A 55,931-nucleotide genomic window follows, 5' to 3' on the forward strand; every position below is an offset into this window, starting at 1 on the left:
GGGCGGCTCCGAAGGGCCAAATCCTTCATCTCCCGCACAGCACCATTTCCAGAAGCTGTTCCTACAACCAACTCCCTTTCACGTTCAGGACACAACGTCTGCGACAACTACGCCACGCACAAGACCCCCGCGATCAAGAAGTGGCTGCTGGCCCACCCCCGCTTCCACCTGCACTTCACACCGACCGGATCGTCCCGGCTGAACCTCGTCGAGCGGTGGTTCGCCGAACTGACCAACAAACAGATACGGCGAGGCGTCCACAAGTCCGTCCAGGCCCTGGAGAAGGACATCCGCAACTGGATCGCCGCATGGAACACCGGCCCCAGGCCCTACATCTGGACGAAGACCGCGGACGAGATCCTCGAACGCCTCGCCAGCTATCTGAACAGAATTCCTGGCTCAGAGCACTGGATCAGGGGGCTGAGGTGATCAACCGGGACCTACATGCTCAACCGGACAGGCATGCTACACGCAAAGTCCCTGCCCCTTGCCCCTGGGAAATGCACCCCAATGGCCCCAATCTTGGCCCTCTGTTGAGCACGTTGCCATCACTGCCATTAGCGTTGCCGCCAGACGGAGGGTCCGTCATGTAATGAATTCGGACGAAATTCGTCACGACCAGAGTGAACATGACGAACTCTCCCAGTAATGCCGCGGGCCTTCTCGTACGTTCTCGCCCACGCCGCCCAGATCTGCTCGGGTGCCTTGCCTTCTGTGGACCGACCCAACGCGTCGCTGTCCGGCGGCATCGGCGTCGGACAAAGCCTGGGCGGCCCTGACTCTGTTCATTCCCACAAACACGGAGGCGACCGTGGGCTTCGCTGGCCGGCCTTTCATATTCCTCGCCGTTGCGGTTCTCGGCAGCTCTGCCGGGCTCGCTCTCATCGGATCTGCGTCGGCCGACGTGGTCCCGCAGAAGACGGCCCCGACTGCGGCAACCCACCCTGCCGAAGGCTCCTCGGCGAAAAGCCGCACCATCCGCGTGAAGGCCCGGCTGCAAGTCGGCGAAGAGCTGGATCTGGGTACAACGGGCCGCAGCGTCGGCGACCAGTTCGTCTTCAGCGGGAATCTGGTGTCGACCGAGGTACCGGAAGAACGCTTCGTCGGACGCTTCGGCGGGTTCTGCGTCATCACCGGCCTCGAACGCAACGCGGGACAATGCTCGTCGACCGCGGTGCTGCCGGAAGGACAGATCACCGTCCAGGGCGAGCAAGCCGGAATTCCGGCACCGAGCCCGGTCGTCAACGCGATCACCGGAGGCACCGGGGAGTTCCGTAAGGCGCGCGGCCAAGTGACACAGCGGGTGTTGACGCCGGCGGCCTGGCAACTCACATTCGAAGTTTTCGACGTGCAGCCTCATCGAACCGGGGACGGTCGCAGTCCGTCCGAGGTGCCGATGCCCATGCCTCCGTCCTTCCCTGGCAAGTAGCTGCGTCAGGCAGTATCGACGCCGCCCGGGATGCAGCGGCGAGAGCAGGTGACTCCTCCGTAAACTCCGGTGCTCGACCACCCGGACCACCAGCGTCGTCCAAGCCGTCCTCACCCTGCATCTGGCCAGCTCAAACCGATGACGGAAAAACCTCACCCTGCAGCGCACTTCACCCTATTCCACCCAAAGAGCGCCGAATAAACCGTCCCGTCCCCGACCTGTGGAAAGCGTGCGGCGGGGTGGCGTGCCAACTGGAACACTGCCGCGGTTACGATCGTGCCGGCGATTACCTGGTTGCGCGTATGGTCCCGCAACTCGACACGAGACCAGCCGACGATGACGACCAGGAGGAACCCCAGGGCCGCCCACGCACCGTAGGTCTGCACGAGCATCGCGCAGGCGCCTGCTGAGACAGCCTGGTGCATGGAGATCTTCCAGACCAGACGCGATCATCGCGTCCAGGGCCCGGACGACACCTCTCACTCACTGCGTCACGCGGCCAAGGACCAAGGCCGGGCTCGGCTCCCGGCCGCCCGCGCCCGCGGAGCCGGCATCCTCACCGTCCTGTACGAACCCGGCGCCTGACCACCCGCACCGCCGATGAGCAGAAAGAACCGCGATGCAGATCCTGGTGCCTGACGATCCGGTGTTCATCAGCAAGTTCATCGCAATCGAGCAGCCCCTGCTGTACTCCCTGTACTACTTCTATCTGTCCGATCTCGATAGCACCCAGGCCAAGCTCATCAGCACCGCCTATGACAGCTGGGACCAGATTCAGCAGCGCCTTCCAATTCCCCTGCAGTGGCAGATCACCGCGGCGGGCGGCTGCCAGCAGCACTTGGCCGCGGGCTACGTCCTTCACGACCTCAACAGCAGGGAGCTGCCGAGCCTGTACACCATGGATCTGCCGCTCGACCAGCTGCACACCTTGCAGGCCTGTCACAGCATGCTGGCCCAAGTGGAGAAGACGACCGACGGGCCATTGGCGGAGGCTCTCACCGAGTTGGCGGACCAGGGACCGGACCTCGTCGACGACTTCCGGCGCGCGCTGGAGGTGATGAATCTCAAGGCCCCGCAGCGTCTGCTGGAGGCCCTCCAGCGCGCGTCGGCCGCCGGACCGGTCATGACCCTCATCCTCGATGAGGCCCTGCGAGCTGACTACCACGACTTCTGTAGCCGCGTCGTGTACGTCCTGAGCGGCGGTGACAGGTTCACCTACACCTCCCACCTGGCCTTGTACCCCTGATCCCCAGCTCAGGGCCTTTACACGGCGGGGCTCGAAAGGGCGCTGCGTCTGCAGGAAACGCATGTCGCGCCCTTTCGAGCACGGTCTCATACAAGCCGCCTGGCAGGTGGTGAGAGGGCAGAGCCCCGGCGAGGCGTGCCGGTCCCACCGTTCACGGCGGCGCCGTGACTATGCCGGTACGAGGGCAGCTGAACTGTCGGCGTGCAGCATGGGGTGGTTGTCCAGCAGTTCCTCCGGCACGTCGAACCCTTCGATCAGCGTCAGTGCGTGGGGTTCCAGGGCTGCGATTACGTTGTCAATGGCGTCGGGCAGTTGTTGTACCTGGTCTGCGGTGATCCGCCCCTGGGCCAGCAGGTCGCCGCTGTGCGCGGCGATTTGGCGAAAGGCGAACAGCCGGTGCAGGTCGGTGAGCAGTTGCCGGGTCTGTGCGGTACCGGCCTGGTCGGCCGAGTGGGACAGTGCCTGGCCGGCCAGGCGATGGGCGTGCGCGTCGACGAGTTGGAGCGCAGGAGTGACGGTTGTGTTCCACCGCGCCAGGGGTGAGGGGGCGCGGCCGGTGCGGAGGCGGGCGCGGGCCCGCTCGTGCCATATTCGCTCGATGTCCGCCAGGAGGTCCTGCGGGTACTGCGGATCATTCAATGAGCGCTGCTCGGGCGGAATGTCGCTGATCGGCTGGGGCGTGGAGCCGCCGAGGAGCATTTCACCGGCGGCCTTGACCCAGATGACCTTGTTGTCGCCTTCGGCGGTGATGGTGCCTTCGTTCGCGGCGAGCTGGCCGGCGATGCCGTTGGCCAGGATCAGGCCCTGGGCACCACAGCGTTCACGGCACTCGGTCATGATGGCGCGGGCCTGCCAGGTGATCCACCCCTTGGTGACGGCGATGAGCCGTTCGCACTGTTCCAGGTCGCTGTCTGCCGCGTCGGCCCACTGCTGGGTGACGCTGCGTTGCAGGAGGGTGGCGGCGTAGGCGGTGGCGGTGGCTTCCAAGAGGGGTGCGTGGTGGCTGCGGTGCGCGAACAGTGGAACCTTGTGTCCGCTGGTCATGCCGGAGGTACGACGGTTGTGTGCGTGGCGGATGGCGACGGTCAAGGCGTGGCGGGTGGTGCCCAAGCTGTAGGCACTCATGCAGAGCTTGCCCATGGTGACGCGGCCGATGGAGCGTAGAAAACGTTTGCGAGGGCTGCCGAGGCTGCTGGTGAAGTGACCGTCACGGGTGAGACGTCCGTGGTCGCCCTGAAGGAGTGCGGTGTAGGGCAGTTGGAGGTGGTGGAAGCTGGTGGAGCAGTGGTCGACGGGGCTGCTGGCGGTCTGGGGCAAGCGGCGTATCTCAATGCCGGGCGTCGGTGTGCCGTGGGCATCGTGTATCGGGGTCAGGAACAAAAAGACGCCCAGGTCGCGGTCGTCGACGAGGAGGCGGGCGGCGACCACGGCGTCCTTGGGCCCTCCCACGGGGCTGGTGTTGGGCATCCACTTGCAGGCATCGGGGCGAGGGGTGTTGAGGACGAAGCCGCCTGTGTCCCGGTCGAAGGTGCAGGTGGTTTCCATCTGGGCGGCGTCATTGCCATGCGCAAGCTCGGTGCACAGAAACGTTCCGACGCGAGCCATCTGCACGTACTCGGTCAGATCCCGATCGTCGTGGTCGTGATCGAGGAGGCTGCCGAGGAAGAGGTTGTAGTGGATGCTGGCGCAGGTCGCCATGCCGGCGTCGACGACACCGGCCCACTCGTGCATCGCGCTCAGCGCGGCAGGGTCGCTGGCGAAGGCCAGCGGATTGTCGATGGCGTTATTGACCAGACGCAGACGCTCATACGACAGCCGGATGCGCGCCTCGTCGGTGAGCCCTTCCTGATAGGAGAACGGTGCAGAGCTGAACAGCCGCATCCACGCATGGTGGAAAGTCGCGGTGCGGGTACCGAACAGAGCGGTGGCGAGTTCGTCCGGCAAGGGCTGCGGGCGAGAAAGCTGAGTGTCGATCACAGACGCACAGGCTACCGTTGTTGATCACATCATGATCATCGCCACGATTGAGAGAGCTCGGGGGGCACGGTGATCAACATCGGCGGGACAGGCGTCTTCCTCGGTCTGGACGCCGGCAAGAGCACGCATCACCGACACGGACCGACCGCGGCCGGGAAAAAGGTCTTCGACGGCGCTGTCACGTTGGCTGACCGAACCAGGGTGATCTTGGAGTTGGTCGTACCGGGAGGGGTTCGCTCGTGTCGTCCGCGCCGCCGTCGCACAAGGGGCACCGGTACCCGGTGGGGGTCATCGCGCACTGCGTGTGGCTGTACCACCGCTTCCCGCTGTCGTTCCGCGAGGTTGAGGGGCTGATGCTCGAGCACGGTGTGCTCGTCTCCCACGAGACAGTCCGCCGCTGGTGTGCGAAGTTCGGCCGGGGCTACGCCAACAGCCTGCGCCGCCGGCGTGCGAGGCCGGGCGACAAGTGGCACCTGGACGAGGTCTTCATCAAGATCACCGGCGAGCCGAAGTGCCTGTGGCGGGCCGTCGACGCCGACGGCAACGTGCTTGACATCCTTCTCCAGGGCCGAAGGGAAAAGGCCGCGGCCCGGCGCTTCTTCCGCAAGCTCCTGAAGAAGTCCCGCGCCGTGCCGCGCGTGGTGGTCACCGACAAGCTCCGCTCCTACGGCGCGGCCCACCGCGAGGTCATGCCCTCCGCCGAGCACCGTTCCCACAAGGGCCTGAACAACCGGGCCGAGAACTCACATGAGCCCACCCGGCAGCGCGAACGCGCCATGAAAGGCTTCCTTCCGTAGCGTCGGCGGAGCCCAGCGGTTCCTGGCCGCGTTCAGCGGCATCTCACCCCACTTCAGGCCCCGCCGCCACCTGATGACCGCCACCGGATACCGCACCGGGATGGCCACCCGCTTCGCCATCTGGGACCAGATCACCGGCGCCACCTCCCCGCCCACCGAGGCCTGACCCGAAACTGCCACCCGGTCCCACCACGCCCTGACACATCATCAACTGTGCACACCCCCGCCAACGTGACAACGCCCACCCGACACCTGGCCATACGCCGCCGGAAGATCGGCTGCTCGCTGGCGACGCCTGACGACAGGGCGGCAGGCACTGCTGGTCCTGGCCCGCCTGCGGTGCGGCGACACCTGCGCCCGCCTGGCCGCCTCCTTCGGTATCGGCATCGCAACCGTCCACCGCTACATCCGCGAGGTCGTCGAGGTCCTGGCCGCACTCGCGCCCAGCCTCGCCGAGGCGGTGCGGGCCGCGAGCCGCCCGGCGTTCGTGCTCCTGGGCGGCACGCTGCTGCCCATCGACTGGGGGCACCTTCCGGCCGAAGGCTGGGGGCATCGCCGCCGACCGCCCCTTCTACTGGGGAAACACCATTCCCTCGAGACCATGTTGGGCGGACACATAGGCGGACTTGTAGGTCGAGGCGCGCAGCCCATGGACCGGGGACACATTGACGATGCGACCCCATCCCTGTCCGTACATGTGGGGCAGGGCGCCGCGGATGAGCCGGAACGGTGCCTCGAGCATCACGGTGAGCACCGTGTGGAAGACGGCGGGCGGGAAGTCCTCGATCGGGCGGACCAGTTGCAGCCCGGCGTTGTTGACCAGTACGTCCGTGCCCGCGGCGGCGAGTTCGGCGGCGTCCAGGTCCATGAGGTCGAGGACATACGGCTCGATGCCGCCGCCGAGGTCCCGGGCCTGCTCGGCCAGCGCCTCCAGGCCGGCGGCGTCCCGGTCGACGGCTCTCACCTTGGCCCCGGCGGCCGCGAGCCGCAGCGCGCAGGCGCGGCCGATGCCGCCGGCAGCGCCGGTGACGAGGGCGGTACGGTCACCGAGGTCGAGCAGGGGGCCAGGGGTGTGGAGAGGGTGTGGGGCTCGGTCATGTCCCGACCCTAGGCAGCCCCCTAGCCCACCCCATGTGGTTGCGCCCCACAGTTCAGCCAGAAGTAGTGGGGTCGAACCATGTGGGTGCGTCGGCCATGGCTTGCTTGATGCGGAAGCGCCCGAACTCGTTCAGCTCCGGCAGCGCGTCCACGGCGAACCAGGCGACGTCCAGTGATTCGTCGTCGTTGACCCGGGCCTCACCGCCGACGGCACGGCAGCGGAAGGTGATGTCCATGTACTGGCAGATGTCGCCGTTTCCGTACGTCACCGGGTTCAGCGCCTGGACCAGCACGACCCGCTCGACGACGCAGTGCACCGCGGTCTCCTCCTCGACCTCGCGCACCGCGCAGGCCGCGGGCTGCTCACCCGGGTCGGGGATGCCGCCGAGCACCGACCACTTGCGGGTGTCGGACCGGCGGTTCAGCAGCACTCTGCCCTCGTCGTCGAAGACGATGGCGGTGACCCCGGGAAGCCAGAGCAACTGGTGACCGGCGGAGGCGCGCAGGGTACTGATGAAATCAGGAGTAGCCATGCCCCCGACCTTAACGGGCAGGTCGGGCCGCTCCACGGCGCTTCAGGGGGCGTGCGTCCTCCGTACGACCGCGCGTCACCGGCGTGTCCGCCCGCGCACACCGGTGCCGACGGCCCATCCCAAGCCACCCGCGGCGACCAGGACGAGGGCGATCTCGGGGAGTACGCCGAGGCGGGTGGCGGGGGTCCGGGAGGAGCGCAGCGGCACCTCCTGCACCAGGGAGTCGGCGACGAACATGCCGGTCTTCCGGCTGACCGTCCCGTCCGGCATGATGATCGCGCTGACACCGCTGGTCACCGGGACGGTGACGGTGCGGCTGTGCTCGACGGCGCGGACCCTGGACATGGCGAGCTGCTGGTGGGTCATCTCGCTGCGGCCGAAGGTCGCGTTGTTGCTGGGTACGGAGATCAACTGGGCGCCGTCGGTGACCGTGTCGCGCACCGCCCAGTCGAAGGCCGCCTCGTAGCAGGTGACCAGTCCCACTCCGGTGCCGGCCATGCTGAACACACCGGGTTCGGTGCCCCGGCTGAAGTCCTGGCGGACCATCGACGTCCACTCGTCGTTGATCGCCCCGACCAGGGAGCGCAGCGGAAGGTACTCGCCGAAGGGCTGGATCTGCCGCTTGTCGTAGGTGCCGACGGGGCCCTTCGCCGGGTCCCAGAGGACCTGCTCGTTGAGCAGCTTGCCGTCCTTGCTCACCACGGCGCCGACCGAGATCGGGGCCCCGATCGCCCGGGCCGCGCGGTCGATGACGGCACGCGCGTCGGCGTTGGTGAAGGGGTCGATGTCGGAGGAGTTCTCCGGCCACAGCACGATGTCGGGCCGCTCGGCCCTGCCCGCGTCGACGGCGGCGGCCAGGCGCTCCGTCTCGCGCGCGTGGTAGTCGAGGACGGCACGTCGCTGGGAGTTGAAGTCGAGCCCCAGACGCGGCACGTTGCCCTGGACGACCGCGACGGTCGCCGTGCCGTCCTCGGCCGTGTCGCTCACCAGTGGCCGGGCGGCGACCGCGGCCACGAGGGGCACCGTCACGCTCAGGGCGCCGACGGCCGCCGCCACGCGCCGCACGGTCCCGGTACGGCGGGCGTCCAGGGACACGCGCGCGATCTCGTACAGGCCGAAGCCGCACAGGACGACCGCGAAGCCGAGCACGGGGGTGCCGCCCAGCGCGGCGAGTGGCAGGAACACGCTGTCCGCCTGCCCGAAGGCGACCTTGCCCCAGGGGAAACCACTGAACGGCACGCGCGCGCGTGCCGCCTCCCCCGCGGTCCAGAGAGCGGCGGCCCACACCGGCCATCCGGGCAGCTTCGAGACCGCGGCGACACCCGCGCCGACCAGCGCCACGAAGACCGCCTCGATCGCGGCGAGGGCGATCCACGGCCCGGGGCCGACCTCCACACCGGTCCACACCAGCAGCGGCAGCAGGAAGCCCGAGCCGAAGAGACAGCCGAGGCCGAGCCCCGCCTTCCAGCTCCGCCCGCGCAGCAGCAGGCCGAAGACGGCGAAGGCGGGCAGCGCCAGCCACCACAGAGTGCGGGGCGGGAAGCTGACGTAGAGGAGCAGCCCGGAGAGTGCTGCCGCTGCGGCCGGAACGAGACGCACGAGCCACCGGTGCCACGCGCTGGGCGCGGTCTGCGGGGGCATCAGGTCCGACTCGCCGACGGAGGTTGCGGTGACGGTCACTCCGCGAGTCTACGGCGACCGACCTGGGCGCCGACCGGGCCGGCCGTACGGGGGCGGGCCTGCTCGCGGGACTCGCGACGGCCCGTCCGCTCACCTCCGGCGCACCGGAACGGCCGGCGAGCACTCCCGTACGCGAGACCCGGCGCACACCGTGACCGCCCCCGGCGCGGTGGCTCAGCCTGCCGGGTCCGGCCGGTGCGGGTGGAGACGGGCGCGGATGACGGTCACCGCCGCCTGCGCGTCGTCCACGGTGATCGTGAAGGTGTGTCCGTCCCACAGTCTCAGGGCGATGCCCTCGCCCCGGCGCACGACGACGGCGGTGCCCTTCTCCGGCCTCCAGCGGTAGCCCCAGCCGCCCCAGTGCCGCGGGGTGACGTGCGGGACGAACTCGGCTCCGGCGACGTGCGACAGCGGGATGCGGCGGCGCGGCACTCCGATGTGGCCGCAGCGCACTTCCAGGTGGTCCTCGTCGACACGCAGGGCGACGTGCACGAAGGCGAGTGTGCCGAACAGGACCAGCAGCCCGGCCGCGATGCACCCGACGACGGCCATGGCCAGCGGCGCGACGCCGCTCGACCAGGCCGAGTCGACGGCCAGCACGATGCCGAGCGCCATGCAGGCGGCGCCGATCAGCGCCAGCAGCCACTGCATCCGGTTGGTCGCGCGACCGGTCCAGACGTCGGGGTGCGGGGTGTGGGCGCCGCGGGGGTGGTCCCTCATGCCTTCGAGATTACTCACGTTTCGCTTCGCGGGGACCGCGGTGCCCGGCGCCACTGCGCCGACCGGGTGTGCGAGGGGCCGGGGCGCGGGTGACCGGGGCTCACCCCGTGGGGGTGACCTGCTGGAGAAGCCGGCCTTCCGCGTAGGCGAGAGCGGGCGGGGGCAGCGCGCCCTCGCGTCCGCTCAGCAGCACGGTGAGGGTGCCGGTCGCCGGGGCCTCGGGGGCGGGCTGCTCGCCGAGGCGGCGCAGGGTCTGGGCGGCGACCGCTCCGGCGGAGCCGTGCAGGACGAGCGGCGGCAGGCCGGGGCGCTGCACGGCGGCCCGGATGCGTTCGGTGACCAGTTCGTAATGGGTGCAGCCCAGGACGACGGTCGTCACATCGTCCGGGGTGAGTTCGGCGGCGGCGGCGACGGCGGCGGCGATCGCGCTCTCGTCCGCGCGTTCCACGGCCTCCGCGAGTCCCCAGCACGGCACCTCGGTGACGTCGACGCCGCCGGCGAAGTCCTGGATGAGGTTCCGCTGGTACGGGCTGCCGGTGGTGGCCGGGGTGGCCCAGATCGCCAGCGGTCCGCCGCCGGCCGCCGCCGGCTTGATCGCCGGGACAGTGCCGACGACGGGCAGGGCCGGTTCGAGGCGGGCGCGCAGGGCGGTGAGCGCGTGCACGGTCGCGGTGTTGCAGTTGACGATCAGGGCGTCGGGCCGGTGCGCGGCAGCCGCCTCGGCGACGGCGACGGCGCGGGCGGTGAGGTCCTGCGGGGTCCTGGGTCCCCAGGGCATGCCGTCGGGGTCGAGGGAGAGGACGAGATCGGCGTCGGGGCGGAGGCGCCGTACCGCTGCGGTGCCTGCCAGCAGGCCGATTCCGGAGTCCATGAGCGCGATCTTCACCCGGTCACGATAGTCGATGGGCCGTGTCCGGCCGCTCGTCCGGGGCAGACTGCGCATGTGAGCGCCCTTGCGTGGACCGCCGTCGCGTCCCTCGCCGTCTGGCTGTGGCTGCTGCTCGGCCAGGGCTTCTTCTGGCGTACGGACGTCCGGCTGCCGCCCCGGCGGGAGCCGGAGGCGTGGCCGTCGGTGTGCGTGGTCGTTCCCGCGCGGGACGAGGCGGCGGTGTTGCCGGTGAGCCTGCCGTCGCTGCTGGCCCAGGACTATCCCGGGCGGGCGGAGGTCTTTCTCGTCGACGACGGCAGTACGGACGGCACCGGGCGGCTCGCGCGTGAACTGGCGGACCGGCACGGGGGGCTGCCGCTGACCGTGGGTTCGCCTGGGGAGCCGCCGCCCGGCTGGACCGGCAAGCTCTGGGCGGTGCGGCACGGCATCGCCCTGGCCCGTGTGCGTGCGCCCGAGTACCTGCTGCTCACGGACGCCGACATCGCGCACGCGCCCGACAGTCTGCGGCGGCTGGTCGCGGCGGCCCGCACCGGCGGGTTCGACGTCGTCTCCCAGATGGCGCGGCTGCGTGTGGAGAGCCTCTGGGAGCGGATGGTCGTACCGGCGTTCGTGTACTTCTTCGCGCAGCTGTATCCGTTCCGCCGGATCGGGCGGAACGGGTCGCGGACGGCCGCGGCGGCCGGGGGCTGTGTGCTGCTGCGCGCGGAGGCGGCCGAGCGGGCGCGGATCCCGGATGCCATCCGGCAGGCCGTCATCGACGACGTGGCGCTCGCGCGGGCGGTCAAGGCCGTCGGCGGCCGGGTCTGGCTGGGGCTGGCGGACGGGGTGGACAGTGTGCGCCCGTACCCGCGGCCGGCCGACCTGTGGCGCATGGTGTCGCGCTGCGCGTACGCGCAGTTGCGGCACAGTCCGGTGCTGCTGGCGGGTACGGTCGTGGGTCTTGCGCTGGTGTACCTGGTACCGCCGGTGGCGGTGGTCGCGGGACTCGCGGCGGGGAGCGCGCCTGCCGTGGCCGCCGGTGCGGCGGCCTGGCTGGTGATGACGGGGACGTACGTCCCGATGCTGCGCTACTACCGGCAGCCGCCGTGGCTCGCTCCCCTGCTGCCGTTCACCGCGTTCCTGTACCTCCTGATGACGGTCGACTCGGCGGTGCAGCACTACCGGGGGCGGGGGGCGGCCTGGAAGGGCCGCACCTACACGCGTCCGGGCGCCGTGCCGGACGAGGGCTGAGCCGGCGGCCCGTCAGGCGCCATGCCGGTCGTGGGCCATGGGCTGCCGGAGCCGCTCGCGGCCGGGAATCACTCGCGGCCGGGAATCACTCGCGGCCGGGAATCACTCGCGGCCGGGAATCACTTGCGGCCGGGGGTCCAGTTCATGCCCCAGCCGTAGGCGCGGTCGACGGTGCGCTGCGGGCTGACGCCGCGGTCGGGCACCAGGTAGCGGGCCTCGCGCTGGACGACGAGGTCGTCGCCGGTGTTGGTGATGAGGGCGAGGGCGCACACCGTCGAGGGGACGGTGCACTCGTCGAGCGAGAAGTCGATCGGGGCGCCGTGCTGCGGCTGGAGCGTGACCGTGGCGTGCAGGTCGGCGAAGGAGCGGGCGCCCTCGTAGATGGTGACGAAGACGAGGATGCGGCGGAAGTACTGCTTGTGGTCGAGGCTGACGGTGAGGTTCTCGCCGGAGTCCACGGCGCCGGTGCGGTCGTCGCCGTCGAGGTGGATGAAGGGGGGCCGCTGCAGTGACCCGTACGCGTTCCCGAGGGCCTGGACGACTCCCTTGCTGCCGTCGCTGAGTTCGAACAGGGCGCACAGGTCGAGGTCGAGGTCGGAGTGCATGGCGACCGGACGGCCCAGCTTGCCCGCCCAGCCGGAGAACTGTTTGCGCACCTGCCAGTTGAGGTTCACCCGGAGGGCGCCCGAGGTTCCGCCCTGCTTGGTCAGCGAGACGGAGGGAGCGGCCTTGGTGAGCGTCACCTTGGTGAGCCGGACCGGCGACGCGGCGGGAGGCGCGGCCGACGGGGGCGGGACGGCCGGCCGGGCCGCCGGGGGAGGCGGCGTGGTGACCGGGGGTGCCGGGGTTGGTGGAGCCGCCGCCGAGGAGGCGGGAGCGGCGTGCTGCGGCTCGTCCACGGTGATGCCGTAGTCGGTGGCCAGTCCCTCGAGTCCGCTGCTGTAGCCCTGTCCGACGGCGCGGAACTTCCAGGCGCCCTGGCGGCGGTAGAACTCGCCGAGCACGAAGGCGCTCTCGCTGGTCGCGCCCGTGCTGTCGAACCGGGCCGCGACGGTGCCCTGCGCGGCGTCCTTGACCTCGATGTACAGGCCCGGTATCCGGCCGAAGGTGCCGCCGTCGGAGGAGGCCGCGAGGATCACCGTCTCGATGCCGGGCTCCACGCGCGCGAGGTCGACGAGGACGGTGTCGGTGACCTGCCCGCCGGCGTTCCGCTTTCCCTCGTGCCGGACGGCTCCGGAGGAATGGGCGGGCTGGTTGTAGAAGACGAAGTCGGCGTCGGAGCGGACCTTGCCGCCGACCAGCAGGAGCGCGGAGGCGTCCGCGTCGGGTACTCCGGGGCCGGCGCGCCACCCCAGTTCCACCCGGAGTGCCGTGGTCGGCACCGGCGTGTTCGATCCCTTCGACATTGACATGTCCGCCCCCATCACGTGTCACCTCGCCAGGCGATACCCGGCATGCGTCGTGCTCTGTCCGCACAACCTAATACCCGCGCGCGGGAACTCCCACGGGGCATGCGCGCAGAGGCCGATCGCCCCGGGTAACCCCGCCGGAACTCGGCTTTTACCAGATGACCATCAGGACGTACAGCCGTTTCATCCAACTTCGCCCGAATTAGCTATCCCAGGGCGCGTCGGACACGGAAAACAACCCTCTTATCGGTCTCCCCAACCAGCACATCGTGGGCTTAACTTATGGCCATGACCTCCCCCCGCTCCACTTATGGCGGCGGCTACTACTCCGCCTCCTTCCCGGACACCCCGATCTACGACTCCCTCGTGGCCGAGCGGGGCACCCCGCAGATCGCCCCGATCCGGGTCCCCTCCGTCTACGACGCGCCGGGCAGTCATCTGCCCGCGCTCCCGTCGGCGTTGCCCGCACTCCCGGCGGCCCCCTCGCAGCCCGCCTACGGTTATCCGCAGGCGCAGCAGCCGGCCCCGCTCCAGCAGGCGCACGCGCCGTACATTCCGCAGCAGGCCACCACGCCGCGCGGTTACCCCGGGCCCCAGCCGCAGCAGCCGCGCCCGGCCGCGCCCGGTGCGGGATACGAGGCCATGCGCCCCGCGGCACCGCGCCCGACGCCGGCTCCGTACCAGGACCCGTACAACAACCAGCAGTACCGCGGGTACTGAGCAGTACCCGGCACTCACCGGGTACTGAGCCGTTCCAGGCGGTGAGCCCCGGGCCCTGAGCCGTCCTGCGGGCCGCCGACCCCCAAAGCCGTCGTCGCCGGCTGGCACGATGGCTCCATGGGGAACGCGCTGCTGCACTCGATTCACGTACATCCGGTCAAGGCCTTCCGGAGCCTGCCCCTCCGGGAGGTCGTCGTGGAGCCCTGGGGACCGGCCGGAGACCGGCGCTGGATGCTGATCGACGACGGGGGAAGGGTCGTCACACAACGCGGGCATCCGCGCCTCGCACTGGCCGCTGCCGAGCTGTTGACCGGCGGCGGTCTACGGCTGTCCGCGCCCGGCGGGGCCCCGATGACCGTGTCCGTGCCCGCGCCGGGCGGCCGCACCGAGCGGGTGGAGATCTTCCGCGACAAGATCGACGTGGTGCCGGCCGAGGACGACGCCGTGCACGCCTGGTGCAGCGCCTTCCTCGGCGCCGACGTACGTCTGGTGCACCTGGACGACCCCGCCACGCGCCGGCCCGTCGATCCCGGGTTCGCGCTGCCGGGCGAGACGGTCAGCCTCGCCGACGGCTATCCCCTGCTGCTCACCACGACCGCGTCCCTCGACGCGCTCAACGCCCTGGTCGCCGGGGGCGATCACGCGGAGGAAGGGCCCCTGCCCATGAACCGCTTCCGGCCGAACCTGGTCGTCGAGGGCACCACGGCCTGGGCCGAGGACACCTGGTCGCGCATCACGGTCGGCGAGGTCGCCTTCCGGGTCGCCAAGCCCAGCGGCCGGTGTGTGGTGACGACCACCGATCAGCACACCGCCGAGCGCGGCCGGGAACCCCTGCATTCGCTCGGCAGGCACCGCCGGTTCGGCGACCGGCTGGTGTTCGGGCAGAACCTGGTGCCCCTCGCGCCCGGTACGGTCCGGGTCGGCGACCCGGTCACGGTCCTCGCCTGACGGATGCGGCGCAGACCCGCCCGCCGTACGGCTCCCGTCCCAGGGGTCTGTCCCGGCGCTCGTGCGCACCGCCTCGCCCGGCGGACGCCGTGTCGATTCTCCTCCGTGCCCGCCCGGTTCCCCGAGCGGGTGCGGGAACCGCCTCCCGGGCCCGCCCGTTGGCCTTTCCGAGAAGTCGATGAGAGGGCCTCGGGGTGACGTCCCTCTCTCTTCGGCGGATTCTCGGGGGAACGGCTCCGCTGCGGCGTTATTAAGGACGGAGGGGAAGGGGGTGCGGCCGGTGCGGGTGATCAGCGGGCTCTGGCGCTGGCGGCACAATCCGCTGTGCCGCCCGACCGACCTGGCCGAGGGCCGGCTGGCGCTCGTGGCGCTGCTGCTCGTTCTCGTCGCCGCTCCGCTCGTCGGTGCCCTCGCCGGGGACGTCACCGAGGACGCCCTTCAGCGTTCCGTGCGCGAACAGCACAAGGCTCGGCACCAGGTACGGGCCACGGTGGTACGGATTCTCGAGCCCGCCCGTCCCGACATCGCCCCGGAGGGTTCGTCCGGCCAGGCCCTGCGCACCCGGGTCATGGCCCGCTGGACCGCCCCGGACGGCACCGGGCACCAACGCCCGGTCCTGGTGCGTCTGAAGGACCCGCGCCCGGGCGGGTCCTTCCCCCTGTGGACCGACGGCGGGGGCCGCACGACGGCCCGCCCGCTGGACACCGCGACGGCGACGACGCACGCCGTGCTCGCGGGCTTCGGCGCGGCCCTGCTGACGGCGGCCCTGATCGAGGGCGCGCGACGGCTGACGGTCCGGCGCATGGTCCGGCACCGGTACGCCGCCCTGGACCGGGCATGGGACAAAGCGGGCCCCGACTGGGGCAGGACCGGCACCGGAAGCTGACCGCCTTCCGCCTCTGGTCAATCCGGCGGCCGTGCGCACGCTACGGTGGTCCGGCCGAAGGAATCGACGAAAACCCGCGTACGACGAGGTGGGGGCACAGCTACGCCATGGCACAGGGCACGGTCCAGGTGACGCACACCGGCACATCGCGGTGGCGGCGCCGCACAGGTGAGTACGCGTCGCTCGCCGCGGCCCTGGAGGCCGCGGCCGAAGGCGACGTCCTCACCGTCGCTCCGGGCACCTACCGGGAGAATCTCGTCGTGGAGCGGGCGGTGACCCTGCGCGGTCCCGAGGGCTCGCCCGGCTCGGTGCGCATCGCGCCCCTGGACGGGGTTCCGCTGACCGTACGCGCTTCGGCGGTGGTCCAGGACCTGCACGTGGAGGGGCAGGACGCGGCGGCGCCCGCCCTGCTGGTCGAGGACGGTACCCCGGAGCTGCGGAACATACGGGTGGTCACCCGGTCCGCGGCCGGCATCGAGGTGCGCGGCGGCGCCCGGCCGACGGTCCGCCGTTGCACGGTCGACAATCCGGCGGGGGTCGGCATAGCCGTGCTCGACGACGGGGGCGGTGTGTTCGAGGAGTGCGAGGTCGTCGCCGCCGGGCAGGCGGGCGTCGCGGTACGCGGGGGCGCCCGTCCCCGCTTCGAGCGCTGCCGCGTGCACCATGCCGCGGGCTCGGGCCTGACCGCGACCGGGGAGAACTCGGCGCTCGAGGCGGTGGGCTGCGAGGTCTACGAGGTGCGGGGCAGCGGTGTCCAGGTGACCGGCCGGGCGACCGCGCACCTCACCGACTGCGATGTGCACCGCACCACCGGCGACGGGGTCACGCTCGACACCGACGCGGTGCTGACGCTGGCCGACTGCCGTATCCACGACATCCCGGAGAACGCGGTCGACCTGCGGTCCCGCTCCGTGCTCACCATGACCCGTACCACCGTGCGGCAGTTCGGCCGCAACGGCCTGTCGGTGTGGGACCCGGGCACCCGCGTGGACGCCAACCAGTGCGAGATCTTCGACAGCACCGGCGACTATCCGGCGGTGTGGGTGAGCGACGGCGCCACCGTCGTCCTGGACTCCTGCCGGGTGCACGACGTGCCTGACGCCCTGTTCGTCCTCGACCGCGGTTCGCGCGCGGACGTGGTCGACAGCGACCTGTCGCAGGTGCGCAACACCGCCGTGTCGGTGAGCGACGGTGCCACCGCCCAGCTCGACGACTGCCGGATCCGGGAGGCGGCCACGGGCGCCTGGTTCCGGGACCACGGCAGCGGCGGCACCCTCAACAACTGCACCCTGGAAGGGATGCAGACCGGTGTGATCGTCACCAAGGGCGCCGACCCGACCGTGGAACGCTGCACCATCGACTCCCCCACCGAGGCAGGTGTCTACGTCTCGGCCGGCGGTCGCGGCAGCTTCCTCGACTGCCGGGTCACGGGCAGCGGAGGCTACGGCTTCCACGTGATAGACGGCAGCCGGACGACGCTGCGCAAGTGCCGCACGGAACGCTGCGCGCGCGGTGGGTACGAGTTCGCCGAGAGTGGCGCGGCTCCCGGCACGGGGGGCCCGGTGATGGAGGACTGCACCAGCGACGAGAGCGGCAGCCTCGCGTCACCGGCGGCACCGGCGCCTGTCGTGCAGACCACGGGGCACTCCCCCGGCCTCCTCGGCACCGTCCCCGGGCAACCCGCCGAACCGGCCCCGCCCGGCCCGGTCCCCGGGCCGGAGAAGGAGCTGCGCCCGCCGAAGACCGTGCTCGGCGAACTCGACGCACTGGTGGGACTGGAGAGCGTCAAGCGGGAGGTACGGGCCCTCACCGACATGATCGAGGTGGGCCGGCGCCGGCAGCAGGCGGGGCTGAAGGCCGCGTCCGTCAAGCGTCACCTGGTCTTCACGGGTTCCCCGGGCACCGGCAAGACCACGGTCGCTCGGCTGTACGGCGAGATCCTCGCCTCCCTCGACGTGCTGGAGAAGGGGCATCTGGTCGAGGTTTCGCGCGTCGATCTGGTCGGCGAGCACATCGGCTCGACGGCGATCCGTACCCAGGAGGCGTTCGAGAAGGCGCGCGGCGGTGTGCTGTTCATCGACGAGGCGTACGCGCTCTCCCCCGAGGACTCCGGGCGTGACTTCGGCAAGGAGGCCATCGACACGCTCGTGAAGCTGATGGAGGACCACCGGGACGCGGTCGTGGTGATCGTCGCGGGGTACACGGCCGAGATGGAGCGGTTCCTGTCCGTCAATCCGGGTGTGGCGTCCCGTTTCTCACGGACCATCACCTTCGGCGACTACGGGGCCGGTGAGCTGTTGCGGATCGTGGAGCAACAGGCGGAGGAGCACGAGTACCGGCTGGCGCCGGGTGCCTCGGAGGGCCTGCTGAAGTACTTCACGGAGATGCCCAGGGGCCCTGCCTTCGGCAACGGCCGTACGGCGCGGCAGACGTTCGAGGCGATGGTGGAGCGGCACGCGAGCCGGGTCGCCCAGCTGCCGGAGCCGAGCACGGACGACCTGACCCTGCTCTTCGCCGACGACCTGCCCGAGCTGCCCTGATCCGGACGGCACCGCACGCGTCGCGACTCGCCTCTCACGCCGTGGGCGCCTCCGTGCCGGTGCGGGCGCCGTCGTCGGGGTCTCCCGTGCAGCGCGGTGCCGGGACGTCCGGTCGCAGCCGGGCGAGCAGCCGCCGGCGTTCCTCGGCGAAGGCCGGGTCCGCCTGGTAGTCGGAGTGGCCGAGGATCGGGGCGGGCAGTGGGTGGCTCCCGGTACGGCCGTACGCCAGCGGGTCCTTGAGCGGGGGACGGTCCACCTCGGGGCCGCAGTCGCCGGGCAGCCGCACCGGGCCGCCGATGGGGTCGGTGCGGCGGTGGAGGTTGCGCCAGCAGTCGACGTCCTGGTGCAGCGCGCCGAGCGCGTCCGGTCCGAAGTGGGCGGGGAACCAGCGGCCGTACAGCCGCTCCAGCGGGGAGCCGTAGGTGAGCAGGGCGACGCGCCTCCGGGTGGACGGGGTGAGCTGCCAGGCCGCGGCTGCGGCGAGGACGCTGCCCTGGGAGTGGCCGGAGAGCACCAGGCGTCCGCCGGTGGTCCGCGTCCAGGTCTCGATCCGCCAGGTCAGGTCGGGCACGGCGCGTTCGGCGTAGCAGGGTGGGGCGAAGGGGTGGGCGGCGCGCGGCCAGAAGGTGCCGACGTCCCACAGAATGCCGATCGTGCGCCGCGCGGAGGCGTCCTTGTAGGCGCGCCGGCCCCAGGTGACGAACAGTATGAAGCCGAGTCCGATCAGCCAGGAGCCCAGCGCCTGCGCCGTTTCGGCGGCGCCGTGGACGACGGCGTAGGTTCCCTGTGCGGCCTCGCCCGGCGTGCGGTCGGTGGCCAGCGCGCCGACGAGGGCGCCCGCCCCCAGCAGCAGGGTGGCGGCGGAGGTGACGGCGAGGATGCGGGGTCCCCGGTCGGTGAGGGAGGCCATGGCGCGGGCGTTGGCGATCCGCCGGGTGCGGGCGGGGTCGCCGGTTTCGCCCGGGAACTCGCGTGCCACGGCGGCGCGCTCTTCGCGGGCGATGTGCCAGGCCCGCCGGGCCAGCCAGCAGCAGAGCCCGAGGATCAGGACGAGCAGCGGCGGGATCACGGCCGCCTGCCAGGTCAGGACCACCGGCGGCCCGGGGATCGACGTCCCGGTGCCGTCCAGCCAGTCGGAGACGCGCTGGGCCACGCCGCCGGACATCACGCCGCCCAGCGCGCAGGCCAGCATCACGACGGCCGGTCCGGCCAGGCCCCGCATGGCGGCGCGCCGGTCGGGGGCGCTGCGGTGCAGGGCGTGGGCGACACCGGCGAGGACGATCACGAGCAGGCCCTGGACGAGGGCGATCGCGCCGAAGGTCATGTCGCCGGGGAGCCGGCCCGCCGATTCCCAGCCGGGGCGGCGCCATCCGGCGTACACCAGGGTGAGGGCGAGCAGGAGGAGCGCGGCCAGGGGCAGCAGGCGCAGCAGGTGTGCATCGAGGGCGTCGTCGAGACGGCGGTCGGTGCGGCCGCGGCGGCAGACCACGCACACCACGACGGCCGCGGCGGCGAGCAGGGCTGCTTGCACGAGGGGGCCGAGGAGGGCCAGTGCCGCGGATCCGCCCGCTGCGCGGTCGTGCCGGGCGGCCGCGAGGGCGAGGGCGAAGGCGACGGTGAGCAGTCCGGCGGCGGTGTGCGCGGCACGAAGCCGGGCGACCAGGCGACGGCCGTACCAGAAACCGGGCCGGCTCAGGGCGGTGGGGCCGCCGTCCTCGGGCTCGGTTTCGTGGGTCATCGGCTGCTGGGACTCGTACGCGCTCCAGGTGCGCAGGGACAGGTACCACAGCAGCCCGGTCAGGGCGGTGGGCACCAGGGCGGCGAGGCCGAGTCGACGGCCCGGCTCGCTCCACCAGCCGTCGTCCGATGCCTCGGGGGAGAGGAAGCCGAGCCAGGAGTGCCGGTCGGCGCACGCCTGCGTGCCCGCGCACTGCCAGGCCGCCAGGTCGAGGGCGACCTGGCACGCCGCCGCGACGAGCAGCACCGTCAGGCTCAGCCCGGCCAGCCGCACCAGCAGTCCGTACAGCCGGGTGAGGCGTCTGCGGCCTCGGGCCGCCGGGCGCATCCAGTGGGCGAGGTTGACCACCATGAAGGGCAGCAGCAACAGCCACAGGGCGCGGGTGCCGTTCCCGGAGGTGAGGTTGCACCAGACGTAGGCCTCGGGGACCGGTCCGTCCCGGTGGCCGGCGGGCGGGCGCTCCGCCCGGACGTCGTCGGCGCGCCGGAATATGGCGGCGACGTCGTCGCCGGCGATCCGCACGGTGCGCGGATCGTTCAGCATGTCCTGCGGGGTGGCGCCGCCCACTCCGTGGACCAGGAGTTCCAGGGCGGTCCCCGAGTCCTTCGGCCGCTCGGCGGGGCCGTCCGTGGTCTCGGCCCGCTCGGCCGGTCTTTCTTCCTGCGTATGTTCCACCGCTTCGCACTTCCCCCCGTGACACGCCGTCGGATCCGTCCGTGCGGGCAACAGGATCCCCCCGCCGGAGCGGCTGACACCTCTCCTCACGGAATCTCCCCGATCCGGGTGACGAACGGGCAACCCGCGGGACAACGATGACATGTCCGCGACGAAAGCCGGGTGCGCCGCCCTTGCCCCGGCATGCGAGGATGGGACGCCGACGCACCGGCGGCGGGAGGAACGTGCCAGTCGGACCGGGTGTGCGGGGCGTGTCTGACGGCTTGGCGGCGAAAGGACCGGAGCGTACGTGAGCGAGAATCAGAACCTCCTCGCGGAGCAGCGGCGCACCCTGATCCTCGACGAGGTCCGGCGCCGCGGCGGAGTCCGGGTCAATGAACTGACCCGCAAGCTCGGCGTGTCGGACATGACGGTCCGCCGCGACCTCGACGCACTCGCCCGGCAGGGCGTGCTGGAGAAGGTGCACGGCGGCGCGGTCCCGCTGGTCGAGGCCAGCACCCATGAGCCCGGCTTCGAAGCCAAGTCCGGTCTGGAGCTGAGCGCGAAGGACGACATCGCACGAGCGGCGGCCGAACTGGTCCCGCCGGGCGCGGCGATCGCCCTCTCGGGCGGTACGACGACGTACGCGCTGGCCGGTCAACTGCTCGACGTGCCCGACCTCACCGTGGTCACCAACTCGGTGCGGGTGGCGGACGTCTTCCACGCGGCACAGCGCACCTCGGACCCCCGGCAGGGCGCGGCCACGGTCGTCCTGACCGGCGGTGTGCGCACGCCGTCCGACTCACTGGTGGGGCCGGTGGCCGACCAGGCGATCGCGGCGCTCCACTTCGATCTGCTGTTCCTCGGTGTGCACGGGATATCGATCGAGGCCGGGCTGTCGACGCCCAACCTCGCCGAGGCCGAGACGAACCGGCGTCTGATGCAGTCGGCGCGACGGGTGGTCGTGGTGGCCGACCACACCAAGTGGGGCACGGTGGGCCTGAGTTCGTTCGCGTCCCTGGACCAGGTGGACACGCTGGTGACGGACTCCGGACTGCCGGCCGAGGCCCGCGACGAGATCTCCGAGCACCTGCCGCGCCTGGTCGTGGCGGGCGAGCCCGAGGAACCGGCGGAACCCTCGGACGCCTGACCGGGCCCCAGGGACTCGGTTCCCGGCCCCCGGCCCCTCAGCTCCTCCGGCTCTTCAGCTCTTCAGCTCTTCAGCTCTTCAGTCGGAAGTCACCCGACACCATGGGATCACGCGGCCGTACGCGTGCGGCGGTCACCGTCGGTCCGGCCAGGTTCCTGTCCGCAGCAGCGTCTCGATCATCGCCGTGTACGGAGCGACGTCCAGGCCCTGGGCGGCCAGCCAGGCGTCCGAATAGTACTTGTCGAGGTAGCGGTCCCCCGGATCGCACAGCAGCGTCACCACGCTCCCCGGCCGCCCCTCGGCCACCATCTCAGCGACGATCTTCAGCGCGCTCCACAGCCCGGTGCCGGTGGAGCCGCCCGCCTTGCGCCCGATCGCCTGCTCCAGGGAGCGTACGGCGGCGACGGCGGCCGCGTCGGGGACCTTCATCATCCGGTCGATCGCACCGGGCACGAAGCTCGGTTCCATGCGGGGCCGGCCGATGCCCTCGATGCGGGACCCCCGGTCGCAGGTGACGTCCGGATCGCCGGTGGTCCAGCCCTCGAAAAAGCAGGAGTTCTCGGGGTCGGCGACGCAGATGCGGGTGTCGTACTGCATGTAGTGGACGTAGCGGGCGAAGGTCGCCGAGGTGCCGCCGGTGCCGGCCGTGGCGACGATCCAGGCGGGCTCCGGATGGGGCTCCAACCGCAGCTGGCGGAAGGTGGATTCGGCGATGTTGTTGTTTCCCCGCCAGTCCGTGGCGCGTTCGGCGTAGGTGAACTGGTCCATGTAGTGGCCGCCGGTCTCCGCCGCGAGGGCGGCCGACGCCTCGTACATGGTGCGTGGGTCGTCCACGAAGTGGCACCGGCCGCCGTGGAACTCGATCAGGCGGCACTTCTCGGCGCTCGTCGTGCGCGGCATGACGGCGATGAAGGGCACCCCGATCAACTTCGCGAAGTACGCCTCGGACACGGCGGTCGAGCCGCTGGAGGCCTCGATCACCGGGCGGCCCGGACGGATCCAGCCATTGCACAGTCCGTAGAGGAAGAGCGAGCGGGCGAGCCGGTGCTTGAGGCTGCCGGTCGGGTGCGTCGACTCGTCCTTGAGATAGAGGTGCACGCCCCACCGCTCCGGCAGCGGGAAACGCAGCAGGTGGGTGTCGGCCGACCGGTTGGCGTCGGCCTGGACCCTGCGCACGGCTTCTTTCAGCCAGTCGCGGTAGCCGGGGTCGCTGTGGTCGGCGTCGAGGGTGGTGCCGTCCACGGTGTGCCGGGGCTGTGGGGACTGCTGGGGAATGCTCACGACAGGGCTCCTTACGCTGAGCGCGCCGACGGCGTCCAGCACGGTCGACACACCGATCATAGAACCCCATGAACCGCCCCTCACCTGCATAAAAACCCCTTTGGGGAGCTCAAAGGAAGGCCTGGGTCCCACCTCGGCGCCACCTTCCGGCATCCGGCACGCGACCGTGGGGGGCGCATTCGCGCGAGTGCTTCGGACGCCCCCGGAAGGGGAACGTGCGTACTGGTGCTCAACGGCGGGGGCGGGCAGACTGCCCGCGGAGCAAAGTCCCGGACGGGAGCACACTGGATCAGGACGTGTACCGGCCCATGGAGCACGGTCCGGTACACCGACGCGCACAAGGGGGCGGGTGGCATGGCCGAGCTGGAGTTCACGGCCAGGGGCGTGCGGATCGGCAGGCGGCTGCGGTCGCTCACCCGGGCCGGACAGGTCCGGATCAGCAACGGCAGGCTCGAGCTGCTCACCAGCTACGGAAGCGAGATCGACAGCGCGCCGGTGCAGGCCGTACGCGCCTCCCGGCCCTGGTTCACCCCAGAGGGCCGCGCCCTGGCCGACCTCAACGGCCACCGGTACCTGCTGACCCTGAGTGACCACGACCCGGCGCCGGGCGAGCCGGGCCCGCCCGCGGCGCGCCGCTTCATCGAAGCCGTACGCCGGGCATCGGGGCGCGGCGCCTGAGATGCCCGCGAGTTGCGCCGCCCCAGGCCCTGCGCCACTCTGTTCTCACGTCACTCTGGGTTTACCGGCGATAACGCTGCGAACCAGCCCGTCGGCCACGACAGCAGGCGGCCATGTCACGCAGGCACCCTGCTGGATCCGTACTCCGTGTTCTTCCGGGCGCCCGTCCGGGCCTGACACCGGGGAGTCGCAGCTGTGATCACTCACCCAAGCAGACACTGCACGGTGGAGCTCCAGGCTCTGCCGTCGCGGATCGGCCAGGTCCGCAGAATCGTATCTGCGCAATTGCGCTACTGGCATATGGACACCCTGATAGACCGGGCCTCGCTCGGTGTGACGGAGCTGTTGTCCAACGTCCACCGGCACGCCCAGCCCGACAAGACCTGCACGGTCGAGCTGGAGGTGCTGCTCGACCAGCTCAAGGTCTCGGTGCACGACCACGACCCGCGTCTGCCGGTCGTCGGGGACGCGGCTCCGCTCGCCACCTGTGGGCGCGGGCTCGCGATGGTGGCCGCGATGAGCGAGAGCTGGGGCGCCCTTCCGGACGGTGAGTCCGGCAAGGTCGTGTGGTTCACGCTGCCGGCGCCGTCCGCGGCCCCCGTCGCGGACTGGGACCACTATCCGCGGATTACCTCCGGGGAGCACGCCGTGCACCGGTTCGCGGAGGTCACACTCGTCGAGCACGCCCTCGAGGACCGCCGCTCCGAACCCGCTCCCGCCCGGTCCGCCGTTGTCGGCTGACCGGGCGGTGCCCACCTCCCGTACGCGGTACCTCACTCGGCGGCCCCAGGCCGGCCGACGGCCCGAAGCGGGCCTCGTCCGCGGGCGGGAGCGCGGACCGCCGGGGCCGGCGTGCGGCTGCGCCCGGGACGTGATGACCCGGCCGTCGCCGACAGCGCGCGGACCGGAATGGGCATCACGCGGTCTCCGCCGCGCCGCCCCCTGGGCCGAGGCCGAGCCGATGGTCGTCGCGGCCGCCGAAGCCGCCGAGGTCCGGGCCCCCGACACGGGCACGGGCCGGAGGCGGGGTCCTGGTCCCTCCTGTTGTCATGCCGCACCGCCCTTGCCGTGCCGGCCGAACTCCTCGTCCAGGACGGACAGCCGCCGCCAGTACTCGTCCTCGTCGATCTCACCGGAGGCGAAGCGGTGACCGAGCACCGCGATGGGCGAGTTGTCCGCCACTGCGGGCCCGCCAGGGCCGTGCCCGGGTCCGTGGCGTCCGCGCCACACCGTGCGGCGCAGCAGGGCGATGCCACCGCCGATGACCAGGGCCCAGAGCAGGGGGAAGAGCAGGATCCACGGGCCGGGCCCGCCGTCGCCGAAGTGCGCCAGGGTCTGCATGGTCGTTCAACTCCTCGGATGCGCGCGCCGACGTCCTGTCGTCGTGCGAAGCGTCGTGACGCGTCGTTGTGCTGCTTCGCTTCCGAGAGTCGCTCCCGAGGGGTGCCGGGTCGTCGTACGGTCGGCGGCACTGTGCCTGCCTCAGGAGGAGTACGCCGGACGGCGACGTCTGCTTCCGTCCGCCCCGGGTGCTGTACCTACTGGTACGTACAGCACAGCGGCTGTCCGGCCGGGCGGCCCCGAGGGGCGAAACCGGCTCCCCCCGGGGGCGTCATGGGGCAGCCCTGGGGTGAGCCCGTTCCGCTCCGGGCAGCCGGGGCTCAGGTAGACGCCTGGGAGCTGTCCTTCATCGCGCCCCAGCCGTGCCAGCGTTCGACCTCGATCCAGGCGCTGGCCCGCGCCCGCGCCCGGTCCGGGTACGGGTTGCCGGTGTAGTGCCGGGAGATACGGTCGATGTCGGCCAGGCCCTCGTCGTCGTTCAGCTCGACGACACGGCCGATGAGGGTGACGTGGGTGTACCAGTCGTCATCGGCCAGCACCGTGAGGGTGACGCGCGGGTCGCGGCGCAGATGCTTCAGGCGTACCCGGCCCTCGTCCAGGCTGATCAGCACGCGACCGTCCTCCCACACGTACCAGGTGGGCGTGGAGACGGGCGTGCCGTCGGAGCGGAGGGTGGCCATGACACAGGGGTTGGGGCGGCCCAGCAGGGCGTCGGCCTCGGGGGGCAGCGGGGGCTTGGACATACGGACTCCTCGGAGGGTCTTCGGACAGGTCCCCGGACGTTGTTGCGTACGGGTGCTCGGGAGGGGATGCGGCGGCCGCTGGGGGCGGCGGCACGGGCGGGGCGGGCGGCCGGGGCGGCCGTTCAGGCGGGGGGTTCGTCGAAGCCGGCGTAGTAGGCGGCGGCCATGTCCTCGTCACCGTGCCCCTGGGCGGCGGCACGTTCCAGGCGTTCGGCGCCGGCCGCGGCCACGTCCAGACGTACACCGTGCTGTTCGCCGGCCCGGACGATCAGACGGGCGTCCTTGGCCGCGGTGTTCACGGCGAACTGGGCCGGGGACAGCCGCCCGTCGAGGATCAGCCCCGCCTTGGCCCGCAGGTAGCCCATGTCGAGCGGGCCACCGGCGATGAGGTCGAAGAAGCCGTCGGGCTCGACGTCCAGCGCCTTGGCCAGGGCGAGGGTCTCACCCACCGCCGATGTGGCCGCCAGGACCCAGCTGTTGACCACCAGCTTGAGGCGGGTGGCGCTGCCGGCCGCTCCGTCCTCCCCGGTCCACACGGTGCGGGCGCCGACGGCGTCGAACACCGGCGTCACCGTGCCCCGGCCCTCGGCCGGTCCGGCGGCGAGCACGGTCAGCTGTCCGGCCTCGGCCGGCTGACGGGTGCCCAGCACCGGGGCGTCGTAGAAGAGCAGACCGTGCTCGCGCGCGAAGCCGGCCAGCTCGGCGACACCCTCGAGGCCGGCGGTGGTGGACTGCGCCCAGACGCTTCCGCGCCGCAGCGCGGGTGCGGCCAGCCGCATCGTCTCCAGGGTGGCGGAACCGTCGTACAGCATGGTCAGGACGACGTCGGCGGACTCGACCGCCTCGGCGGGGGTGCCGGCGATGTGCGCGCCGTCGGCCACGAGCGGGTCGGCCTTGGCACGGGTGCGGTTCCAGACGCGGACGGTGTGGCCGGCACGGGCGAGGTTGCGGGCCATCGCCGCACCCATGATGCCGGTGCCCAGGACGCTCACGGTGAGTTCGTCGGTCATGACCTCGGCTTTCTGTCGGTCGGTCGGTCCGGGACGCGCCTCCGGGCCGGTTCGCACCACCTGTTCCCGCGGCCCGCGCGTACAGTCCTCGCGTACCACCCGTTCGCACGGCCCATACGTATACGTACGGCCCATTCGTACGGGCACTCGTACGGGCCATTCGTACGGGCCGTTTCTTCGGCGCTCGCGCAGGAGCCGCGCATGCGACCCGTTCGTACGTCGTGGTCATTGTGCGACGGCCTACGCAGGGTGCGCCTGTCGGCGCGGGCATCCGCCGTCCCGTCCGCCCGCTACGCCAGGGTCCCCAACGGGTCGTCCAGGACCGGCTGCCAGGCGAGTTCGGCGGCGCCGGCCAGGCTGTTGTGAGCCAGCGTGCACGCCAGAATGGGGACGCCACCGCTGCGGCCCCACAGACTGCGGTCGGCGACGACGGCGCGCAGCCGGTCCGGGGCGGCGTCCAGGAGGGTGCCGTGCAGGCCGCCGAGGATGATCCTGTCCGGGTTGAGGATGTTCACCAGGTTGGCGAGGCCCAGCCCCAGGCGGTCGACGAGGGTGGCGACGGCGGAACGGACGGCAGGGTCGTCGTAGTGCTCGCGGATCAGCGTGTCGGCCTGCTTCAGGAGGGACACCTCGGGGCCGGGTTCACGTCCGGCCGCGGTGAGGAGGGCCAGCGGGTCCGCCTCCACGTCGAGACAGCCCCGGCTGCCGCAGTGGCAGGGCCGGCCTCCGGGGTTGACGGGGACGTGGCCGACCTCCAGGGCGAGGCCGGAACTGCCGGTGTGCAAGCGGCCGTCGAGCACCAGCGCGCCGCCGACGCCCCGGTGGCCGGTGGCCACGCACAGCAGGTCGCGCGCGCCGCGCCCGGCGCCGTGCCGGTGTTCGGCGAGGGCGGCGAGGTTGACGTCGTTGCCGGCGAAGGCGGGGCCGTCGAGGCCGGCGGCGCGCAGCTGCTCGGCGAAGATCTCCCGGACCGGGGCTCCCGCGGGCCAGGCGAGGTGCATCGGGTTGAGGGCCAGTCCTTCGGGTTCCGCCATCGCGGACGGTACGGCGAGCCCCGCTCCGACGCAGCGGCGTCCGGTCTCCCGGAGCAGGTCCGCGCCGGCCGCGACGACGGAGCCGAGCACCTTCGCCGGGTCGGCGTCGACGACCTCACAGCCGGGGGCGGTGGCCACGATCCGGCCACCGAGGCCGACCAGGGCGGCCCGAAAGCCGTCGGCGTGCACCTGCGCGGCCAGCGCCACGGGGCCGTCCTCGGCCACCGAGAGCCGGTGCGAGGGGCGGCCCTGGGAGCCGGCCGCGGCGCCGGGCCGCGCGTCGACCCGGATCAGGCCGAGTGCCTCGAGTTCGGCGGCGACCGCGCCGGCCGTCGCCCGCGTCACGCCCAGCTCCGCGGTGAGCACCGCGCGGGTCGGCGCACGCCCGGTGTGCACGAGCTCCAGCGCGGGCCCGAGCGCACCGCGCCCCCGGTCCAGCCGCGTCCTCGAGGTGGTTCCTTCCCCCGTCGGCCGGGGGTTCGCCTTCCCTCTCATGAGGGCGAGTCTCCCATGATCGCGACCGCGTCCGGTTACCGGCCGCTGACCCGGAGTGTGATGTTCAGCCTGCCTTTCAGCCCCAGCCCCGGTGGCGCCGTGCCCGCGTGCACGCGCGGGACCCCGTGGTACGCCGCCCGCGACGGCCCGCCGAAGACGAAAAGGTCACCGCTGCGCAGCTCGACGTCCGTATAGGGGCGAGTCCGGGCCTGGGGGCTGCCGAAGCGGAAGACACAGGTGTCGCCGAGGCTCAGCGACACCACGGGCGCGTCGCTCTCCTCGTCCCCGTCACGGTGCATGCCCATGCGGGCGTCGGCGTCGTAGAAGTTGATCAGGGCGATGTCGTACGCGGTCCCCGCCGGCGCCGCGTCCGGGCCGAGCGCGTCGGTCACCGCGCGGTGGCCCAGTTCGCCGAGGCGGGCGGGGAACGGCTTGACCGGGGCGCCGTCGCCGTCGACGACGGTGCGCGCGTAGCCGTACGGATACCAGTGCCATCCCAGGCACACCTGCCGGGCGGTCATCGTGCCGCCGCCGGGTGTGCGGACCGTGCGCAGTCCGGCGGGCGGGCGGGCCCACGCGCGGCACGCGTCGAGCAGGGTGCGCTGTGTCCGGGCGTCCAGCCAGTCCGGCACGTGCACCGCGCCGGGCGCGACCTCGGCGCGGGGCCGGGGGAAGAGCTCGCCGTCCATGGGATCCATCCTGCCCGACGGCCCTCCTGCCCGGCACGGTCCGGGCCAGGGCTCGGCTAGCCTGGTCGCACGATGAACGACCGTATGACGACTGCGTGGGGTGCGCCGGTCCTGGCCCGCTTCCCCGAGGATCCCCGCGACAGGCTGCGCGCCTGGGACGCATCCGACGAGTACCTGCTCGGGCATCTCGACCGGGAAGAGGTGCCGCTGGACGGCACGGTCGTGGTCGTCGGGGACCGGTGGGGGGCGCTCGTCACGGCGCTCGCCGCGTACCGGCCGACGCAGATCACCGACTCCTGGCTGGGGCAAGAGGCCACCCGCGCGAACCTGGCGCGGGCCGGTGTCGAGCCGGGTACGGTCCCGCTGCTCACCACGCAGGACCCGCCGCCGGGCCGGATCGACGTGCTGCTGGTGCGGGTGCCCAAGAGCCTGGCGCTGCTGGAGGACCAGTTGCTGCGGCTGGCGCCCGCGGTGCACGCCGGCACGGTCGTCGTCGGCACCGGCATGGTGAAGGAGATCCACACCTCGACGCTGAACCTCTTCGAGCGGATCATCGGCCCCACCCGGACCTCCCTCGCCGAGAAGAAGGCGCGGCTGATCCTCTGCACACCGGACCCGGCACTGGTGCGTCCCGCCACCTCCTGGCCGTACAGCTACCGGCTGCCCGAGGGCATCGGCGCGGTCTCCGGACGGACCGTCGTCAACCACGCGGGGGTCTTCTGCGCGGACCGGCTCGACATCGGCACCCGGTTCTTCCTCCGGCATCTGCCGCAGCCGCCGTCGGATCGGCCGGGCCTTCGGGTGGTGGACCTCGGGTGCGGCAACGGCGTCGTCGGTACGGCGGTGGCGCTGGCCGATCCGCGGGCCGAGGTGCTGTTCGTGGACGAGTCGTTCCAGGCGGTGGCGTCCGCACAGGCCACGTACCGGGCCAACGACGTACCGGGGCATGCCGAGTTCCGGGTCGGCGACGGCCTGACGGGCGTGCCGGACTCCAGTGTCGACCTGGTGCTCAACAATCCGCCGTTCCACTCCCACCAGGCGACCAGCGACGCCGGCGCCTGGCGCATGTTCACCGGTGCCCGGCGTGCCCTGCGGCCCGGTGGTGAGCTGTGGGTGGTCGGCAACCGGCATCTGGGCTACCACGTGAAGCTGCGACGGTTGTTCGGGAACAGCGAAGTGGCCGCGAGCGACCGGAAGTTCGTCGTGCTGAAGGCCGTGAAGCGGTAGCACGGCATTCCCCGGGACCGGGGGTCGTGTCCGTACCCGCCCGGTCCCGGGGCGTGCACCGCTTGCTCCGGGCCGGAGCGGCCACGGTGGAGCGGATGACGGCCACGGTCCGAGGGACGGATGGCGGAGCTTGAAGTGTCGGTGCTCCCGGCGGTTTCTCAGCGTGCCGTGAGTGTCCCGATGATGTCCGCCACCGCGCGGGTCATCGCCTCGCGGCCCACCGTCAGGTAGCCGCGGGAGTCGACCGCTTCGGGGCGGGCGGCGAGGAAGTCCCGGATGGCGCCGGTCATGGCGATGTTCAGTGCCGTGCCGATGTTCACCTTGGCGATGCCCGATCCGACGGCGGCGGTGAGTTCGGCGTCCGGGAGGCCGGAGGAGCCGTGCAGGACGAGCGGGACGTCCAGGGTGGCGGACAGGCGGGTGAGGAGGGCGTGGTCGAGGGCGGCGGTGCGGGTGGTCATCGCGTGCGTGGTGCCGACGGCGACGGCGAGCGCGTCCACGCCCGAGGCGGCGACGAAGGCGCGGGCCTGGTCGGGGTCGGTGCGGGCACCGGGCGCGTGTGCGTCCAGCGGAGGCCTGCCGCCCTTGCCGCCGATCTCTCCCAGTTCCGCCTCGATCCACAGGCCCCGGGCGTGCGCCCAGTCGACGGCCGCCCGGGTCGCGGCAAGGTTCTCGGCGTAGGGCAACCGGGCCGCGTCGTACATGACGGAGCCGAAGCCTGCGTCCGGGGCCTGGCGCAGCAGACTGTCGCTCTGGACGTGGTCGAGGTGCAGCGCGACGGGTACGGCGGCGCGTTCGGCGGCGGCGACGGCGGCGCGGGCGAGCGGCAGCAGACGGCCGTAGCGGAACTTGACGGCGTTCTCGCTGACTTGGAGGACGACGGGAGCGTTCATCGACTCGGCTCCGGCGATGACGGCTTCGATGTGTTCCAGTGTGATGACGTTGAACGAGGCGACCGCCGCTCCGGCCGTGGCGGCGCGGCCGACGAGTTCGCCGGTGGTGGTGAGGGGCACGGCCTGTCCTTTTGGCGGTCGGTGTCAGGAGTCGAGGACGATGGAGCGGGTGAGGTGGCGGGGGTGGTCGGGGTCCAGGCCACGGGCCGCCGCCACGGCGACGGCCAGGCGCTGGGCGCGGACGAGTTCGGCCAGCGGGTCGAGGGCGCCCTGGATCCACAATCCACCGGTGTCCCGCACCTGTTGGGCGAGACCCTCCGGTGCGTCACCCAGCATCCAGGTGGCCGTGGAGTGGGTGGTGACGCTGATGGGACCATGCCGGTACTCCATCGCCGGGTAGGCCTCCGTCCATGCCAGCGCCGCCTCCCGCATCTTCAGTGCGGCCTCGTTGGCGAGGCCCACGGTCCAGCCGCGGCCGAGGAAGGTGAACTGGGTTCGGTGCACGAGCTCTTCGGGCAACGGGTGCTCGAGCGCGGTGCGCGCGTCCTCCACGGCCGTGTCGCTGTGCAGGCCGAGATGGGCGCGGAGCAGGGTGAGTGCCGTGGTCGCGAACCGGGTCTGGACGACGGAGCGTTCGTCCGCGTAGTCGAGTACGACGGTCTCGTCCGCCGACGTCGCCACGGGGGTGCTCGGGTCGGCGGTGAGGGCGGTGGTGCGGGTGCCGCCCTTCAACCGGTCGAGCAGACCGAGGACTTCGGTGGTGGTGCCGGAACGGGTGAGGGCGACGACATGGTCGTAGTCGCGTCCGTACGGGAACTCCGAGGCGGCGAAGGCGTCCGTCTCGCCCTGGCCCGCTCCCTCGCGCAGGGCCGCCACCGCCTGCGCCATGAAGTACGAAGTGCCGCAGCCGACGACCGCGACCCGCTCTCCCGGCGTCGGGAGCACCCGGGTGTACTCGCCGGCCTGCGCCGCGGCACGCATCCAGCACTCGGGCTGGCTCGTCAGCTCGTCCTCGACATACGTCATGACCGCCCCCACCCTGCTCGGTGATTGTTACTGCAAGATAGAGCGGAGTTTCGAGCACAATCAAGCATTCGAGCAGAAGAGGGGTGCGCTAGGGTCGCCACAGGTCCGGAAACGGCCCGGGACGCCCGGAGGCCCGGGGTCCGGGGCTCGGGTCCGGGGACGGCAGGAACCGCACGACAGGAGGGCGGATGTCGCGGGACACCCGCTGGCAGGCGCTGCTGGAACTGCTCGTGGAGCGGGGCCGGTTGGACGTCGACGAGACCGCCGCCGAGCTGGAGGTGTCGGCCGCGACGATCCGCCGGGACTTCGACCAGCTCGCCGGGCAGCAGGTGCTGGTGCGCACCCGGGGCGGGGCCGTGGCGCACGGGGTGTCGTACGAGCTGCCGTTGCGCTACAAGACCGCGCGCCGCGCCTCCGAGAAGCAGCGGATAGCCCGGGCTGTGGCAGATCTGCTCGCAGCGGGTGAGGCGGTCGGGCTGACCGGCGGCACCACCACCACGGAGGTGGCGCGCGCGCTGGCGGTGCGCGGTGATCTCGCGTCCGGGTCGCCCGCGCTGACGGTGGTGACGAACGCGCTCAACATCGCGGGTGAGCTCGCCGTGCGGCCGCAGTTCAAGATCGTGGTGACGGGCGGCGTGGCGCGGGCTCAGTCGTACGAGCTGGTCGGGCCGCTCGCGGACGGCGTGCTGGAACAGATCACGCTCGACGTGGCGGTGCTCGGTGTCGTCGCCTTCGACGTCACGCACGGCGCGGCGGCGCACGACGAGGCGGAGGCGGCGATCAACCGGCTGCTGTGCGAGCGGGCGGAGCGGGTGATCGTGGCCGCCGACTCCAGCAAGCTGGGCCGGCGGGCGTTCGCCCGGATCTGCCCGGCCGAGTCGGTGGACACCGTGGTCACGGACTCGGCGGTGGCCCCGGAGACGGTGCGCCGGTTCGAGGAGGCGGGGCTGCGCGTCGTCGTGGCGTAACCGCTCGCCACGGACTGCCGGGCCGGTCAGATCTGCCTAGGCTGGAAGTGCGGCCACGCGGGCCGGGTCGCAGTACGGCGACGCGGGCCGGAGCAGGGAGGCTGTGATGGACGGGACGGCCGAGGAGCGGGGTGTGTCCGGCGGGCACCGGTACGTGCCGATCGCCGATCACGGGCTGATCGGCGACCTGCGCAGTGTGGCGCTGGTGGGGACCAACGGCACCATCGACTGGTATTGCTGTCCGGACTTCGACGCGCCGAGCGTGTTCGCCGCGATCCTGGATGCCGAGCGCGGCGGCTGCTTCGAGCTGGCGGCGGCCGTACCGGCGCGTACCAGGCAGTTCTACTTCCCCAGCACCAACGTCCTGATCACCAGGTTCTTCACCGAGGACGGCGTGGGTGAGGTGCAGGACTTCATGCCCGTCGCCGGGGAGTCGGCCGAGGCGGGCCGGCACCGGCTGATCCGGCGGGTGGTGTGTGTACGCGGGTCCCTGCCGTTCCGGATGCGGGCGGCTCCGAGATTCGAGTACGGCACCCGGCCGCACACCCTGCGGTTGACCGACGGCATGGCGCTGTTCGCCTCCGAGGCGCTGTCCCTCGCGCTCACCTCGACCGTCCCCCTGGAGGCGGACGGCCCGGACGCGTGGGCCGACTTCAAGCTCGCCGAGGGCGAGACGGCGGTGTTCGCCCTGGACCAGGTCGGTGGTGAGGTGTCCCCCCGCCGCTGCGCGCAGCGGGAGGCGGAGGACCAGTTCGGTGAGACCGTGCGGTACTGGCGGCGCTGGCTGTCCTCCTCGCGTTACCGCGGCCGCTGGCGGGAGATGGTGCACCGCTCCGCCCTCACCCTGAAGCTGCTCACCTACGCGCCGACCGGGGCGATCGTGGCGGCGCCCACTACGAGTCTGCCGGAGGAGCTCGGCGGGGAGCGCAACTGGGACTACCGGTACGTATGGGTGCGGGACGCGGCCTTCTGCGTATACGCGCTGCTGCGGCTGGGCTTCTCCGAGGAGGCCGAGGCGTTCATGGGGTTCGTGTCCCGGCACGTCAGCCCGGGTACCGACCGCCCCTCCGGCCCTCTGCAGATCATGTACGGCATCGATGGCCGCACCGAACTGCCCGAGCGCGAGCTCGGACATCTGGAGGGGTACCGGGGCTCGGCGCCGGTACGGGTCGGCAACGCGGCGTCCGACCAGTTGCAACTCGACATCTACGGGGCGTTGATCGACTCCGTCTACCTGTACGACAAATGGGCCGAGCCGGTTTCCAGCGAGCAGTGGGACCATGTGTGCGCACTGGTGGACTGGGTGTGCGCGCACTGGTACCAGCCCGACGAGGGGATCTGGGAAACGCGCGGCGGGCGCAAGAACTTCCTTTACTCACGGTTGATGTGCTGGGTGGCGATCGAGCGGGCCATCCGCATGGCCCATCGGCGCGGGCTGCCCGCCGACCTCCCCCACTGGCAGACGAGCCGCGACGCCGTCTACCGGCGGATCATGAGCCATGGCTGGTCCGATACGCGCCAGGCCTTCGTGCAGCACGAGGAGGGCGATGTGCTGGATGCGGCGGTACTGATGATGCCGCTGGCGAAGTTCATCGCGCCGACCGACCCGAAGTGGCTGTCCACCCTGGACTCCCTCACCGAGGACCTGGTGTCGGACTCCCTGGTCTACCGGTACGACCCGCGGACGAGCCCGGACGGCCTGCACGGCGCCGAGGGCACGTTCTCCATCTGCACGTTCTGGTACGTCGAGGCACTGACCCGGGCCGGCCGGCTCGACGAGGCATCCCTCGCCTTCGAGAAGATGCTGACGTACGCCAACCATCTCGGCCTGTACGCCGAGGAGATCAGCCACAGCGGGGAACAGCAGGGCAACTTTCCGCAGGCGTTCACGCATCTCTCGCTGATCAGCGCCGCGTTCAATCTGGACCGCGCTCTGGGCTGAGGTTCAGTGGCCGTGGCCTTCGCCTTGGCCGTCGTCGCCGGGATGATCCGAGGTGCCGGTGTCCGGTGCGTCCGAACCGCTCCGGGCGGGCCGGTGCGGCGCGGCCGCCGGGCGTGGCGGCGGGGGTGCGCGAACGTATGGGGCTGACCACGCGTACCGTGGGCACCTGGTGATTCCCGGTCCGCGGTGCGGGTGTGCCCAGCGGGCCCCGGACGTGCGGACCCTGCTCCACCACACCACCGCGGGAGAGACGAATGAGCGAGCCGACCACCACCGACCAGGGCGGAGCCCGCCCGCTCACGACGCCTGTGCCCTCTGCCGACGGCCTCCGCCGGGTGGTGTCCGCCGTCCTCAGTGATCTCAGGTCCGTCGACGGCGCCCTGTACGCGGCGGTGGCCGCCACTCCCACCCCCACCCTCGACCGGGCGCTGCGCCATCTCTCGCACGCCGCCGACCACTCGAAGATCTCGTTCGCCATCGCCGGCGCCCTCGCCCTGGGCGGGTCGCGGTCGCGCCGGGCCGCGCTCGTCGGGGTCGGGGCCATAGCGGTGGCGTCGGCATCGGCCAACATCCTCGGCAAGCGCCTCGTCCGCAGGGACCGGCCGGACCGGGAGGCGGCCCGGGTGACCGTGGACCGGCACGTCCCCATGCCGACATCGGCCTCCTTCCCGTCCGGGCACACCGCGTCGGCGGTCGCTTTCGCCACCGCCGTCGGTACGGTCCTGCCCACCGCCTCCGTCCCGCTCGGCGCGCTGGCCGGCGCGGTCGGCTACTCACGCATCCATACGGGCGTGCACTACCCGGGTGATGTCGCCGCCGGCGCGGTTCTCGGCATCGCGAGCGCGGCCACCGCCCTCGCCGTGGCATCGGCCCGCCTCCCCCACTCGTACGGGAACTCGAGGCCGGTCCGGGGGCAGTGACCGCCATCCGTCCCAGGGGCTGTCGCCGAAGGCCCGCTCGTTCACCCGTGCGGCTTGCGGGACTCGAAGGCGTCGGGGCCGGGGCGGTGGACATGGCGCAGGATCTCCGTGCCGCCCGCGTAAGCGACCGTGGCGGCCTCGCCGTGGGGGCGACCGACGCGGAGACCGCGGGTGGCACGCTCGGCGTGCTCGGCGCGGGCACTCATGCGTGCTCCTTCGGGGCCCAGTCGGGGTGGCCGCCGTGCATGGCCGTGTGGAAGGGGTCGCCGGCCGCGATCTCGCCGGCCCGCACCGGGTGGCCGGTGAACGCGGACTTGTACAGGGCGGCGGCGAATTCGAGGGTGGCCCGGGCCTCTCGGCCGCTGCCCGGCGGCCGGACCCCGGCGTCGTAGGCGTCGAGGAGGGCGCCGAGCTGGGCCGTGTGCGAGCTGGGTACGTCGTGCGGCGGGGTACGCCAGGCAGCAGCGCGTTCGGCGGGGACGTGCCGCGCCGGGGTGTACGACCAGTCGTCGTTGCGGTGTCCGTACAGGTGGGTGAGCTCGACCGTGGCGTCGGCGCAGTCCACGCGGACACGGCTCACCTCGTCCGGTGAGAGCACGCTGTTGACGACGGTGGCGAGGGCACCGCCGCGGAAGCGGACCAGGGCGGTGGAGACGTCCTCGCTCTCGGTGTCGTGGACGAGCCGGCCCGCCATGGCCCGTACCTCCTCCCACGGGCCGAGGAGATGAAGCAGCAGGTCGTACTGGTGGATGCCGTGCCCCATCGTCGGTCCGCCGCCCTCGGTGGCCCACCGCCCGCGCCAGGGGACGGCGTAGTACGCGGCGTCCCGGTGCCAGGTGGTCTGGCAGTGCGCGACCAGCGGGGTACCCAGCGCGCCGCTCGCGATCAGTTCCCGGGCGTGGACGGAGCCCGAACCGTAGCGGTGCTGGAAGATCACGGAGGCGTACGCGCCCGACGCGGCCTCCGCCGCCGCGATCTCGTCGTACTCGGCGAGCGACAGGCACAGCGGCTTCTCGCACAGTACCCAGGCGCCGGCCCGGAGCGAGGCCACCGTCTGCTCCCGGTGCAGCGACGGCGGCGTTCCGATCAGCACCAGGTCGGGGCGTACCGCGTCGAGCATCGCGTCCATCGAGGCGTACCCGGCGACCTGCTCGCCGGCCAGTTCGCCAAAGGCGTCGAGCCTGCCCGGGTCCACATCGACGGCGGCCACGAGTTCTGTGCGGTCGGCGTGGGCCCGCAGTGCCGGCAGGTGGCTGTCGGCGACGATGGCACCGGTGCCGACGACGGCGACTCGGTGGCGGGCAGGGGGCAGGGGCATCGGCACTCCTTTGGACGGTCGGCGGGCACACGCTGCCGACGGGTTTCCGAAGGAGTCCTCGCCGAGCTTTCAGAAAGCGCTTGCACCCGCTGCTCGACCCTAGATCCGGGGGCAGCCGGGGACAACCCCGCACCGTGGGCGGGTTCGCCCCGCACGAGGTCGCGCCGGGGCGCCGGCCCGTGCCTCTACCGCCGCGCCCCGCCACCCGACCGGAGCCCGCCGGCCTGCCCGCCGGCCTGCGGTTCGGGCTGCCGCCGGGCCCCCCGGTCGGGCCGGTCCTTCGGCAGTCCCAGGAACCGGTAGCGGCGTTCCGGCCGCCCCGCCGCCCCGTACCGCAGGGAGACCTCCGCCCTGCCCACGGTGTGGAAGTGCTCCAGGTAGCGACGGGCACTGACCCTGGAGACGCCGGTGAGGGCGGCGCACTCGGTGGCCGACAGCGTGCCGTCGGCCTCGCGCAGGACTCGCTCGACGAGTTCGGCGGTCTCCACGCTCATGCCCTTGGGCAGCGCCGGTGCCGTGGCCACCGGTGCCGTCGCTCCGGCCAGGACCCGGTCGACGTCGGCCTGGCCCCGCACGACCGCGCCGAGCAGCCGGCCGCGCCGGACGGCGTACCGCTCCAGCCGCGCCCGCAGATCCTCGGAGTCGAACGGCTTCAGCAGATAGTCGACGACCCCCTGCCGGACCGCACCGCGCACCGTGCCGGCCTCCCGCGCGGCGCTGATGACCATCACGTCGCAGTCGTGGCCGGCGCTGCGCAGCCGGGGAATCACATCGAGGCCGAACAGGTCCGGCAGATACAGGTCGAGCAGGACCAGATCGGGACGGAGCCCGTCCACCGCGGTGACCGCCTGCTCCCCGGTGCCGGCGACGCCGACGACCCGGAATCCCTCAACGCGTTCGACGAAGGCACGGTGCACCCGGGCCACCATGAAGTCGTCGTCGACCACGAGCACGTCGATCGCGCCGGCGCGCGCGGACCCTGCGTGCTCGTCGTGTGTGCTGGTCATCGGCCGGCTCCTTCCGCCACCGCGTCGACGAGGTGGCTGACGGTCATGCGGGCGGTGAACATCGCCCCCTCCGGGGTGTTGGTCACCGAGATCTCACCGCCGTGACGTTCGCAGACGAGGCGGGTGAGCGCCAGGCCGATACCGCGCTCGCCCTCCTGGGCGGCCTTGGTGGTGAAGCCGTGCTGGAAGACCTCCCGGGCCAGCTCGGGGGCGACGCCGGGGCCGGAGTCACGGACGACGATCTCCACGCTGGCGGCGTCGTGGCGCAGCTCGACCTCGACCCAGGCCCCCTGTCCGTCGTCCCCGGCTCCGGGGTCGCCCGCGGTGGCCGCCGCCGCGTCCACCGCGTTGTCCACGAGGTTGCCCACGACCGTTGCCACGTCGGCGGCATCCTCGGGGGCGAGCGGGTCCAGGGCGGTGCTGTCGGAGATGCGCAGGGCCACCCTGCGTTCGGCGGCGAGCGAGGCCTTCGCCGTCAGCAGGGCGGCGAGGGCGGTGTCCCGCACCCGCCGGCTCAGCGTGACGTCGAGGGACTGGCGGCGTCGGCTCAAGGCCCGGATGTAGCGCACGACCTCGTCCTGTTCACCGATCTGGATGAGCCCGGAGATCGTGTGCAGTTGGTTGGCGAACTCGTGGGCTTGGGCGCGCAGCAGCTCGGAGGAGCTGCGGAAGGACCCGATCTCCCGTTCCAGCCGGGCGAGTTCGGTGCGGTCCCGCAGGGTGGTGACCGAGCCGAGGGAGCGCCCGTCCTTGGCGACGGTCATCCGGTTCATCACCAGTACCCGGCCGTTCTGGACGACGACCTCGTCGCGCCGCCGGCCCGCCTCGTGCGGCGGCCGGGCACCCGCCCGGAGCCGCGGCCGGTCGCTCTCCCGGGTCTGCGACCGGTCGCCGTCATGCCCCTGCGGCCGATCGCCTGCCCGGTGCGGTGGCCGGTCCCCCGCTTCGTGCTGCGTCCCGGCGAGCACGTCCCGCAGCCGCCCGTCGATACCGAGGGCGTCCAGGCTCTGGCCCACGCAGCCCTCGGGCAGGGCCAGCAGACGTCGGCCCATCTCGTTGACGAGGGTGAGCCGGTGCTGCGGGTCGAGGGCGATCACGCCCTCGGCGATGCCATACAGCATGGCCTCGCGGTGTTCGGCGAGTCCCGCGATCTCGCGCGGCTCCAGGCCGAGGCTCTGCCGCTTGACGCGTCGCGCGAGCAGCCAGGACCCGGCCACCCCGAGCCCGCTGGCGATACCCAGGTAGGCCAGCAGGTACGAGGAGGCGCCGCTGAGCCGCTGCCACACCGTCGGGTCGGCCGCGCCGATCATCACCGTGCCGAGGTGACGCCCCAGGTTGTCCTGGGTCGCGCCGAGGACCGGCACCTGGGCGACCCGTTCACGACTGCCGTCGAGCGTCAGCGGGCCCGACCAGCCGCGACCGCGCACGGCGCCGTCCCCCGGGGGCAGCCGACCGCCGATCACGGTGGGGTTCGTGGAGGCGACGATCCGGCCGTCCGGGCCGGCCACGGTCACCGAGGTGACCCCGGACTGGGTCTGGGTGGAGTTCACCAGCGCGGCCAGGGCCTCCCCGGGCACCGGCTGCACCAGCCGGCTGCGCACCAGTGGGTTCGCGGCCAGTTGTTCGGCGAGCGCGCCGACCCGACGGCCCTCGACCCGGTTGAAGGTCGCCTCCGACTGCGCCAGGGAGACCGCGGCGACCGCCAGCAGAACCATCACGACAATGGCGAGCTGGAGCACCAGCATCTCGCCCGCGAGGGTCTGACGACGGAAGGTGACGGCCACGACGTACTCGATCTCTCCTGCCGGCGGGCTCACCTGCCGACGGGCTCTCCGTGCCGACGGACTCTCCGGTCGGCGATGCCCCGTGCCCCGGCGGGCACGGCGAGGTGCGGCGCAGGTGGCGGGTGCCCCATCATGGCGCCCGCCTGCGTCTCGCGGGAAGTGATGTGCCCAGGTGGACGCGTGGCGGCGGACATCGGAGCGCCCGGCCACGCGCCGACTCGACGACGCAAAGAGGCGAAGGAGCGAAGAAGCGCTGACGCAATGACCAAAACCTCCGTTGGTTCCGCAAGCGGGACAGCCGGGCGATGCCCGTGCACCATGTGGCGCACGTCACCCACCCCACAGGGCTCTGCGTGACCCCCAGACGATCGACCGACAGGTGGTGGCATTCGTGCGCCTGCGCACCCCCCTGGCCCTGCTCGGGGCCGCCGTGCTGGTACTCGTGGGCCCGCCGCTGCTCACGACCGGCAGCGGCACCGAGACCGGCACACAGATCCCGGGCCTGCGCTTCATGGTTCCCAACACGCCCGGCGGCGGTTACGACATCACGGCCCGTACGGCCGCGAAGAACGCCGAGGACGCCGGGCTCACCCACAACATCGAGGTGTTCAACCTGCCCGGCGCCGGCGGCACCGTCGGTCTCAGCAGGCTGGTGAGCGAGCACGGCAACGGCAAGCTCGCCATGTCGATGGGCCTCGGTGTCGTCGGCGCCGTCCGGTCCAACGGCGCGCCGAAGACCCTCGCCGACACCACCCCTGTCGCCCGGCTCACCGAGGAGCAGGACGTCGTCGTGGTCGCCAAGGACTCCCCGTACAAGACGATCGACGACCTGATCGGCGCCTGGAAGGAGAACCCCGGCAAGGTGCCGGTGGGCGGCGGTTCCTCGCCCGGCGGGCCCGACCATCTCGCGCCGATGCTGATGGCGCGGGCCGCCGGGATAGCCCCGAAGCAGGTCAACTACATCCCGTTCGACGGTGGTGGCGAACTGCTCGCCTCGATCCTCGGCAACAAGGTCGGGTTCGGCGTGTCCGGTGTGGGCGAGTACCTCGACCAGATCAAGGCGGGCGAGCTGCGCCTGCTCGCGGTCACCGGACCCGAGCGGGTCCCCGGGCTGGACGCGCCCACACTGCAGGAGGCGGGATACGACGTGAACTTCACCAACTGGCGGGGCATCGTGGCCCCTCCCGGTCTGACCGACGTCGAACGCGACCAACTCATCACTTTGGTGGAGAAGTTGCACGACTCGAAAGAATGGCGCGCGTCCATGAAGCAGAACGGCTGGGACGACGCCTTCCTGACGGGTGAGGAGTTCGGCGACTTCCTGGACGCCGAGGACACGCGCGTAGTGTCCGTTCTGAAGGAGCTCGGGCTGTGACGACACCGACCACCGGCCTGTCCCCCGCGCCCGCCAAACGGCGCTCCTGGCTGCACGACCACTCCGAACTCGGCGTTTGCGTGTTGCTGTTGATGCTCGGTGTGCTCGTTCTGACCGACGCCCTCACCATGGACGTCGACATCACCCAGCGCGGCCCCGTCGGGCCGAAGACGGTACCCGTCGTGGTCGGCGCCGGACTCCTCGCCGTCGCCGCCCTGCTCGCAGTGGACGTTTTGCGCGGCGGGCGGGGCCGGGCCGAGACCGGCGAGGACGTCGACCTGTCCGAACCCGCCGACTGGCGCACGGTGCTGCTGCTCACCGGGGTTTTCCTCGGCTCGGCCGTGCTCATCGAACCGCTCGGCTTCCCCGTGGCCGGCGCGCTGCTCTTCTGGGGTGCGGCCTTCGCCCTCGGCAGCCGCAGATTCGACCGCGATCCGCTGATCGCCGCTGTCGTCTCCCTCGTCGCCCACACCGTGTTCAACAACCTGCTCGGTGTACCGCTGCCCGGTGGTCCGCTGATGGGAGTGCTTTGACGTGAACGCCCTCAACTCCCTTCTGGACGGCTTCGGTACCGCGCTGACCCCGATCAACCTGCTGTGGGCCGCGCTCGGCGTGCTGCTGGGCACCGCGATCGGCGTGCTGCCCGGCATCGGTCCGGCGATGGCGGTGGCGTTGCTGCTGCCGGTGACGTACGGACTCGAGCCGATCGGCGCGTTCATCATGTTCGCGGGTATCTACTACGGTGCGATGTTCGGTGGTTCGACCACCTCGATCCTGCTGAACACACCGGGGGAGAGCGCCGCCGTGGTCGCGGCCATGGAGGGTAACCCCATGGCCAAGTCGGGTCGTGGTGCGCAGGCACTGGCGGCCGCCGCGATCGGTCACTTCGCGGGCGGCATGGTCGGCACGATTCTGCTGGTCGTGCTGGCGCCGGCGGTCGCCGAACTCGCCGTGGACATCGGCGCTCCGGACTACTTCGCCATCATGGTGCTGGCGTTCATCGCCGTGACGTCGGTCCTGGGTTCGTCGCGGATCCGGGGGCTGGCCTCACTGCTGATCGGCCTGACGATCGGTCTGGTGGGCCTGGACCGGATGACCGGCCAGCAGCGGCTGACCTTCGGCTCCCTCCAACTGGCCGACGGCATCGACGTGGTGATCGTCGCGGTGGGCCTGTTCGCCATCGGAGAGGCGCTGTGGGTCGCCGCGCACCTGCGGCGCAGGCCTCCCGAGCCGATTCCGGTGGGCCTGCCGTGGCTGAGCCGCGGCGATGTGCGGCGCACGTGGAAGTCCTGGGCGCGCGGCCCGTTCATCGGCTTCCCGTTCGGCGCGATCCCGGCGGGCGGCGCGGAGATCCCGACATTCCTGTCGTACGTCACGGAAAAACGGCTGTCCAAGCACAAGGACGAGTGGGGCAAGGGCGCCATCGAGGGCGTGGCGGGGCCGGAGTCGGCGGCGTCCGCCTCGGCGGCCGGCACGCTGGTGTCCATGCTGACGCTGGGTCTGCCGACCACCGCGGTCGCGGCGGTGATGCTGGCCGCCTTCCAGCAGTACGGCATTCAGCCGGGCCCGCTGCTCTTCGAACGGGAGCCCGAACTGGTGTGGGGACTCATCGCCTCGCTGTTCGTCGGCATGGTGCTGCTGCTCGCCCTCAACCTGCCACTGGCACCGGTGTGGGCGAAGCTGCTGCGCATCCCGCGGCCGTACCTCTACGCCGGGATCCTGTTCTTCGCGGCGATCGGCGCGTACGCGGTCGGTGGCGAGGTGATCGATCTGGTGATCCTGTTGATCATCGGCCTGATCGGCTTCGGTATGCGGCGATACGGTCTGCCGGTCCTGCCCGCCATCATCGCCGTCATCCTCGGCCCGGCCGCCGAGCAACAGCTCCGTCGCGCGCTGCAGATCAGTGACGGCAGCGTCTCGGGCCTGGTCAACACACCTTTCTCGGTCACCGTGTACGCGATCGTCGCGCTGCTGCTGGCCTGGCCGCTGTTGAAGAAGGTGGTGACCCGCCGGCGCGCCGAGCGCTGATCCCGGTCGCGGGGTTCTCCCCCGAGGACACGCCATGGGCGTGGCGCACATGTGCGCCACGCCCATGAGATGCATGGAACCCATGAGGGCCGACCGCACGACACCCGGTGGAGCGACCGCACACACTCCACCGGGCCGACCGTACGGACACCACCGCACCCGGCACTCCCCCACCTCTTGACGCGTCACTGACAAGGTGGCTTCATGTCCTCATGGGAGCGCTCCCACCTCGCCCGGAGAAGGGAACACCATGCGCGTCATCGACCACTTACCGCTACGGGCTCTACTCGCACTGACCGCTCTGCTCCTCCCGCTCGGCCTCACCCTCACTCCCCCCTTCGCACCACGCGCGGCCGCCGCGCCGGACGCGGCCCCCGTCCGCATCATGCCGCTGGGCGACTCGATCACCGGCTCACCGGGCTGCTGGCGGGCCCTGTTGTGGAACCGGTTACTGGACGCCGGCCACAAGGACATCGACTTCGTCGGCACCCTCCCCGGCCAGGGCTGCGGTATGGCGTACGACGGCGACAACGAGGGTCACGGCGGCGAACTGGTAACCAACCTCGCCGACCAGAACCTGCTGCCCGGACGGCTGGCGGCGACCCGGCCGGACATCGTTGTCATGCACTTCGGTACGAACGACGTCTGGAGCAGCATCTCCCCCGACCGCATCCTCGCCGCCTACACCGAACTGGTGACTCAGATGCGGGCGGCCAACCCGGACACGCGGCTCCTGGTCGCCCAGATCATCCCGATGAACCCCGTCGGCTGCACCGGCTGCGCCCAGCGCGTCGCCGACTTCAACGCGCGGATCCCCGGGTGGGCCGCGGAGACGAGCACCACCCGTTCCCCGGTGACCGTGGTCGACCAGTGGACGGGCTTCGACACCGCCACCGACACCTACGACGGTGTGCACCCGGGCGACGCCGGTAACAAGAAGATCGCCGCCCGCTGGTACCCCGCCCTGGCAGACGCCCTCGAGCAGGGCGTCCCAGGTGATCCGGGTGGCCCCGGCGATCCGGGCGGCCCCGGTGACGACGCCACCTGCACCGCGTCGTTCCGGGCCGGTTCGGCCTGGCAGGGCGGCTACCAGGCCGAGGTGACGGTACGGAACACCTCCGCCGTCGTGCTCACCGGCTGGACCGTGACGGTCGCACCGGCCGACGGCGCGCAGCTGACCCAGGTGTGGAACGGCACGCTCGGCACCGTCGGCGACGGCACGGCGACCGTCACCAACGCGGGCTGGAACGGCACCCTGACTCCCGGCGCAAGCACTTCCTTCGGCTTCATCGCGAGCACCCCGGCAACGTCCGGGGCTCCGGCGGCAACCGTCGACTGCACTGCCACCGCGCCCTTTTGACCCACGGCGCACATGCAGCAGTCCCCTGCACAGCAGCTCCTCCGCACAGCAGTTGCCCCGCACAGCCGCCGCACCGGCGCACGCCCCCCACGGCACGCATGACGCACCCTCATGAACCACGGCACGGACACGAACCAGGACCGAATCCGGGACCGGCACCGAACCGACCCCCGTATCACCCGAGCCACCCCTCTGGAGCCGCCATGAGATCCCGCACGCCCACCCCCACCCACACACCCGCCCCGTCTTCCACCCCCACCACCCCACTCCCCCGTACGGCCGCGCTCCCCCGTGCGGTCGGTCTGTTCGCCGCCCTCTTGGGCCTCCTGCTCCCGCTGCTCGCCCTCGGCACCCCGGCGCACGCGGCACCCACCGGCTTCCGCGTCGAGAACGGGCGACTGCTGGAGGCTTCCGGGAACGACTTCGTGATGCGCGGGGTCAACCATGCCCACACCTGGTACACGGACCGGGTCAGTTCCCTCGCGCACATCAAGGCCAAGGGCGCCAACACCGTGCGCGTGGTCCTCTCCAGCGGCGACCGGTGGACCGCCAACGACGCCGCCGACGTGGCGAATGTCGTTGCGCAGTGCAAGCAGAACCGGCTGATCTGTGTCCTGGAGGTGCACGACACCACCGGTTACGGCGAGCAGAGCGGAGCGGTCACCCTTTCCCGCGCCGCCGACTACTGGATCGGCGTCCGGAGCGCGCTGACCGGCCAGGAGGACCACGTCGTCGTCAACATCGGCAACGAACCCTACGGCAACACCAACTACGCGAACTGGACGGCGGACACCAAGGCCGCCATCCAGAAGCTGCGCAACGCGGGTTTCGACCACACGCTGATGGTCGACGCCCCCAACTGGGGCCAGGACTGGGCGTTCACCATGCGTGACAACGCCGCCTCGGTGTTCGCCGCCGACCCGGACGCCAACACGGTGTTCTCCATCCACATGTACGGCGTCTTCGACACCGCCGCCGAGGTCAGCGACTACCTGGGCCGCTTCGTCTCCGCGCGACTCCCGATCGTGGTGGGCGAGTTCGGCCACGACCACTCGGACGGAAACCCCGATGAGGACGCCATCCTCGCCGTCACCCAGCAGCTCGGCCTCGGCTACCTCGGCTGGTCCTGGAGCGGCAACGGCGGTGGGGTCGAGTACCTGGACATGGTCACGAGCTTCGACCCGGACCGGCTGACCGGCTGGGGGCAGCGCCTCTTCAACGGCGCCAACGGCATCGCCGCGACCTCCGAGGAGGCCGAGATCTACTCGTCCGGATCAGGCGGTGACACCACGGCCCCGACCGCCCCCGGCAGGCCGGCCGCCTCCTCGGTGACCTCGTCGTCGGCCACGCTCTCCTGGGCGGCGGCCACCGACGAGAACGGAGTGACGGGCTACGACGTCGTCCGGATCAGCGGCGGCGGGGAGACGGCCGTCACCACGACCGCAAGCACCTCCGCCGCCCTCACCGGCCTCTCCCCCGAGACCTCCTACACATTCGCCGTGTACGCCCGGGACGCGGCCGGCAACCGCTCACCGCGCTCCGGCACGGTGACGGTCACCACGCCTCCCGGCGGGAGCCAGGGCTCCTGCGCGGTCGCCTACCGGGTGACGAACGAGTGGCCCGGCGGCTTCCAGGGTGAGGTCGTCATCCACAACACCGGCAGCTCGGCGGTCGACGGCTGGACTCTGAACTGGGTCTTCCCCGGTGCCCAGCGCATCACCAACATGTGGGGCGGCACCCCTGTCCAGACCGGTTCCGAGGTCAGTGTCGCCTCGGCTTCCTACACCGCGTCGATCCCTGCGACGGGCTCCGTCACCCTCGGCTTCACCGCCACCACGACGGACGGCAACCCCGGTCCGTCGGCGTTCGCCCTCAACGGGGCCCTCTGCTCCACGGCCTGACGAACGCGCTGCCCGGAAGGGTGTCCTGGTCCCCTTCCGGGCAGCGATCCATTCGAGTCGGCCCGACCGTTCTGTGCGGGTCAGACCAGGTGGGCGAAGACCACCAGGTTCTCGGTGTAGTCCTTGGCCTTGCGGTCGTACTCCCCGGAGCAGGTGATGAGCCGGACCTGAGCCTCGTCCGTGTCGGCGTAGACACGCTTGTCGGGGAAGTCGTCCTTGGCGAACGACTCCGCGTGGTGGACCACGAACTCGGCCTTACGCCCGTCGGCCCGCTCCACCTCGAAGTGGTCGCCCTTCTCGAGTTCGGAAAGCCGGGCGAACACAGCGGCCGAGGCTTTCGTGTCCACATGTCCGGCGATGATCGATGTTCCGCGCTCCCCCGGGGACGCGCCACCGGCGAACCAGCCGACCAGATTGGTGTCGTACGGAGGTGGTGCGTCGAGCTCGCCCGAGGCGGCGATGGCGAGATCGGTGAAGGGCGCGTCGACGTTGATGTCGGGGATGCGCAACCGGGTCGGGGCGGACCGTGGCAGATGCTTGCCGGCCGGCCGGTCCTCGGCGGAAGCACTGGCCGCGGTACTGGCGGCGGAGGCGGAGGTAGTAGCGGCGGCGGACGTCGCGGGAGGAGCGTGCGAGCCGAGGGCGTCGGCGGGGGGATCCCCCCTGCCGCCGAGCAGACTCACCGCCAGCACCAGGGTTGCCGTGCCCCAGAAGATCGCCGTCATGACGGCGCGCAGCCTCCGCCGCGCCGGGGCCGGATCTGTGGGGACGGAGGAAAGGGGGCGGGCTGCCATTGGGGGACCACCTCATTCGGACACGGCAGCGAAACGGGGGCGAAAGCGGCGAGCGGGGCCGCCATGACACACGTCGTGTGTCATGCCGGCCCCGGTTGCTATGACGCCAGGCATGGATCAGGCCACGCTTCCGGACGCCTTCTTGCGTCGCAGCGCGTAGGCGCCGGCGCCGAGAACGGCCAGCGCGGCCAGGCCGCCGCCGGAGACACTCGGGTCAGAGAGCCCGCCACCGCCCGTGTGCACACCGCCGCTCGGCTTCTCGTGCTCCCAGTCCTTCTTGCCCTCGTACTCGCCCTTGTCCTCGTCCTTGTACTCGTCCTTGTACTCGCCCTTGTCCTCGCCCTTGTCGTGCTTGCTACCCCAGTCGCCCTTGTCCTCGTCCTTGTCGTGCTTGCTACCCCAGTCGCCCTCGTTCACGGCGGCCAGCGCGCCACCGCCGGTGTGCACACCGCCGCTGGGCTTGCCGTGCTCCCCGCCCTCCTTCTTGCCCTCGTCCCTGTCCTCGTCCCTGTCCTCGTCCCTGCCCTCGTCCCTGTCCTCGTCCTTGTCCTCGTCCTTGTACTCGTCCTTCGACCCTTCCTTGTCCTCGTCCTTGTACTCGTCCTTCGACTCGTCCTTGTCGTGCTTGCCGCTCCAGTCGTCCCCGTCCCCGGTGGTCAGGGCGCCACCGCCGGTGCGCACACCGCCGTTCGGCTTGTCGCGGCTGCTGTCCTCGTCGTGGCTGCTGTCCTCGTCGTGCTCCTTGCTGTAGGAAGACTTGTCGTGGTCCCAGTCGCCTGCCGTGACGGCGAAGGCTGTGGGCGCCGAGACCACGAGGGCCGCGGTGGCCGTCGCGGTGGCGAGCAGCATGCGGGCAGAGCGCATCCGATTGTCCTTCCATCGGTGACCCCGGCTGCTGACTCCACGTCAGCACGCTTGACCGGGCCCCGACGTGATCTACCGTCAGTCATATGTCCGGCTCCCACCATTCGAGGCGTTCACACGGGTTACGAAGCCACCCCTACGGCGGTATGACGGCTCACCCGGGGATGGCGGCGAGCCGCTGCCGCGAGCAGGCGGGATTCCGGACCTGGGGCGAGGTCCACGGGATCGAGGTCGCCGACGTCACTGTCGGGCGGACGGCACGGCGGCATGCCTTCATCGCGTTCGACGTGGTCAGCGCCATGCCGGGCCAGGATCCCGAGCAGCCGCTCTTCTTTGCCGCCCTCGTGACGACCGGGGACGGAACGGCCGGGACAAGCCCTTTCGCGGCCATCACGGGTGGGCTCTACGGGCCGACGGAGTACGAGCTCTCGCTCACCCTCCTGCGGCGGTTCGTGGGCGGCGGCACTAACCTCGTCGCCTGACGCCTCGCCCATGGGACCACCGCCACCCCGGACCGCGCGGGCCGGCCCTCTCCTTGCCCCTGGCCCGGGGGTCCACTTAGCCTCATTTTGTGCCGCTAATAAACAAACTCTGCTCGCACAGCGTCGTGCCGCGCTCCGACCTCGTCCGCCTCCGCCTCGCCCTGACCCTCTTCTTCGCCCTCGACGGCTTCGTCTTCGCCGGCTGGGTCGTGCGCATTCCCGCCATCAAGGAGCAGACCGGTGCCTCCGCGAGTGCGCTGGGGCTCGCCCTGCTCGGGGTCTCCGCCGGAGCCGTCGTCACGATGATCTTCACCGGCCGGCTGTGCCGCCGCTACGGCAGTCATCCCGTCACCGTGGTCTGCGCGGTCCTCCTCTGCCTCAGCGTCGGCCTGCCGCCGCTCACCCACTCCGCGCTCGCGCTCGGCACCGTGCTCCTGGTGTTCGGCGCGGCCTACGGCGGCATCAATGTCGCCTTCAACAGTGCGGCCGTCGATCTGGTGGCCGCACTGCGGCGCCCCATCATGCCGAGCTTCCACGCCGCGTTCAGCCTGGGCGCCATGGTCGGCGCGGGGCTGGGTGCCCTGGTCGCCGGTTCCCTCTCGCCCACCCGGCATCTGTGGGGGCTCGCTGCCATCGGCCTGCTGGTGACCGCCGTAGCGGGACGGATGCTCATGCGGATCGAGCCGCTGGTCCCTGCTGACCGGGGGCAGGGGCGGGGGAAAGAGGCCGGGCGGACCGAGCAGGGCGGACCGCGCCGACTGGACGGCCGTACTCGCACGCTGGTGATCGTCTTCGGGCTGATCGCGCTCTGCACCGCCTACGGCGAGGGGGCCCTGGCCGACTGGGGCGCGCTGCATCTGGAGGAGGACCTCGGCGCCTCGCCGGGCGTCGCGGCCCTCGGGTACTCCTGCTTCGCGCTCGCCATGACGATCGGGCGACTCACCGGTACGACACTGCTCGAGCGGCTGGGCAGGACCCGGACCCTGGTCGCGGGCGGCACCATCGCGACGGCCGGGATGCTGTTCGGTGCGCTCGCGCCCTCACTGGAGGGAGCCCTGCTCGGCTACGCGATCACCGGCATCGGCCTCGCCAACCTCTTCCCGGTGGCCATCGAACGCGCGGGCGCGCTCGCCGGCCCTGGTGGTGTCGCCACGGCATCCATCCTGGGGTACGGCGGCATGCTCCTCGGCCCGCCGGCGATCGGGTTCATGGCGGACTGGTTCAGCCTTCCGGCTGCCCTGACCAGCGTGGCGGTGCTCGCGGCGGTGGCCACGGTGATCGGGTTCGCGACCCGCAAGGCGGCCCCGGCCTGACCGGGGCAGCTTGCCGCACATATAACCCCATCGGCCCCGGTCGCGTACGGCAGACTCCTCCCCCTGGACGTTTCCTGGTTCGTGGGGATCCTGGACGAAGAGGGCCGGCTGCTGGCCGAAGCCGCCGAGAAGACCGGCCCGGACGCCGAGGTGCCGACCTGCCCCGAGTGGCGGGTGCGTGACCTGGTCCGGCACACCGGGGTGGTGCACCGGTGTGCCGCCGCCTTCGTTGCCGACGGACATGTCCCGCCCCTCCGGATGAGTAGTTGTATCTCGCGGTGTGGAACCGACTGCCGGTGCCCGCGCTGTCGGGCGACCCGGCCCTCGCCACGCTCTGGCGGAACACGTCCGCCGTGGTCCAGGTTCCCGCCCCCAGGCCCCCGACTCAGGGGTGCGCGAGCATCCGGGTCAGCACCGCGCGCTGAACGGGAAGCACTTCACCGTGCAGCGCGCGCCCCTTCGCCGTCAGCGAGACCCGGACGCCCCGCCGGTCCTCCGCGCACGTGCCCCGTTCGGCGAGCCCCTCCCGCTCCAGACGGGCGATCAGCCGGGACAGCGCGCTCTGACTCAGGTGGACACGCTCGGCGATCTCCTGGACGCGGTAGGAGCATCCGCGCACCGCACTCGCGAGGATGTCCAGAACTTCGAAGTCGCTACCGCACAGGCCGTGTTCATGCAGTGCACGGTCGAGTTCGCACTGCGTGCGGGCATGCAGGGCCAGTATGTCCCGCCACTGTTGCACGAGCGCCTGTTCGGCCTGCTTCGCCGCCATGGCCGCACCGTAGCAGGCACGCCGCCCGCACCACGTACGCGCTGCGGACTCCTTGTCCTTCCGGCCCCGGGCTGTTTGCCTTCGAAGGCCGAGCAGGGGACGCGGGTGAGGAGTTGCGGGTGCGGCGGACTCAGGCCGAGCGGGATGCGATCACCGTCGAGATCGGCTACGCGCTGTGCAGCGCGGCGTTCGCCGCTGCGGTCGTCTTCGGTGTCGTGGCGGGTCCGGCGCTGCTCTTCACCCTCCCTGATGCCGTCGAAGGGCTGCTGCTCGGCGCCGGGGCGGTGCTTGCGCCGGTCCTCTTCCTGGTTCGGGTGGTCAGTGTACTGAGGCGGTTCCGGTCAACGGATCAGCCGAGCCAGCCCGGCCGGACCAGACCCGACTCGTAGGCCAGGACGACCAGTTGCGCCCGGTCGCGGGCGCCGAGTTTGACCATGGTGCGGCTGACGTGGGTCTTGGCGGTGAGCGGGCTGACGACCAGACGGCGGGCGATCTCCTCGTTGGTCAGGCCGATGCCGACCAGGGCCATCACTTCCCGTTCCCGCTCGGTGAGGTCGGACAGGGTGTCGGCGGCGGCCGGTTCCTTGGACCGGGCCGCGAACTCGGCGATCAGGCGCCGGGTCACCCCCGGTGAGAGCAGTGCGTCGCCGGCAACCACCGCCCGTACCGCCCGTAGGAGTTCGTCGGGTTCGGTGTCCTTCACCAGAAATCCCGAGGCGCCCGACCGGATCGCCTCGAAGACGTACTCGTCCAACTCGAAGGTGGTGAGCATGACCACCTTCACGTCCGCCAGACCGGCGTCACCGGTGACCCGGCGGGTGGCGGCGAGCCCGTCGAGCACGGGCATACGGATGTCCATCAGGACGACATCGGGACGCAGTTCGCGGATCAACCGCACCGCTTCGGCGCCGTCGGCCGCCTCTCCCGTCACCTCGATGTCCTGCTGCGCGTCCAGCAGAGCCCGGAAGCCTGCCCGGACCAGTGCCTGGTCGTCGGCGAGTACTACACGGATCACCGGTCCTCCTCGGCGTCGAGCGGCAGCACGGCGAGCACCCGGAAGCCACCGTCGGGACGCGGGCCCGCCTCGATGGTGCCGTCGAGGGCAGCGGCCCGCCCCCGCATCCCGGCGAGCCCGTTGCCGCTGCCGCCCGCGTCGGCACCGGTGGCGGGCCCGTCGTCGTCGATGCGCAGCCGCAGCCTCCCCGTCTCCCGGTCGATGCGTACGCGCGCGTGTCGTGACCCGGAATGCCGTACTACGTTGGTGAGGGCCTCCTGGAGAATCCGGAAGGCGGCCAGGTCCGCGCCGGGCGAAAGCTTCGGTGGCTCCCCCTCGACGGTGACGGCGAGGCCCGCGCCCGCCGCCTGGTCCACCAGTTCGGGCAGGCGGGCCAGGCCGGGTGCCGGGGCGCGCGGCGCGTCACCGGGGGCACGCAGCGTGTCGAGCACGTGGCGCACCTCCCCCAGTGCCTCCTTGCTCTGGTTCTTGATGGTGGTGAGCGCGGTGCGCGCCTGCTCGGGGTCGCTGTCGAGGAGCGCGAGTCCGACGCCCGCCTGCACATTGATGACGGAGATGCTGTGCGCGAGCACGTCGTGCAGTTCGCGGGCGATGCGGAGCCGTTCCTCGTCCGCGCGCCGCCGTACCGCCTGAGCACGCTCGGCGCGCTCCCGTGCCCACTGCTCGCGGCGGGTCCTGGCCAGTTCCGCCACCGCAACGACGGCCACCACCCAGGTGGCGGTCACGATTTCCTCGTTCCAGGAGGCAGCCGCGTCGCCGGCGGGCGGCAGCCACCGGTGGAGCGGATGGGCGAGCAGCAGGTGCCCTGCCCAGAGTGTTCCCATCGCCGCCCAGGCCGCCTGGCGGTGGCCGGTGACGACGGCGCTGAAGCAGGCGACGGCGACGGTCAGGAACACCGGCCCGTACGGGTAGCCGGCGCCCAGATAGAGCAGCACGGCGGCCACGCTGGCGAACACCACCGGCACCGGATGCCGCTGCCGCCACAGCAGCACCACTCCGGCCGCGCACAGCAACAGGCGTGCGAAGGGATCGAGGGCGACGCGCTCACCCTCCTGGGAGTGCTCCGCGAAGGCGGAGCCGATCAGCACGAAGGCGGTGAGCAGCAGGGTGGAGGGCCAGGGCCACCGGGAACGCCGGTTCCTGGCGCCGTCCCCGTCGGCCCCGTCGGCCCCGTCGTCCCAGCGGCCCTTCCCGGGTGGGCCGTACCGCCACCAGCCGGGAGGACCGGGCCGCCACCTGCCCGGCGGCCCGCCGCCGGGCCCGCGCTGCTCGTCCATGTCCGTCACGCTAGACGCCGGATGCCGGTGGCGGCGTCACCCCGGCGAGGTGATCACGCGTACTCCCCCGGAAGTACGCGTCGGCGCGGGGCGGCGGAACGACGGGAGAGCCGGGGTTACGACGCCGCCGGCAGGCCGACCGAACGGGCGAGGCGGTCCACCGCGTACCGGAAGAACCTCTCACGGTCCTCCACGACCCGGTGGAACTGCCCGAACAGTTCGAACCCGACCAGTCCGAACAGCTCGGCCCAGGCCGCCACCATCGCCACCACCACCTCCGGGGGGAGGCCGGGCGCGAGGTCGGCGGCCATCCGCTCGGCCTCCGGCCGCAGTTCGGCCGACAGGGGCGGCAGGGCCAGAGCGGAGCAGCGGTGTGCGTCCCGCAGGATGTCGAAGGCGAGGAAGGCCAGGCGGGAGGCGGCCGGCACGGTGGTGTCGGGTGCCTTGTAGCCGGGGACCGGCGAACCGTAGATCAGCGCGTACTCGTGCGGGTGCCCGAGCGCCCAGGTACGCGCGCTCTCGCAGATCACGGTCCAGCGCCGGGCCGGTGGGGTACCCGCGACCTCGGCGTGGGCCGTTTCGGCGGCCTCGCCGAGGGAGTCGTAGGCGTCGATGATGAGAGCGGTCAGCAGATCGTCGCGGCTGGGGAAATACCGGTACAGGGCGGAGGACGCCATGCCGAGTTCACGGGCCACGGCTCGCAGCGAGAGCTTGGCGGCGCCTTCCGCCGCGAGCTGTCTGCGGGCCTCCTCCTTGATCGCCGCGGTGACTTCGATCCTGGCCCGTGCACGGGCGCCGTGTGCGGTGCTCATGGAATCAGTCTTCCACGAAATCGGAGCACTGCACACAAAAGAGATCGGCAGACGCAAAAGAGAGCACTGCTCTTGCGCAACAGCGTCAGGCCGTGCAGACTTGCGCCAACGAACGGAGAGCAGTGCTCACGAAAAGGAGCGATGCTCTCACTCGTTCCGCGTCTCCTTCACCGCGCCGCCACTCCGGCGACCCGACCCGTTCTCACCTGGGGGTCCTCATGTCCACGCACGTCAAGAAGCCCGGCTGGTTCACCGTCAACGTTCTCAACCGCCTCGTGGCGTGGCTGACCCGCCACGGGCTGAGCGTCTGGGGGTCCAGGGTGCTTGCGGTCCGCGGCCGCAAGAGCGGTCAGTGGCGGACCACCCCGGTCAATTTGATGACCCTGGACGGTGCTCAGTATCTCGTCGCACCCCGGGGCCACGTCCAGTGGACGCACAACATGCGGGCGGCCGGCGGCGGCGAACTGCGCCTCGGGAAGAACGTCGATTCCTTCACCGCGACCGAGGTCGCCGACGACGACAAGCCACCGCTGCTGCGCGCCTACCTCAAGCGCTGGAAGGCGGAGGTCGGTGCCTTCTTCGACGGAGTGGGCCCGGACTCCTCCGACGAGGAGTTGCGCCGCATCGCCCCCGACCACCCGGTCTTCCGGGTCACGGTCACGGGCTGACGGACGCGCCCCCGGCCTCGGAGCCGCTTCCGGTCCCGTCCCCGGCACCGGCCCTGTCCGTGACACCGGAGCCGCCGCCCGAAGGACGCCGCTCCAGCGCGATCATGGCGCGGTGGGCCAGCGGATGGGTACGGACCAGCTCACTGAGCGTCGTCGAACCGCGGGTGATGTCCCGGAAGGCGTTCCAGGCGGGGCGGAAGGTGGTGAGGACGGCGTGGAACACCCCGGGGCGCCGCTCGAACGCGGCCAGTATCCGCTTGCCCACGCTCATCTCGGTACCGAGCCCCGCCTTGACCGCGAAGGCGTAGTTCAGCGCCTGCCGGCGTGTGTCCACGGCGTCGTGGGCCTCGGCGATGCGCACCGCCCACTCCCCCGCCAGCCGGCCCGAGCGCAGCGCGAAGGAGATGCCCTCGCGGGTCCACGGTTCCAGGAGCCCGGCGGCGTCCCCACACACGAGCACCCGTCCGCGCGACAGTGGAGAGTCGTCCGCCCGGCACCGGGTCAAGTGGCCGGAGGAGATGCTCGGTTCGAAGCCGGCGAGACCGAGCCGCCCGATGAAGTCCTCCAAGTACCGCTTGGTCGCGGCGCCTTCACCACGCCGGGAGATCACGCCGACGGTGAGCGTGTCCCCCTTGGGGAAGACCCAGCCGTAACTGCCGGACATCGGGCCCCAGTCGATGAGGACCCGCCCCTTCCAGTCCTCGGCGACGGTGTCCGGTACCGGGATCTCCGCCTCCAGGCCCAGGTCGACCTGGTCCACCTTGACTCCGACGTGTGCTCCTATGCGGCCGGCGCTGCCGTCCGCGCCGACCACGGCCCGCGCGAGCACTCTCTCGCCGCCCTGCAGGACAAGCGCGACCGTGCGGCGGTCCGGTACCGCCGGGCCGTGCTGCTCGACCCGCTGCACGGCGGCACCGGTGCGCACCTCCGCACCGGCCTTCTGCGCGTGCTCCACCAGCTGGTGGTCGAACTCGGGCCGGTTGATCAGCCCGAACAGCATCTGCCGGGAGCGACGGGTACGGGTGAAACGGCCGTTGAGCGAGAACGTCACCGCGTGTACCCGGTCCTTCAGCGGAAGCTCGAAGCCGGGAGGCAGGGAGTCCCGCGACGGACCGATGATGCCGCCACCACACGTTTTGTAGCGCGGCAGTTCCGCCTTCTCCAGCAACAGCACGCGCCGTCCCGCGACCGCTGCCGCGTAGGCGGCCGAGGCCCCCGCGGGCCCTGCGCCCACCACGACGACGTCCCATACCTGCCGCGCGTCGTCCGC

General features: G+C 71.6%; 51 protein-coding genes and 5 pseudogenes (1 of these 56 running past the window's edge). 29 read left to right on the top strand and 27 right to left on the bottom strand.

What is annotated here, in order from left to right:
• From ACFYQA_RS27050 to ACFYQA_RS27070, 5 genes and pseudogenes are all read left to right on the top strand, one after another.
• Positions 1-429, top strand: a 429-nt coding sequence (locus tag ACFYQA_RS27050) for a transposase (protein WP_388922920.1), incomplete at its 5' end; no start/stop codon positions are given.
• Positions 430-811: 382 nt separating this feature from the next.
• Complete coding sequence (locus tag ACFYQA_RS27055) at positions 812-1,429, top strand: dirigent protein (RefSeq protein WP_388922923.1); 618 nt, start codon at positions 812-814, stop codon at positions 1,427-1,429.
• 52 nt (positions 1,430-1,481) lie between these two features.
• Positions 1,482-1,571, top strand: a pseudogene (locus ACFYQA_RS27060) (IS5/IS1182 family transposase); the annotation flags it as partial.
• A gap of 281 nt (positions 1,572-1,852) precedes the next feature.
• Entirely contained in the window at positions 1,853-2,014 is a 162-nt protein-coding gene (locus tag ACFYQA_RS27065; RefSeq protein WP_388922926.1) for a hypothetical protein, read from the top strand.
• A 34-nt stretch (positions 2,015-2,048) separates the two neighbouring features.
• Positions 2,049-2,675 carry a hypothetical protein gene (locus tag ACFYQA_RS27070; RefSeq protein ID WP_388922929.1) on the top strand — a complete coding sequence of 209 codons (627 nt, stop codon included), beginning with the start codon at positions 2,049-2,051 and terminating at the stop codon, positions 2,673-2,675.
• Positions 2,676-2,843: 168 nt separating this feature from the next.
• Here ACFYQA_RS27070 and ACFYQA_RS27075 read toward each other — a convergent pair whose 3' ends face one another.
• Positions 2,844-4,652: an acyl-CoA dehydrogenase gene (locus ACFYQA_RS27075; protein ID WP_388922932.1), complete on the bottom strand. Its 1,809-nt coding sequence runs from the start codon at positions 4,650-4,652 to the stop codon at positions 2,844-2,846.
• 239 nt (positions 4,653-4,891) lie between these two features.
• Between ACFYQA_RS27075 and ACFYQA_RS27080 the strand changes: the two are divergent.
• Together ACFYQA_RS27080 and ACFYQA_RS27085 are read left to right on the top strand one after the other, a co-directional pair.
• Positions 4,892-5,615, top strand: a pseudogene (locus tag ACFYQA_RS27080) (IS6 family transposase).
• 65 nt (positions 5,616-5,680) lie between these two features.
• Positions 5,681-6,030, top strand: a pseudogene (locus tag ACFYQA_RS27085) (transposase family protein); the annotation flags it as partial.
• A gap of 5 nt (positions 6,031-6,035) precedes the next feature.
• Here ACFYQA_RS27085 and ACFYQA_RS27090 read toward each other — a convergent pair.
• From ACFYQA_RS27090 to ACFYQA_RS27110, 5 genes and pseudogenes are all read right to left on the bottom strand, one after another.
• Positions 6,036-6,509, bottom strand: a pseudogene (locus ACFYQA_RS27090) (SDR family NAD(P)-dependent oxidoreductase); the annotation flags it as partial.
• 91 nt (positions 6,510-6,600) lie between these two features.
• Entirely contained in the window at positions 6,601-7,080 is a 480-nt protein-coding gene (locus ACFYQA_RS27095) for an NUDIX domain-containing protein (protein ID WP_386407592.1), read from the bottom strand.
• A gap of 75 nt (positions 7,081-7,155) precedes the next feature.
• Complete coding sequence (gene lnt, locus ACFYQA_RS27100; protein WP_388922935.1) at positions 7,156-8,760, bottom strand: apolipoprotein N-acyltransferase; 1,605 nt, start codon at positions 8,758-8,760, stop codon at positions 7,156-7,158.
• A gap of 174 nt (positions 8,761-8,934) precedes the next feature.
• Positions 8,935-9,480, bottom strand: a complete 546-nt coding sequence (locus tag ACFYQA_RS27105; protein ID WP_388922938.1) for a hypothetical protein — start codon at positions 9,478-9,480, stop codon at positions 8,935-8,937.
• Positions 9,481-9,580: 100 nt separating this feature from the next.
• Positions 9,581-10,423, bottom strand: a complete 843-nt coding sequence (locus ACFYQA_RS27110) for a glutamate racemase (protein ID WP_388922941.1) — start codon at positions 10,421-10,423, stop codon at positions 9,581-9,583.
• Here ACFYQA_RS27110 and ACFYQA_RS27115 point away from each other — a divergent pair, their 5' ends adjacent.
• A complete protein-coding gene (locus ACFYQA_RS27115; RefSeq protein WP_388922944.1) occupies positions 10,424-11,599 on the top strand; it encodes a glycosyltransferase in 1,176 nt (391 codons plus the stop codon).
• Positions 11,600-11,718: 119 nt separating this feature from the next.
• Here the strand turns inward: ACFYQA_RS27115 and ACFYQA_RS27120 are convergent, their stop codons facing one another.
• A complete protein-coding gene (locus ACFYQA_RS27120) occupies positions 11,719-13,005 on the bottom strand; it encodes a TerD family protein (RefSeq protein WP_388923131.1) in 1,287 nt (428 codons plus the stop codon).
• Between the two features lie 291 nt (positions 13,006-13,296).
• On the opposite strand from ACFYQA_RS27120, the gene ACFYQA_RS27125 reads away from it, so the two are divergent.
• The 4 genes from ACFYQA_RS27125 (at position 13,297) to ACFYQA_RS27140 (ending at position 18,102) form a co-directional block, all read left to right on the top strand.
• Entirely contained in the window at positions 13,297-13,728 is a 432-nt protein-coding gene (locus ACFYQA_RS27125; protein ID WP_388922947.1) for a DUF6643 family protein, read from the top strand.
• 117 nt (positions 13,729-13,845) lie between these two features.
• On the top strand, positions 13,846-14,676 hold the full coding sequence (locus ACFYQA_RS27130) for an MOSC domain-containing protein (RefSeq protein ID WP_388922949.1): 831 nt from the start codon (positions 13,846-13,848) through the stop codon (positions 14,674-14,676).
• Between the two features lie 280 nt (positions 14,677-14,956).
• On the top strand, positions 14,957-15,562 hold the full coding sequence (locus ACFYQA_RS27135; protein WP_388922952.1) for a hypothetical protein: 606 nt from the start codon (positions 14,957-14,959) through the stop codon (positions 15,560-15,562).
• Between the two features lie 107 nt (positions 15,563-15,669).
• Positions 15,670-18,102 (top strand): right-handed parallel beta-helix repeat-containing protein, encoded by a 2,433-nt coding sequence (locus tag ACFYQA_RS27140; protein ID WP_388922955.1) that lies wholly within the window; start codon positions 15,670-15,672, stop codon positions 18,100-18,102.
• Positions 18,103-18,136: 34 nt separating this feature from the next.
• Here ACFYQA_RS27140 and ACFYQA_RS27145 read toward each other — a convergent pair whose 3' ends face one another.
• Positions 18,137-20,515 carry a hypothetical protein gene (locus ACFYQA_RS27145; protein ID WP_388922958.1) on the bottom strand — a complete coding sequence of 793 codons (2,379 nt, stop codon included), beginning with the start codon at positions 20,513-20,515 and terminating at the stop codon, positions 18,137-18,139.
• Positions 20,516-20,804: 289 nt separating this feature from the next.
• Here ACFYQA_RS27145 and ACFYQA_RS27150 point away from each other — a divergent pair, with 289 nt between their 5' ends.
• Positions 20,805-21,644, top strand: a complete 840-nt coding sequence (locus tag ACFYQA_RS27150; protein WP_388922961.1) for a DeoR/GlpR family DNA-binding transcription regulator — start codon at positions 20,805-20,807, stop codon at positions 21,642-21,644.
• Between the two features lie 132 nt (positions 21,645-21,776).
• Here ACFYQA_RS27150 and ACFYQA_RS27155 read toward each other — a convergent pair whose 3' ends face one another.
• Entirely contained in the window at positions 21,777-22,925 is a 1,149-nt protein-coding gene (locus ACFYQA_RS27155) for a PLP-dependent cysteine synthase family protein (protein ID WP_388922964.1), read from the bottom strand.
• A 354-nt stretch (positions 22,926-23,279) separates the two neighbouring features.
• Between ACFYQA_RS27155 and ACFYQA_RS27160 the strand changes: the two genes are divergently transcribed.
• Entirely contained in the window at positions 23,280-23,603 is a 324-nt protein-coding gene (locus ACFYQA_RS27160; protein WP_388922967.1) for a hypothetical protein, read from the top strand.
• A gap of 195 nt (positions 23,604-23,798) precedes the next feature.
• Positions 23,799-24,344 carry an ATP-binding protein gene (locus ACFYQA_RS27165; protein WP_388922970.1) on the top strand — a complete coding sequence of 182 codons (546 nt, stop codon included), beginning with the start codon at positions 23,799-23,801 and terminating at the stop codon, positions 24,342-24,344.
• Positions 24,345-24,650: 306 nt separating this feature from the next.
• Here ACFYQA_RS27165 and ACFYQA_RS27170 read toward each other — a convergent pair whose 3' ends face one another.
• The 5 genes from ACFYQA_RS27170 to ACFYQA_RS27190 form a co-directional block, all read right to left on the bottom strand.
• Complete coding sequence (locus tag ACFYQA_RS27170) at positions 24,651-24,944, bottom strand: SHOCT domain-containing protein (RefSeq protein WP_388922973.1); 294 nt, start codon at positions 24,942-24,944, stop codon at positions 24,651-24,653.
• 320 nt (positions 24,945-25,264) lie between these two features.
• Positions 25,265-25,687: a PPOX class F420-dependent oxidoreductase gene (locus ACFYQA_RS27175; RefSeq protein WP_388922976.1), complete on the bottom strand. Its 423-nt coding sequence runs from the start codon at positions 25,685-25,687 to the stop codon at positions 25,265-25,267.
• Positions 25,688-25,809: 122 nt separating this feature from the next.
• Complete coding sequence (locus tag ACFYQA_RS27180) at positions 25,810-26,697, bottom strand: NAD(P)-dependent oxidoreductase (RefSeq protein WP_388922979.1); 888 nt, start codon at positions 26,695-26,697, stop codon at positions 25,810-25,812.
• 290 nt (positions 26,698-26,987) lie between these two features.
• Positions 26,988-28,226 carry an ROK family protein gene (locus ACFYQA_RS27185; protein WP_388922982.1) on the bottom strand — a complete coding sequence of 413 codons (1,239 nt, stop codon included), beginning with the start codon at positions 28,224-28,226 and terminating at the stop codon, positions 26,988-26,990.
• A gap of 35 nt (positions 28,227-28,261) precedes the next feature.
• Positions 28,262-28,915: an alpha-ketoglutarate-dependent dioxygenase AlkB family protein gene (locus ACFYQA_RS27190; protein ID WP_388922985.1), complete on the bottom strand. Its 654-nt coding sequence runs from the start codon at positions 28,913-28,915 to the stop codon at positions 28,262-28,264.
• An 84-nt stretch (positions 28,916-28,999) separates the two neighbouring features.
• Here ACFYQA_RS27190 and ACFYQA_RS27195 point away from each other — a divergent pair, with 84 nt between their 5' ends.
• Complete coding sequence (locus tag ACFYQA_RS27195; RefSeq protein WP_388922988.1) at positions 29,000-30,142, top strand: methyltransferase; 1,143 nt, start codon at positions 29,000-29,002, stop codon at positions 30,140-30,142.
• A 158-nt stretch (positions 30,143-30,300) separates the two neighbouring features.
• Here the strand turns inward: ACFYQA_RS27195 and ACFYQA_RS27200 are convergent, their stop codons facing one another.
• Both ACFYQA_RS27200 and ACFYQA_RS27205 read right to left on the bottom strand, forming a co-directional pair.
• Positions 30,301-31,155, bottom strand: a complete 855-nt coding sequence (locus ACFYQA_RS27200) for a ketose-bisphosphate aldolase (RefSeq protein ID WP_388922991.1) — start codon at positions 31,153-31,155, stop codon at positions 30,301-30,303.
• Positions 31,156-31,179: 24 nt separating this feature from the next.
• Positions 31,180-32,061, bottom strand: coding sequence for an SIS domain-containing protein (locus tag ACFYQA_RS27205; RefSeq protein ID WP_388922994.1), 882 nt, complete (start codon positions 32,059-32,061; stop codon positions 31,180-31,182).
• A 188-nt stretch (positions 32,062-32,249) separates the two neighbouring features.
• Here ACFYQA_RS27205 and ACFYQA_RS27210 point away from each other — a divergent pair, with 188 nt between their 5' ends.
• The 3 genes from ACFYQA_RS27210 (at position 32,250) to ACFYQA_RS27220 (ending at position 35,891) form a co-directional block, all read left to right on the top strand.
• Entirely contained in the window at positions 32,250-33,029 is a 780-nt protein-coding gene (locus ACFYQA_RS27210; RefSeq protein ID WP_388922997.1) for a DeoR/GlpR family DNA-binding transcription regulator, read from the top strand.
• 106 nt (positions 33,030-33,135) lie between these two features.
• Positions 33,136-34,971: a glycoside hydrolase family 15 protein gene (locus tag ACFYQA_RS27215; RefSeq protein WP_388923000.1), complete on the top strand. Its 1,836-nt coding sequence runs from the start codon at positions 33,136-33,138 to the stop codon at positions 34,969-34,971.
• Positions 34,972-35,225: 254 nt separating this feature from the next.
• Positions 35,226-35,891 (top strand): phosphatase PAP2 family protein, encoded by a 666-nt coding sequence (locus ACFYQA_RS27220; RefSeq protein WP_388923002.1) that lies wholly within the window; start codon positions 35,226-35,228, stop codon positions 35,889-35,891.
• Positions 35,892-35,932: 41 nt separating this feature from the next.
• Here ACFYQA_RS27220 and ACFYQA_RS27225 read toward each other — a convergent pair whose 3' ends face one another.
• From ACFYQA_RS27225 to ACFYQA_RS27240, 4 genes are all read right to left on the bottom strand, one after another.
• A complete protein-coding gene (locus ACFYQA_RS27225) occupies positions 35,933-36,097 on the bottom strand; it encodes a hypothetical protein (protein WP_388923005.1) in 165 nt (54 codons plus the stop codon).
• A complete protein-coding gene (locus ACFYQA_RS27230) occupies positions 36,094-37,209 on the bottom strand; it encodes a Gfo/Idh/MocA family protein (RefSeq protein ID WP_388923008.1) in 1,116 nt (371 codons plus the stop codon). The genes ACFYQA_RS27225 and ACFYQA_RS27230 overlap by 4 nt, the downstream gene beginning before the upstream one ends.
• Positions 37,210-37,394: 185 nt before the next feature.
• Positions 37,395-38,216, bottom strand: a complete 822-nt coding sequence (locus tag ACFYQA_RS27235; protein ID WP_388923011.1) for a response regulator — start codon at positions 38,214-38,216, stop codon at positions 37,395-37,397.
• On the bottom strand, positions 38,213-40,000 hold the full coding sequence (locus ACFYQA_RS27240; RefSeq protein WP_388923134.1) for an ATP-binding protein: 1,788 nt from the start codon (positions 39,998-40,000) through the stop codon (positions 38,213-38,215). The genes ACFYQA_RS27235 and ACFYQA_RS27240 overlap by 4 nt, the downstream gene beginning before the upstream one ends.
• 391 nt (positions 40,001-40,391) lie before the next feature.
• Here ACFYQA_RS27240 and ACFYQA_RS27245 point away from each other — a divergent pair, with 391 nt between their 5' ends.
• The 5 genes from ACFYQA_RS27245 (at position 40,392) to ACFYQA_RS27265 (ending at position 46,664) form a co-directional block, all read left to right on the top strand.
• Positions 40,392-41,375, top strand: a complete 984-nt coding sequence (locus tag ACFYQA_RS27245) for a Bug family tripartite tricarboxylate transporter substrate binding protein (RefSeq protein WP_388923137.1) — start codon at positions 40,392-40,394, stop codon at positions 41,373-41,375.
• Complete coding sequence (locus ACFYQA_RS27250) at positions 41,372-41,908, top strand: tripartite tricarboxylate transporter TctB family protein (protein WP_388923014.1); 537 nt, start codon at positions 41,372-41,374, stop codon at positions 41,906-41,908. The genes ACFYQA_RS27245 and ACFYQA_RS27250 overlap by 4 nt, the downstream gene beginning before the upstream one ends.
• A gap of 1 nt (position 41,909) precedes the next feature.
• Positions 41,910-43,403, top strand: a complete 1,494-nt coding sequence (locus ACFYQA_RS27255) for a tripartite tricarboxylate transporter permease (RefSeq protein WP_388923017.1) — start codon at positions 41,910-41,912, stop codon at positions 43,401-43,403.
• A 250-nt stretch (positions 43,404-43,653) separates the two neighbouring features.
• The gene (locus ACFYQA_RS27260; protein ID WP_388923020.1) at positions 43,654-44,763 is read left to right on the top strand and encodes a GDSL-type esterase/lipase family protein; all 1,110 of its coding nucleotides are present in this window, start codon (positions 43,654-43,656) and stop codon (positions 44,761-44,763) included.
• 203 nt (positions 44,764-44,966) lie between these two features.
• On the top strand, positions 44,967-46,664 hold the full coding sequence (locus tag ACFYQA_RS27265) for a cellulase family glycosylhydrolase (protein WP_388923023.1): 1,698 nt from the start codon (positions 44,967-44,969) through the stop codon (positions 46,662-46,664).
• Between the two features lie 80 nt (positions 46,665-46,744).
• Here the strand turns inward: ACFYQA_RS27265 and ACFYQA_RS27270 are convergent, their stop codons facing one another.
• On the bottom strand, positions 46,745-47,458 hold the full coding sequence (locus tag ACFYQA_RS27270) for a class F sortase (protein ID WP_388923026.1): 714 nt from the start codon (positions 47,456-47,458) through the stop codon (positions 46,745-46,747).
• A 117-nt stretch (positions 47,459-47,575) separates the two neighbouring features.
• Entirely contained in the window at positions 47,576-48,322 is a 747-nt protein-coding gene (locus ACFYQA_RS27275) for a hypothetical protein (RefSeq protein ID WP_388923029.1), read from the bottom strand.
• A 146-nt stretch (positions 48,323-48,468) separates the two neighbouring features.
• Here ACFYQA_RS27275 and ACFYQA_RS27280 point away from each other — a divergent pair, with 146 nt between their 5' ends.
• The 3 genes and pseudogenes from ACFYQA_RS27280 to ACFYQA_RS27290 form a co-directional block, all read left to right on the top strand.
• Positions 48,469-48,804, top strand: coding sequence for a hypothetical protein (locus ACFYQA_RS27280; RefSeq protein ID WP_388923032.1), 336 nt, complete (start codon positions 48,469-48,471; stop codon positions 48,802-48,804).
• An 89-nt stretch (positions 48,805-48,893) separates the two neighbouring features.
• Positions 48,894-50,117, top strand: coding sequence for an MFS transporter (locus ACFYQA_RS27285; protein WP_388923034.1), 1,224 nt, complete (start codon positions 48,894-48,896; stop codon positions 50,115-50,117).
• An 81-nt stretch (positions 50,118-50,198) separates the two neighbouring features.
• Positions 50,199-50,417: pseudogene (locus ACFYQA_RS27290) on the top strand (maleylpyruvate isomerase N-terminal domain-containing protein); the annotation flags it as partial.
• A gap of 85 nt (positions 50,418-50,502) precedes the next feature.
• Here the strand turns inward: ACFYQA_RS27290 and ACFYQA_RS27295 are convergent.
• Entirely contained in the window at positions 50,503-50,889 is a 387-nt protein-coding gene (locus ACFYQA_RS27295; RefSeq protein WP_386401508.1) for a MarR family winged helix-turn-helix transcriptional regulator, read from the bottom strand.
• A gap of 119 nt (positions 50,890-51,008) precedes the next feature.
• On the opposite strand from ACFYQA_RS27295, the gene ACFYQA_RS27300 reads away from it, so the two are divergent.
• The gene (locus ACFYQA_RS27300) at positions 51,009-51,278 is read left to right on the top strand and encodes a DUF6332 family protein (protein WP_388923140.1); all 270 of its coding nucleotides are present in this window, start codon (positions 51,009-51,011) and stop codon (positions 51,276-51,278) included.
• Here the strand turns inward: ACFYQA_RS27300 and ACFYQA_RS27305 are convergent.
• The 3 genes from ACFYQA_RS27305 to ACFYQA_RS27315 all read right to left on the bottom strand — a co-directional run bounded on the left by ACFYQA_RS27305 (position 51,239) and on the right by ACFYQA_RS27315 (position 53,993).
• The gene (locus ACFYQA_RS27305) at positions 51,239-51,904 is read right to left on the bottom strand and encodes a response regulator (RefSeq protein ID WP_386401270.1); all 666 of its coding nucleotides are present in this window, start codon (positions 51,902-51,904) and stop codon (positions 51,239-51,241) included. The genes ACFYQA_RS27300 and ACFYQA_RS27305 overlap by 40 nt on opposite strands.
• Positions 51,901-53,181, bottom strand: coding sequence for a sensor histidine kinase (locus ACFYQA_RS27310; protein ID WP_388923038.1), 1,281 nt, complete (start codon positions 53,179-53,181; stop codon positions 51,901-51,903). Before ACFYQA_RS27310 ends, ACFYQA_RS27305 begins: the two co-directional genes overlap by 4 nt.
• A gap of 116 nt (positions 53,182-53,297) precedes the next feature.
• Entirely contained in the window at positions 53,298-53,993 is a 696-nt protein-coding gene (locus tag ACFYQA_RS27315; RefSeq protein ID WP_388923041.1) for a TetR/AcrR family transcriptional regulator, read from the bottom strand.
• A 218-nt stretch (positions 53,994-54,211) separates the two neighbouring features.
• On the opposite strand from ACFYQA_RS27315, the gene ACFYQA_RS27320 reads away from it, so the two are divergent.
• Positions 54,212-54,661 carry a nitroreductase family deazaflavin-dependent oxidoreductase gene (locus ACFYQA_RS27320; RefSeq protein ID WP_388923043.1) on the top strand — a complete coding sequence of 150 codons (450 nt, stop codon included), beginning with the start codon at positions 54,212-54,214 and terminating at the stop codon, positions 54,659-54,661.
• Here ACFYQA_RS27320 and ACFYQA_RS27325 read toward each other — a convergent pair.
• Positions 54,651-55,931, bottom strand: partial view of a geranylgeranyl reductase family protein gene (locus tag ACFYQA_RS27325; RefSeq protein WP_388923046.1) — the 3' portion only. 21 nt of this gene lie beyond the right edge of the window; 1,281 of the gene's 1,302 nt are visible here — the last part of the coding sequence; its start codon lies off the right edge, out of view; its stop codon occupies positions 54,651-54,653. The genes ACFYQA_RS27320 and ACFYQA_RS27325 overlap by 11 nt on opposite strands.

The organism is Streptomyces sp. NPDC005774 (assembly GCF_042871645.1).
In the GTDB taxonomy this organism is placed as follows: domain Bacteria; phylum Actinomycetota; class Actinomycetes; order Streptomycetales; family Streptomycetaceae; genus Streptomyces; species Streptomyces pratens.

Coding starts and splice junctions, on each gene's coding strand:
- ACFYQA_RS27065 (WP_388922926.1), top strand. CDS start 1,853: ATGGAGATCTTCCAGACCAGACGCGATCATCGCGTCCAGGGCCCGGAC.
- ACFYQA_RS27070 (WP_388922929.1), top strand. CDS start 2,049: ATGCAGATCCTGGTGCCTGACGATCCGGTGTTCATCAGCAAGTTCATC.
- ACFYQA_RS27095 (WP_386407592.1), bottom strand. CDS start 7,080: ATGGCTACTCCTGATTTCATCAGTACCCTGCGCGCCTCCGCCGGTCAC.
- ACFYQA_RS27105 (WP_388922938.1), bottom strand. CDS start 9,480: ATGAGGGACCACCCCCGCGGCGCCCACACCCCGCACCCCGACGTCTGG.
- ACFYQA_RS27110 (WP_388922941.1), bottom strand. CDS start 10,423: ATGCGCAGTCTGCCCCGGACGAGCGGCCGGACACGGCCCATCGACTAT.
- ACFYQA_RS27120 (WP_388923131.1), bottom strand. CDS start 13,005: ATGTCGAAGGGATCGAACACGCCGGTGCCGACCACGGCACTCCGGGTG.
- ACFYQA_RS27125 (WP_388922947.1), top strand. CDS start 13,297: ATGACCTCCCCCCGCTCCACTTATGGCGGCGGCTACTACTCCGCCTCC.
- ACFYQA_RS27130 (WP_388922949.1), top strand. CDS start 13,846: ATGGGGAACGCGCTGCTGCACTCGATTCACGTACATCCGGTCAAGGCC.
- ACFYQA_RS27140 (WP_388922955.1), top strand. CDS start 15,670: ATGGCACAGGGCACGGTCCAGGTGACGCACACCGGCACATCGCGGTGG.
- ACFYQA_RS27160 (WP_388922967.1), top strand. CDS start 23,280: ATGGCCGAGCTGGAGTTCACGGCCAGGGGCGTGCGGATCGGCAGGCGG.
- ACFYQA_RS27170 (WP_388922973.1), bottom strand. CDS start 24,944: ATGCAGACCCTGGCGCACTTCGGCGACGGCGGGCCCGGCCCGTGGATC.
- ACFYQA_RS27175 (WP_388922976.1), bottom strand. CDS start 25,687: ATGTCCAAGCCCCCGCTGCCCCCCGAGGCCGACGCCCTGCTGGGCCGC.
- ACFYQA_RS27180 (WP_388922979.1), bottom strand. CDS start 26,697: ATGACCGACGAACTCACCGTGAGCGTCCTGGGCACCGGCATCATGGGT.
- ACFYQA_RS27185 (WP_388922982.1), bottom strand. CDS start 28,226: ATGAGAGGGAAGGCGAACCCCCGGCCGACGGGGGAAGGAACCACCTCG.
- ACFYQA_RS27190 (WP_388922985.1), bottom strand. CDS start 28,915: ATGGACGGCGAGCTCTTCCCCCGGCCCCGCGCCGAGGTCGCGCCCGGC.
- ACFYQA_RS27195 (WP_388922988.1), top strand. CDS start 29,000: ATGACGACTGCGTGGGGTGCGCCGGTCCTGGCCCGCTTCCCCGAGGAT.
- ACFYQA_RS27205 (WP_388922994.1), bottom strand. CDS start 32,061: ATGACGTATGTCGAGGACGAGCTGACGAGCCAGCCCGAGTGCTGGATG.
- ACFYQA_RS27210 (WP_388922997.1), top strand. CDS start 32,250: ATGTCGCGGGACACCCGCTGGCAGGCGCTGCTGGAACTGCTCGTGGAG.
- ACFYQA_RS27215 (WP_388923000.1), top strand. CDS start 33,136: ATGGACGGGACGGCCGAGGAGCGGGGTGTGTCCGGCGGGCACCGGTAC.
- ACFYQA_RS27220 (WP_388923002.1), top strand. CDS start 35,226: ATGAGCGAGCCGACCACCACCGACCAGGGCGGAGCCCGCCCGCTCACG.
- ACFYQA_RS27225 (WP_388923005.1), bottom strand. CDS start 36,097: ATGAGTGCCCGCGCCGAGCACGCCGAGCGTGCCACCCGCGGTCTCCGC.
- ACFYQA_RS27230 (WP_388923008.1), bottom strand. CDS start 37,209: ATGCCCCTGCCCCCTGCCCGCCACCGAGTCGCCGTCGTCGGCACCGGT.
- ACFYQA_RS27235 (WP_388923011.1), bottom strand. CDS start 38,216: ATGACCAGCACACACGACGAGCACGCAGGGTCCGCGCGCGCCGGCGCG.
- ACFYQA_RS27260 (WP_388923020.1), top strand. CDS start 43,654: ATGCGCGTCATCGACCACTTACCGCTACGGGCTCTACTCGCACTGACC.
- ACFYQA_RS27265 (WP_388923023.1), top strand. CDS start 44,967: ATGAGATCCCGCACGCCCACCCCCACCCACACACCCGCCCCGTCTTCC.
- ACFYQA_RS27270 (WP_388923026.1), bottom strand. CDS start 47,458: ATGGCAGCCCGCCCCCTTTCCTCCGTCCCCACAGATCCGGCCCCGGCG.
- ACFYQA_RS27275 (WP_388923029.1), bottom strand. CDS start 48,322: ATGCGCTCTGCCCGCATGCTGCTCGCCACCGCGACGGCCACCGCGGCC.
- ACFYQA_RS27280 (WP_388923032.1), top strand. CDS start 48,469: ATGACGGCTCACCCGGGGATGGCGGCGAGCCGCTGCCGCGAGCAGGCG.
- ACFYQA_RS27295 (WP_386401508.1), bottom strand. CDS start 50,889: ATGGCGGCGAAGCAGGCCGAACAGGCGCTCGTGCAACAGTGGCGGGAC.
- ACFYQA_RS27310 (WP_388923038.1), bottom strand. CDS start 53,181: ATGGACGAGCAGCGCGGGCCCGGCGGCGGGCCGCCGGGCAGGTGGCGG.
- ACFYQA_RS27315 (WP_388923041.1), bottom strand. CDS start 53,993: ATGAGCACCGCACACGGCGCCCGTGCACGGGCCAGGATCGAAGTCACC.
- ACFYQA_RS27320 (WP_388923043.1), top strand. CDS start 54,212: ATGTCCACGCACGTCAAGAAGCCCGGCTGGTTCACCGTCAACGTTCTC.